Origin of the sequence: Aeromonas sp. 96A, from assembly GCF_051919165.1 — a bacterium.
GTDB classification, from domain to species: Bacteria; Pseudomonadota; Gammaproteobacteria; order Enterobacterales; family Aeromonadaceae; genus Aeromonas; species Aeromonas veronii.
The window spans coordinates 3092501-3150171 of the sequence record NZ_JBQBFE010000001.1 but is presented as its reverse complement, the minus strand read 5'-3'; the positions used below and the strand labels follow the sequence as shown (position 1 = coordinate 3150171).

Annotated in this window: 43 protein-coding genes, 1 tRNA gene, 2 rRNA genes and 1 pseudogene (1 of these 47 cut by a window edge); 17 read left to right on the top strand and 30 right to left on the bottom strand. The window is 60.2% G+C overall.

What is annotated here, in order from left to right; genetic code table 11:
- The first annotated feature begins 40 nt into the window (after positions 1–40).
- Positions 41–1489 carry a catalase gene (locus tag ACTG2W_RS14505; protein ID WP_440016310.1) on the top strand — a complete coding sequence of 483 codons (1449 nt, stop codon included), beginning with the start codon at positions 41–43 and terminating at the stop codon, positions 1487–1489.
- A gap of 310 nt (positions 1490–1799) precedes the next feature.
- Here ACTG2W_RS14505 and ACTG2W_RS14500 read toward each other — a convergent pair whose 3' ends face one another.
- Positions 1800–2117, bottom strand: coding sequence for a YnjH family protein (locus ACTG2W_RS14500; protein ID WP_058057498.1), 318 nt, complete (start codon positions 2115–2117; stop codon positions 1800–1802).
- Positions 2118–2340: 223 nt separating this feature from the next.
- On the opposite strand from ACTG2W_RS14500, the gene ACTG2W_RS14495 reads away from it, so the two are divergent.
- Together ACTG2W_RS14495 and ACTG2W_RS14490 are read left to right on the top strand one after the other, a co-directional pair.
- The gene (locus ACTG2W_RS14495; protein ID WP_106843434.1) at positions 2341–3642 is read left to right on the top strand and encodes a hypothetical protein; all 1302 of its coding nucleotides are present in this window, start codon (positions 2341–2343) and stop codon (positions 3640–3642) included.
- 109 nt (positions 3643–3751) lie between these two features.
- A complete protein-coding gene (locus tag ACTG2W_RS14490; protein ID WP_106843433.1) occupies positions 3752–4528 on the top strand; it encodes a substrate-binding periplasmic protein in 777 nt (258 codons plus the stop codon).
- 12 nt (positions 4529–4540) lie between these two features.
- Here the strand turns inward: ACTG2W_RS14490 and ACTG2W_RS14485 are convergent, their stop codons facing one another.
- On the bottom strand, positions 4541–5389 hold the full coding sequence (locus ACTG2W_RS14485; RefSeq protein WP_106843432.1) for a helix-turn-helix transcriptional regulator: 849 nt from the start codon (positions 5387–5389) through the stop codon (positions 4541–4543).
- 145 nt (positions 5390–5534) lie between these two features.
- On the opposite strand from ACTG2W_RS14485, the gene tyrS reads away from it, so the two are divergent.
- The 3 genes from tyrS to ACTG2W_RS14470 all read left to right on the top strand — a co-directional run bounded on the left by tyrS (position 5535) and on the right by ACTG2W_RS14470 (position 8632).
- The gene (gene tyrS / locus ACTG2W_RS14480) at positions 5535–6800 is read left to right on the top strand and encodes a tyrosine--tRNA ligase (protein WP_106843431.1); all 1266 of its coding nucleotides are present in this window, start codon (positions 5535–5537) and stop codon (positions 6798–6800) included.
- Between the two features lie 168 nt (positions 6801–6968).
- The gene (locus ACTG2W_RS14475) at positions 6969–7886 is read left to right on the top strand and encodes a lipase family alpha/beta hydrolase (RefSeq protein ID WP_440016307.1); all 918 of its coding nucleotides are present in this window, start codon (positions 6969–6971) and stop codon (positions 7884–7886) included.
- Complete coding sequence (locus ACTG2W_RS14470; RefSeq protein WP_106843430.1) at positions 7883–8632, top strand: lipase secretion chaperone; 750 nt, start codon at positions 7883–7885, stop codon at positions 8630–8632. Before ACTG2W_RS14475 ends, ACTG2W_RS14470 begins: the two co-directional genes overlap by 4 nt.
- Positions 8633–8668: 36 nt before the next feature.
- Here the strand turns inward: ACTG2W_RS14470 and ACTG2W_RS14465 are convergent, their stop codons facing one another.
- From ACTG2W_RS14465 to sgrR, 4 genes are all read right to left on the bottom strand, one after another.
- The gene (locus ACTG2W_RS14465; RefSeq protein ID WP_106843554.1) at positions 8669–9370 is read right to left on the bottom strand and encodes a hypothetical protein; all 702 of its coding nucleotides are present in this window, start codon (positions 9368–9370) and stop codon (positions 8669–8671) included.
- Between the two features lie 44 nt (positions 9371–9414).
- Positions 9415–9810, bottom strand: coding sequence for an acyl-CoA thioesterase (locus ACTG2W_RS14460; protein ID WP_005336457.1), 396 nt, complete (start codon positions 9808–9810; stop codon positions 9415–9417).
- A 265-nt stretch (positions 9811–10075) separates the two neighbouring features.
- Positions 10076–12253 (bottom strand): catalase/peroxidase HPI, encoded by a 2178-nt coding sequence (gene katG, locus ACTG2W_RS14455; RefSeq protein WP_440016305.1) that lies wholly within the window; start codon positions 12251–12253, stop codon positions 10076–10078.
- A 145-nt stretch (positions 12254–12398) separates the two neighbouring features.
- Positions 12399–14102, bottom strand: coding sequence for an HTH-type transcriptional regulator SgrR (gene sgrR, locus ACTG2W_RS14450; protein ID WP_181281622.1), 1704 nt, complete (start codon positions 14100–14102; stop codon positions 12399–12401).
- 100 nt (positions 14103–14202) lie between these two features.
- Between sgrR and ACTG2W_RS14445 the strand changes: the two genes are divergently transcribed.
- From ACTG2W_RS14445 to ACTG2W_RS14435, 3 genes are all read left to right on the top strand, one after another.
- A complete protein-coding gene (locus ACTG2W_RS14445; protein ID WP_106843427.1) occupies positions 14203–14379 on the top strand; it encodes a hypothetical protein in 177 nt (58 codons plus the stop codon).
- Between the two features lie 150 nt (positions 14380–14529).
- Positions 14530–15798, top strand: a complete 1269-nt coding sequence (locus ACTG2W_RS14440; protein ID WP_139463665.1) for an O-acetylhomoserine aminocarboxypropyltransferase/cysteine synthase family protein — start codon at positions 14530–14532, stop codon at positions 15796–15798.
- A gap of 105 nt (positions 15799–15903) precedes the next feature.
- Positions 15904–16530 carry a glutathione S-transferase family protein gene (locus ACTG2W_RS14435; RefSeq protein ID WP_440016303.1) on the top strand — a complete coding sequence of 209 codons (627 nt, stop codon included), beginning with the start codon at positions 15904–15906 and terminating at the stop codon, positions 16528–16530.
- Positions 16531–16596: 66 nt separating this feature from the next.
- Here the strand turns inward: ACTG2W_RS14435 and ACTG2W_RS14430 are convergent, their stop codons facing one another.
- Positions 16597–17496, bottom strand: coding sequence for a DMT family transporter (locus ACTG2W_RS14430; RefSeq protein WP_106843426.1), 900 nt, complete (start codon positions 17494–17496; stop codon positions 16597–16599).
- 137 nt (positions 17497–17633) lie between these two features.
- The gene (locus ACTG2W_RS14425; protein WP_019445450.1) at positions 17634–18074 is read right to left on the bottom strand and encodes a DUF2214 family protein; all 441 of its coding nucleotides are present in this window, start codon (positions 18072–18074) and stop codon (positions 17634–17636) included.
- 83 nt (positions 18075–18157) lie between these two features.
- Here ACTG2W_RS14425 and ACTG2W_RS14420 point away from each other — a divergent pair, with 83 nt between their 5' ends.
- Entirely contained in the window at positions 18158–19792 is a 1635-nt protein-coding gene (locus tag ACTG2W_RS14420) for a sensor domain-containing diguanylate cyclase (RefSeq protein ID WP_106843425.1), read from the top strand.
- Between the two features lie 114 nt (positions 19793–19906).
- Here ACTG2W_RS14420 and ACTG2W_RS14415 read toward each other — a convergent pair whose 3' ends face one another.
- The 6 genes from ACTG2W_RS14415 to ACTG2W_RS14390 are packed head-to-tail and all read right to left on the bottom strand — an operon-like array spanning position 19907 to position 25171.
- A complete protein-coding gene (locus tag ACTG2W_RS14415; RefSeq protein ID WP_106843424.1) occupies positions 19907–20560 on the bottom strand; it encodes an HAD family hydrolase in 654 nt (217 codons plus the stop codon).
- A 39-nt stretch (positions 20561–20599) separates the two neighbouring features.
- Positions 20600–21607: an ABC transporter ATP-binding protein gene (locus ACTG2W_RS14410; protein ID WP_106843423.1), complete on the bottom strand. Its 1008-nt coding sequence runs from the start codon at positions 21605–21607 to the stop codon at positions 20600–20602.
- A gap of 6 nt (positions 21608–21613) precedes the next feature.
- Positions 21614–22390, bottom strand: coding sequence for an ABC transporter permease (locus tag ACTG2W_RS14405; protein ID WP_005355251.1), 777 nt, complete (start codon positions 22388–22390; stop codon positions 21614–21616).
- Positions 22383–23282, bottom strand: a complete 900-nt coding sequence (locus ACTG2W_RS14400) for an ABC transporter permease (RefSeq protein WP_106843422.1) — start codon at positions 23280–23282, stop codon at positions 22383–22385. Before ACTG2W_RS14400 ends, ACTG2W_RS14405 begins: the two co-directional genes overlap by 8 nt.
- The gene (locus tag ACTG2W_RS14395; RefSeq protein WP_106843421.1) at positions 23282–24115 is read right to left on the bottom strand and encodes an alkaline phosphatase family protein; all 834 of its coding nucleotides are present in this window, start codon (positions 24113–24115) and stop codon (positions 23282–23284) included. The genes ACTG2W_RS14400 and ACTG2W_RS14395 overlap by 1 nt, the downstream gene beginning before the upstream one ends.
- A 9-nt stretch (positions 24116–24124) precedes the next feature.
- On the bottom strand, positions 24125–25171 hold the full coding sequence (locus tag ACTG2W_RS14390; RefSeq protein ID WP_106843420.1) for an ABC transporter substrate-binding protein: 1047 nt from the start codon (positions 25169–25171) through the stop codon (positions 24125–24127).
- A 264-nt stretch (positions 25172–25435) separates the two neighbouring features.
- Here ACTG2W_RS14390 and ACTG2W_RS14385 point away from each other — a divergent pair, with 264 nt between their 5' ends.
- Positions 25436–26200 (top strand): UTRA domain-containing protein, encoded by a 765-nt coding sequence (locus ACTG2W_RS14385; RefSeq protein WP_106843552.1) that lies wholly within the window; start codon positions 25436–25438, stop codon positions 26198–26200.
- Between the two features lie 40 nt (positions 26201–26240).
- Here ACTG2W_RS14385 and ACTG2W_RS14380 read toward each other — a convergent pair whose 3' ends face one another.
- Positions 26241–27005 (bottom strand): helix-turn-helix domain-containing protein, encoded by a 765-nt coding sequence (locus ACTG2W_RS14380; RefSeq protein ID WP_005336490.1) that lies wholly within the window; start codon positions 27003–27005, stop codon positions 26241–26243.
- Positions 27006–28281: 1276 nt separating this feature from the next.
- Here ACTG2W_RS14380 and ACTG2W_RS14375 point away from each other — a divergent pair.
- A complete protein-coding gene (locus tag ACTG2W_RS14375) occupies positions 28282–28908 on the top strand; it encodes a porin family protein (RefSeq protein ID WP_106843419.1) in 627 nt (208 codons plus the stop codon).
- An 87-nt stretch (positions 28909–28995) separates the two neighbouring features.
- Here the strand turns inward: ACTG2W_RS14375 and ACTG2W_RS14370 are convergent, their stop codons facing one another.
- The 9 genes and pseudogenes from ACTG2W_RS14370 to ACTG2W_RS14330 form a co-directional block, all read right to left on the bottom strand.
- The gene (locus ACTG2W_RS14370) at positions 28996–29994 is read right to left on the bottom strand and encodes a sensor domain-containing diguanylate cyclase (RefSeq protein WP_058057085.1); all 999 of its coding nucleotides are present in this window, start codon (positions 29992–29994) and stop codon (positions 28996–28998) included.
- 266 nt (positions 29995–30260) lie between these two features.
- On the bottom strand, positions 30261–30740 hold the full coding sequence (locus tag ACTG2W_RS14365) for a GNAT family N-acetyltransferase (RefSeq protein ID WP_106843418.1): 480 nt from the start codon (positions 30738–30740) through the stop codon (positions 30261–30263).
- Between the two features lie 447 nt (positions 30741–31187).
- Positions 31188–32894, bottom strand: coding sequence for a hypothetical protein (locus ACTG2W_RS14360; protein ID WP_146142119.1), 1707 nt, complete (start codon positions 32892–32894; stop codon positions 31188–31190).
- Between the two features lie 81 nt (positions 32895–32975).
- Positions 32976–35038, bottom strand: a pseudogene (gene recD / locus ACTG2W_RS14355) (exodeoxyribonuclease V subunit alpha).
- Positions 35035–38643 carry an exodeoxyribonuclease V subunit beta gene (gene recB, locus ACTG2W_RS14350; protein ID WP_421308562.1) on the bottom strand — a complete coding sequence of 1203 codons (3609 nt, stop codon included), beginning with the start codon at positions 38641–38643 and terminating at the stop codon, positions 35035–35037. The pseudogene recD and the gene recB overlap by 4 nt, the downstream one beginning before the upstream one ends.
- The gene (recC, locus tag ACTG2W_RS14345) at positions 38643–42017 is read right to left on the bottom strand and encodes an exodeoxyribonuclease V subunit gamma (RefSeq protein WP_106843414.1); all 3375 of its coding nucleotides are present in this window, start codon (positions 42015–42017) and stop codon (positions 38643–38645) included. Before recC ends, recB begins: the two co-directional genes overlap by 1 nt.
- A gap of 245 nt (positions 42018–42262) precedes the next feature.
- Entirely contained in the window at positions 42263–42655 is a 393-nt protein-coding gene (locus ACTG2W_RS14340; protein ID WP_106843413.1) for a DoxX family protein, read from the bottom strand.
- 39 nt (positions 42656–42694) lie between these two features.
- Complete coding sequence (locus tag ACTG2W_RS14335; protein WP_106843412.1) at positions 42695–43381, bottom strand: pirin family protein; 687 nt, start codon at positions 43379–43381, stop codon at positions 42695–42697.
- A gap of 30 nt (positions 43382–43411) precedes the next feature.
- Positions 43412–43744: a hypothetical protein gene (locus ACTG2W_RS14330; RefSeq protein WP_041202176.1), complete on the bottom strand. Its 333-nt coding sequence runs from the start codon at positions 43742–43744 to the stop codon at positions 43412–43414.
- A 258-nt stretch (positions 43745–44002) separates the two neighbouring features.
- Here ACTG2W_RS14330 and ACTG2W_RS14325 point away from each other — a divergent pair, with 258 nt between their 5' ends.
- Positions 44003–44917: a LysR family transcriptional regulator gene (locus tag ACTG2W_RS14325; RefSeq protein WP_043821788.1), complete on the top strand. Its 915-nt coding sequence runs from the start codon at positions 44003–44005 to the stop codon at positions 44915–44917.
- A 99-nt stretch (positions 44918–45016) separates the two neighbouring features.
- Positions 45017–45436, top strand: coding sequence for a hypothetical protein (locus tag ACTG2W_RS14320; RefSeq protein ID WP_101531509.1), 420 nt, complete (start codon positions 45017–45019; stop codon positions 45434–45436).
- 92 nt (positions 45437–45528) lie between these two features.
- Here ACTG2W_RS14320 and ACTG2W_RS14315 read toward each other — a convergent pair whose 3' ends face one another.
- Positions 45529–47523 carry a methyl-accepting chemotaxis protein gene (locus ACTG2W_RS14315; RefSeq protein ID WP_106843410.1) on the bottom strand — a complete coding sequence of 665 codons (1995 nt, stop codon included), beginning with the start codon at positions 47521–47523 and terminating at the stop codon, positions 45529–45531.
- Between the two features lie 192 nt (positions 47524–47715).
- On the bottom strand, positions 47716–48066 hold the full coding sequence (locus tag ACTG2W_RS14310) for a hypothetical protein (RefSeq protein ID WP_440016299.1): 351 nt from the start codon (positions 48064–48066) through the stop codon (positions 47716–47718).
- A 199-nt stretch (positions 48067–48265) separates the two neighbouring features.
- On the opposite strand from ACTG2W_RS14310, the gene ACTG2W_RS14305 reads away from it, so the two are divergent.
- The 3 genes from ACTG2W_RS14305 (at position 48266) to ACTG2W_RS14295 (ending at position 51912) form a co-directional block, all read left to right on the top strand.
- A complete protein-coding gene (locus ACTG2W_RS14305) occupies positions 48266–48988 on the top strand; it encodes a response regulator (RefSeq protein WP_005336534.1) in 723 nt (240 codons plus the stop codon).
- 33 nt (positions 48989–49021) lie between these two features.
- Positions 49022–50383: an ATP-binding protein gene (locus ACTG2W_RS14300; RefSeq protein WP_181281621.1), complete on the top strand. Its 1362-nt coding sequence runs from the start codon at positions 49022–49024 to the stop codon at positions 50381–50383.
- Between the two features lie 140 nt (positions 50384–50523).
- The gene (locus tag ACTG2W_RS14295) at positions 50524–51912 is read left to right on the top strand and encodes a transporter substrate-binding domain-containing diguanylate cyclase (RefSeq protein ID WP_106843408.1); all 1389 of its coding nucleotides are present in this window, start codon (positions 50524–50526) and stop codon (positions 51910–51912) included.
- Between the two features lie 67 nt (positions 51913–51979).
- Here the strand turns inward: ACTG2W_RS14295 and ACTG2W_RS14290 are convergent, their stop codons facing one another.
- The 4 genes from ACTG2W_RS14290 to ACTG2W_RS14275 form a co-directional block, all read right to left on the bottom strand.
- Positions 51980–53932, bottom strand: coding sequence for a ligand-gated channel protein (locus ACTG2W_RS14290; protein ID WP_181281612.1), 1953 nt, complete (start codon positions 53930–53932; stop codon positions 51980–51982).
- A 528-nt stretch (positions 53933–54460) separates the two neighbouring features.
- Positions 54461–54537: transfer RNA gene (locus ACTG2W_RS14285), tRNA-Asp, on the bottom strand.
- Between the two features lie 97 nt (positions 54538–54634).
- A 5S ribosomal RNA gene (gene rrf / locus ACTG2W_RS14280) occupies positions 54635–54749 on the bottom strand.
- Positions 54750–54857: 108 nt separating this feature from the next.
- Positions 54858–57671, bottom strand: a 23S ribosomal RNA gene (locus tag ACTG2W_RS14275); it runs 76 nt beyond the window's last position.

Sequence of the window (57671 nt, the reverse complement as noted above, 5' to 3'; positions counted from 1 at the left end):
AGATCCGTAGGCTGGCCCCATATCAACAAGGAGAGAAGCCATGACTGACAAGACCCTGCACAGCGCCAACGGCGCACCCGTCGTCGACAACAACAACAGCCTCACCGCTGGCCCGCGCGGCCCCGTACTGATGCAAGATATCTGGTTGATGGAGAAACTCGCCCACTTCGATCGCGAGCGCATTCCCGAGCGGGTGGTTCACGCCAAGGGCTCCGGCGCCTACGGCACCTTTACCGTGACCCACGACATCAGCGCGTTCAGCAAGGCCGACCTGTTCAACACCATCGGCAAGCAGACCCCGGTCTTCCTGCGCTTCTCTACTGTAGCCGGTGAGAAGGGTGCCGCCGATGCCGAGCGCGACGTGCGCGGCTTCGCCCTCAAGTTCTACACCGAGCAGGGCAACTGGGATCTGGTGGGCAACAACACCCCGGTCTTCTTCATCCGCGATCCGCTGAAATTCCCCGACTTCATCCACACCCAAAAGCGGGATCCGCGCACCAACCTGCGCAGCGCCACCGCCGCCTGGGACTTCTGGTCCCGCCATCCGGAATCCCTGCATCAGGTCACCATCCTCTTCAGCGATCGCGGCATCCCCAAGAGCCTGCGGGAGATGAACGGCTACGGCAGCCACACCTTCAGCTTTATCAACGACGCCAACGAACGCTTCTGGGTCAAGTTCCACTTCAAGACCGAGCAGGGCCACAGCTTCTACACCGATGAAGAGGCGGCCAATGTCGTCGGCCAGGATCGGGAGACCAGCCAGGCCGATCTGTTCAATGCCATCGAGCAGGGCAACTTCCCGCGCTGGAAGGTCTATGTGCAGGTGATGCCGGAGGCCGACGCCCAGACTTACCAGATCCACCCGTTCGACCTCACCAAGGTGTGGCCGCACAGCGACTACCCGCTGATCCCGGTGGGCGTGCTGGAGCTTAACCAGAACCCGGACAACTACTTCGCCCATGTGGAGCAGGCGGCGTTCACCCCGGCCAACGTGGTGCCCGGCATCGGCTTCTCGCCGGATCGCATGCTGCAAGGGCGGCTGTTCTCTTACGGTGACACCCAGCGCTATCGCCTCGGCGTCAACCACGGTCTGCTGCCGGTCAACGCCCCGCGCTGCCCGTTCCATCACGGCGCCCATCGTGATGGCGCCATGCGGGCGGACAGCAATGGCGGCGCCAGCCCCAACTATCAGCCGAACCGCTTCGGTACCCAGCAGCCGAGCGAGCTGCACGAACCGGCGCTGAGTCTGGAAGGGGCCGCCCTGCACTACGATTTTCGCGACTACGACAGCGACTATTACAGCCAGCCGGGCAAGCTGTTCCGCATCATGGACGAGGGGCAGCGTTCACGGCTCGCCGCCAACCTGGCCCGCTCCCTCATCAATGTGGAGGATGACGCCATCGTCGCGGCCCAGCTCAAACACTTCGAGCAAGCCGACCCCGAATACGCCAAACGGGTCGAACTGGCACTGGCCGCCTTGCAGCGCTAAGCCGCAAGCAGGAAAACTCTACAAAAACAAAACGGGGGCCTGATGGCCCCCGTTATCGTGATATTGACGGTGAGAAATAGAAAACGGAGCCCGAGGCTCCGTTTTTTCAATGCTGTATCAATCCCGGACGGAACGCGCTTCACGCTCTTCCCGCTCCCTTGCCAACAGGCGTTTGTACCACCAGCTACTGCGACGACGTTGTGCATTGGAAGAGCGACGAGCCATTTCTTAGGTTCCAGCCAAGAGAAGAAAGGAGCTGCATTATGCGACAGGGATCACGTCCATGTCTTTAGCTGGATCAAGAAAAGCCTCACTGACCCACGGAAATCGTCTTCTGATCTTTTGCTCCCCGGGTGGCAGGCAACACCACCGCAGGAGAGCGCCAGGCCAGTGGGCCATTGCTCTCGAGGTCGTTCTGCGGGCCGCACTCCAGCCAGATATCTCCCTGCAGAATGCGGGCCCCTTCGGAATATTTCTGATCCGCAAACCAGCAGACCCGCTCGGGCAATGAGCCCAGCGGCAACACCAGTTCGGGACTGGCAGACTCGCCCACCACAGTGGTTTTGGACGCAGCCAGAGCGGGGGCGAGCCAGAGGGAGACCAGCAGGCAGAGCAGTACATTTTTCATGAGAGGGATCCTGTTTCGATGGGAGGCATTCTCGAAGAGTCGACCAGCCCCTGGGTTTACTTGACTGACAATCATACTGCCTGCTGGCATTGTGGAACCAATATGGTAGCCTGCCAGCGCCTGCGGGCAGTCTCTCACTGCCACGCGCAAACTTCCGGTGAATTTGTCACGTCCTGACAAAATATAACCTTATTTATCAAATCGTTATTTGGATATTATCCCAATGCGTATCATGCCGTTGCTTCAGGCGGCCTGCCTGAGCCTGATGTTGTCCGCCTGCGTTGCCCCATTGCTGATGATGAGCCCCACCAGCCAGCTGATGTGGGCCCTGCTCAAGCCGCTGGTCGGCTTTGACCCGAACGAGGTCAATCTGTTCGAACAACCCCTGATCAAGGATCGGATGACCGCCATCCTTGGTCCCAACTACGACAGCACCATGCAGTTGCTCAAGACTGCCGACAAGTTACAGCAGGAGGGGCCGCTTTTCTATGTGGTCTCCGAGTATGCGCCCGTGCCGGATATCGCCAAGCAGGCGGGGATGGTGTGGAACTCGCAAACCAACCAGATGTCGGTATTGCTGCAAAAAGGGGATGGCACCACCCTGACCTTCGGCGAAAATCTGGCGGGCACGGCACCGACCTGGCCAACCGCCATGCAGGGCTGGCAGACCCCCACCAGCCAGCTCACCCCGGCGGCCAATGCCCTGACCGGTACGGCAACCAGTCAGAGTGGCACCTCCCCCTTCACCCTTGGCAGCGCTCTGGGCACAGTGACCCGCGGCGTCACCGGCTCGCTGACCAACAGCGCCAGCCAGGCCATCAGCGGCGCAGCCGCCAACGCCACAGGCCAGGCCACCCAAGCAGTGAGCCAAAGCACGACCGCTCTTACCCGCACTGCAACCACCGCAGTCACTGCACCTGCCAAACAGGCGGTGAGCAGCTCCACCGCCACCGTGACGCAAGAGGCCACCAAAGCCGTTGTCACACCGGCCAAACAGGCTGTCAGCAGCGCCGCTGCGACCGTAACCCAAGAAGCCACCAAGGCCGTTGCCGCTCCTGCCAAGCAAGCCGTCAGTAGCGCCGCTGCGACCGCGACCCAAGAAGCCACCAAGGCCGTTGCCGCGCCTGCCAAGCAAGCCGTCAGCAGCGCTGCTGCGACCGCGACGCAAGAAGCCACCAAAGCCGTTGCCGCGCCTGCCAAACAGGCCGTCAGCAGCGCCGCTGCGACCGTGACGCAAGAGGCCACCAAAGCCGTTGCCGCTCCGGCCAAACAGACCGTCAGCAGCGCTACAGCAACCGTGACACAAGAAGCGACCAAAGCCGTTGCCGCTCCGGCCAAACAGGCTGTCAGCAGCGCCGCTGCGCCCGCGGCGCAAGAAGCTACCAAGGCCGTTGCAGAACCAGCCCGGCAGGCCGTCAGTGCCGCATCCCATACGGCCGGAGAGAGCGTCGCCGATGCCGCCAGAGCGGCGGAAGCCAAGGCTCGCGCCAAGGCAGAGGCGGAGATGGAAGCCCTGCTGAAATAAACCGACAGGCCACCGCAAGGTGGCCTGTTTTTTATCCCGCTACCGGATCATGACGTTATGGAAAAGGCCACATAGACTGTTAGGTAACTACCCGCACAAGGAGTGCATCATGCGTCGTCTGCTCCCTGCTCTCGCTTCTCTCGCCCTGTTTATCGCGCTCCCGGCTCCGGCACTTATCTACTATTCGGAACAGAACATGCCGCTCAATGGCCAGGATAAAAATGGTCAGCCTGTGGGGTTGGCGGTCGAGTTGCTGCGCCTGATGTGGCGTGAAATGGGAGAGCCGGAGCAACCCATCCACTTTCTGCCCTGGGCCCGCGGCTGGTATCTGCTGACCCAGCAGCAAGAGGCCGTGCTCTTTACCACGGCGCACACCAAGGAGCGGGATCCCCACTTCCTCTGGGTCTGCCCCATCAGCCACTCCAGGGTCGCGCTGGTCGGCCGCAAGCAGGATGCCCCCAAAGTGGCCAGCAAAGCGGATCTCGCCAAGCTGCAGATCGGCGTGATGCAGGCGGATGTCGGGGAGCAGTTGCTGCTCAACCGCGGGATCAGCCCGGGCAATATGATGGCGGTGGAGCGCATGGAGCAGGTGGTGCGCCAGCTCATCATGGCACGCACCGATCTGGTGGCGGGCAACGAGGTGATGTTGCGCCATCAGGCCAAGGAGCTGGGTTTCCCCAGCGAGGATTTTGTCACCGTCGCGATTCTTGAAGAACAGGACAACTGCTTCGCCTTCAACCTGAGGGCAGACAAACAACAGGTTGCCCGCCTGCAACAGGCGCTGGACAAGGTCAGACAGGGGGATGAATACAAGCAGCTGGTGAAGCGCTACCAGTTGCTCAGTATCCTGCCCGAAACCAATCCCCCCATCCCGCGCCTAGAGTAACCCCGGCCCGCCCTATGGCGGGCTCGTTGTATCTCCCGTCGATGAAACGGGGGATGCCTCCATCGGCGCCGTAATGAGGTGGTTCAAAAAGAGAGTGAACAGCTCGGCCCGCGAGCCGAGTCGCAGCTTGCCATAGAGATGCTTGCGGTAATTCTTCACCGTGCCGCTGCCAATCCCGAGCGCTGCGGCAATCGCCTCGGTATCCAATCCCTGCAGCAGCAACTCCGCCACCTGCCGCTCGCGCCGGGTGAGCAGATCCCCCCCGACACTCGCCATCGCCTGCTCCACCGCACTCCGGATGCTGGCGCTGTCTGGCAGTGCAGTGCTTTGGGCCAGCAGCGGCTGGCTCTGCCGCCACTGCTGACGACAAAGCGAATGTACCAGCGGGAACAGCTGCTCCAGCCTCGCCAGCTCGTCACGGCTGAGGGTACTGCGCTTGTCGAGTCGCCCGAGAAACAGCATCAGCGTCAGCCCCTCCCGCACCGGCAGGATCAGCCCCACCTCCTCCTGCCAGCCGGTGGCCTGATAGAAGTGGTGGCGATATTCGGGATCGAGCCGCCCTTGGGAGACCTGCGCCAGGGTCCATACGCCGGCAGGCAAGCCCTGTTCCAGCGCCTGCATAAAGGGATCCTGACTGAAGTGGCTGGTGAGGTAGCGGTCAAACAGCAGAGCCCGCTGATGATTGAGGTTGTCGTAGAGGTAGACGGGGCGCTGCCCCACCCCGAGCAGCAGGGCGCAATCAAACGCCACCTGTTGCTGGATCAGCCGCACCAGCGCCGCCGCAAAGGCGCTGCTGTGCAGGGCATCGACCACCTCGGTCATGCTGCGGGTCAAGGCATCTGTGGTGAATGGCTGGGTCATGGTGACACGTTTCCGGTGACGGGGAGCGATTCCCCGCTATGGCTGAATGCTAGCACGAGAGTGGCAAAACTGTCCCTCAGGGGACATATCCGCCACCGGCCAGAACGGCGAGGATGACGGCTTTTCCCCTGCTGTTGGAGAACCCATGATCAACCCCCACCTGCTCGATGAGCTGACCGAGCGCGGCCTTGTGGCCCAGAATTCCGACCCGGCGGCCCTGGCCGATCATCTTGCCACCCCGCGCACCGTCTATTGCGGGTTCGATCCCACCGCCGGCAGCCTGCATATCGGTCATCTGGTGCCGCTCTTGATGCTGCGCCGCTTCCAGTTGGCGGGCCACACCCCGGTGGCACTGGTGGGCGGGGCAACCGGCCTTATCGGCGATCCCAGCTTCAAGGCGACCGAGCGCAGCCTCAACAGTGCCGATACCGTGCAGGGTTGGGTCGCCAGCCTGTCTGCCCAAATCAGGGCGCTGCTGCCCGCCGATGAGGGCCTGTCAGCCCCGCAACTGGTCAACAATGGTGACTGGATGGGGCAGATGTCCGCCCTCGATTTTCTGCGGGATATCGGCAAGCACTTCTCGGTCAATGCCATGCTGGCGCGGGAGTCGGTGCGCCAGCGGCTGGCCCGTCCGGATCAGGGCATCTCGTTCACCGAGTTCTCCTACGCTCTGCTGCAATCCTACGACTTTGCAGTGCTGCACCAGCGGCTCGGTTGCACCCTGCAGATTGGCGGCAACGACCAGTGGGGCAATATCACCAGCGGCATGGATCTCACCCGTCGCCTCCATCAGGCGCAGGTGCACGGCATGACCCTGCCCCTTATCACCAAGGCAGACGGCACCAAGTTCGGCAAGACCGAGGGGGGCGCGGTCTGGCTCGATCCGGCGCTCACCTCCCCTTACGCCTTCTACCAGTTCTGGCTCGGCACCGCGGATGAGGATGTCTACCGCTTCCTGCGCTACTACAGCTTTATGTCGCTGAGCGAGATTGATGCACTGGAGGCGGAAGATGCCAAGCGGCAGGGGCGAAAGCAGGCCCAGCAGGTGCTGGCGAACGAGCTGACCGAGCTGGTACACGGCAAGGCGGCGCTGGCGGCGGTGCAGCGCATCAGCGAACTGCTGTTTAGCGGCGATGTAGCTCGCCTCGGCGAGAGCGATCTGGCCCAGCTGGCGCAGGATGGCATGCCGTGCAGCACCGTCAGCGGCGAGACGGATCTGGTCAGCCTGCTGGTCAGCTGCGGTCTGGCTAACTCCAGGCGTATCGCCCGCGAACTGCTGGCGGCAGGCGCCATCAGCCTCAATGGTGCGCTCAAGCAAGATGATCAGCTGAGTGCCAATGATCGGCTGTTTGGCCGCTACCTGCTGCTGCGCCGGGGCAAGAAGCAGTATCACCTGGTGGAGTGGCAATAAGCCGCAGGGCGGGGAGCACAGCCTCCCCGCCCGCACCCAGAACCCCTTTTGAATCCCGAGTTGCGATCCCCCTCACAGCCTCTCCCGTCAGCAGCCACCATACTGGCACCGGCGAACATGGAGTACGCCACAAAATCTGTTCCTCACGAATCAACAAGGATGCTGATGATGAAGAGATGGCTTCTGGTGCTGCTCTGCACCCTGCCCATGCTGGCACATGCTGGCGGATACACCCAGACCCGCTACCCCATAGTGCTGGTGCACGGCCTGTTCGGCTTCGACAAGCTGCTCGGGGTCGATTACTTCTACGGCATTCCCCAGGCCCTGAGCCGGGATGGTGCCAAAGTCTACGTCTACGTGGCCCAGGTGTCGGCCACCGCCAGTTCGGAACAACGGGGGGAGCAACTGCTCGCCCAGGTTGAGCTGCTACTGGCGGCCACCGGCGCCGAGAAGGTCAACCTGATCGGCCACTCCCACGGCGGCCCCACCATTCGCTATGTCGCCTCGGTCGCCCCCGAGCTGGTCGCCTCCGCCACCAGCGTCGGCGGGGTCAACTACGGCTCCGAGATTGCCGATCTGGTGCGGGCCAATGCCGCCCCCGGCTCGGCCGCCGAGAAGCTGGCGGCCGCCGCAGCCCACGCCCTCTCCGGCATGATTTCACTGCTCTCGGGCGGGAGCCAGCTGCCGCAAGATCCGGTCGCCGCCCTCGATGCCCTCACCAGCAAGGGGGCCAGCCAGTTCAACCAGCGCTACCCGGAGGGGCTGCCCAGCCGCTATTGCGGCGAGGGGCCGATGCAGGCCAGCAACGGCGTCTACTACTTCTCCTGGAGCGGGCGCGGCAATCTGACCAATCTGCTGGATCCGGTGGATCCGGCACTGGCGCTGACCGGCGCCTTCTTCAAAGAGCCCAATGACGGACTGGTCGGGGTCTGCAGCAGCCACCTCGGCAAGGTGATCGGCACCGACTACCGGATGAACCATCTGGACGAAGTGAACCAGTCCTTCGGCATCCACCATCTGTTCGAGACCGATCCGGTCACCCTCTATCGCCAGCATGCCAACCGTCTCAAGGAGCTGGGACTATGAAGATAGCCACCCTGCTCGTCGCGCCCTGCGCCATCACCCTGCTGCTTGGCGGGGTGTTGCTCTGGCCCACTGCACCGACGGCAGACTCATCCCCCGCTCAAGCCAGCCAGCATGCACAGAGCCACCCGCACGATCCCGAGCAGGAGGCAGCCGATGTCCTGCAAGCGCGCTATCGCACCTTTGTCTCCGCCCAGAGCAGCCTGACGGTGCCCACCGAGATCTCCCTCGCCAGCCTGCAGATCCTGTTTGACGAGCGGGAGCAGCTGCGCCAGCAGAGCTTTACCCCGGCGGAGCAGGCCCAGCTGTTTGCCGAGGATCGGCTGATGGAGCAGCTGACCCTGCGCCGCAGGGCGCTGGCGGAGGCGAGAGACAGCGACAAGTCGCAGCTGGCCAGCGAGCTGGATCTCTGGCTGGCGGAGCAACCGGACTGGTTTCGCGAGGCGGAGGCCAACAGCCGTCTGCTTGAGGAGTTGCAAGAGCTGGCACAGATGGACCCGGCCAAACGGGAGGCTCTGCTGCTGGAGACGGGGGGGCCGGAAGCGGTGGATCGGATGCGCCAGCTGGAGCAGAACCGGCAAGGGTTCGAGGAGCAGCTCAGCGGCTTTCTGGCCGAGCTCAGACAACTGCCGAACGAGGCCCGGGCCGAACAGCAGCAGGAGCTGCTGGCCCGCTGGTTCGAACCCGGACAGTGGCGCCGGGTCGAGGCGCTCACCCGGCTCAAGCTGGGGGAGCCACAAGCCGAATGAGAAGGGGGCCCGCGATGGGCCCCCTTGATATTGCGCTTATTGCGGCTTGTTGGCACCCGGCAGCGGCTGCCAGGTGAGGCGGGTCACCTGAGTGCCCTGCACCTCGCACTTGAGGCTCAGCTCCTGCCACCCCTTATCCTGACGCAGGGAGACCTCACCTTCGATCCCCTGCTCGCCAATCTTCAGCTTGTCCTGCTCGAAGATCACCTTGTCGCCGTGGGCGAGACCCATCAGTTTGCCGTTGCAGAGCCAGTGAGCGAGATCCGCCCCCTTCAGCTTGACGCCCCCCTTGGCCGCCTTCTGTTCGGCCGCGCTCACCACAAACAGCTTGCTCAGCTCGGCAGCCCGCTTGGTGAGCCACTCCTGACGCTGCTGCATGCTCATCTTGCTGACGAACTCGGCGGGCTGCCCCTTCTCGTCCAGCCATTGGATCAGCTTGCCGCTGTCGTCAAAGGCAAACTGGGCGGCGGGCTCTTTGACCCCGAACAGCTTGCCGCCCTTGAAGTAGTAGCGGCTCTCCCCTTCCAGCTTGCCCAGCTCGTTCATGATGGGCACGGCGATGATGACGGGGGCGCCATCGATCCAGGCCTTGATATCGACGCCGTCATGGCTGAATTGACGGGTATCGAGGGCGCTCTCGGCTCCCTTCTCCATCAGGGTAAACTGCTCGGCGAGAGAAGCGGCCAGAGAAGGGAGGGAGCAGAATCCCAGGGTTAGCGCGATCGCTGTGTTGCGCATTGAGTTGTACATAGCACTCCTGTGATGGGCCATCCGGCCCGTGGTTAACTCTCTGTCAGCCAGGCCCGCAGCCCTTCCCGGTGAGCATCGCTCAGGGGCAGGGATTGGCGGGCCCGGTAGTCAAAATGGATCAGGGTCGTTTCGGCGGTGACGGCCAGTTCGCCGCCCTGCCAGGCCTCCTGCCAGACCGTGAAAGAACTGGTGCCGATGCGGCGCACGCCAGTCTTGATGGTGACCGGCTGGCCGTAGAACAGCTCCCGTTTGAACTGCACCGTATAGCCCGCGATGATCAGATGCCAGTTATGCACATCCAGATCGGGGGAGAAGATCCGGAACAGGGGATCCCGCGCCGATTCGAACCAGACCGCCGGCACCGTATTGTTGATATGGCCGAGGGCATCCGTCTCCTGAAAGCGGGGTTGGATCTGCATTTCCAGCATGAGTTGACTCCTTGTCTCTTTGTTTCTGTCCTTGTCCTGTTGATTGGACATCAGTGGCCAATGGGTGGCCGCCGGGCATCACCAGCGGATCAGCATGTTACATGATACTGCTGGCCCAAGCACAGGGATGCCCACGACCCTGCGCGACCGGCCAGCGGGTGTCGCAGCGCGGCGGATGGTAGGGCTGCACAGAAAAGCGGGCAGTAAAAAGCCCCGCACATCTTGGCTGTGCGGGGCTGGTGCAGATAACCAAACGGCTCGGGGACTAGCCGAGCAGATCGAAGCGATCCGCATTCATCACCTTGTTCCAGGCGGTGATGAAGTCACAGACAAACTTCTCCTTGTTGTCATCCTGGGCATAGACCTCGGCATAGGCGCGCAGCACAGAGTTGGAGCCGAACACCAGATCCACCCGGGTGGCCGTCCATTTCAGGGCGCCGCTGCGGCGATCGCGGATCTCGTAGAGATTGCTCGCTTTCGGCAGCCACTGGTAGCCCATGTCGGTCAGGTTGACGAAGAAGTCGTTGCTGAGTACCCCGACCCGATCGGTAAAGACCCCGTGCCCGGTACCGCCGTGGTTGGTGCCGAGCACCCGCATCCCGCCGACCAGCGCCGTCATCTCGCAGGCGGTGAGCCCCATCAGCTGGGCGCGATCCAGCAGCAGCTCCTCCGCCGTCACCACATAGTCCTGCTTCAGCCAGTTGCGGAAGCCATCGGCCAACGGCTCCAGCACCTCGAACGAGGCCACATCGGTCTGAGCCTGAGTGGCATCCCCCCGGCCCGGCGCAAACGGCACGCTCACCGTCACCCCGGCGGCCTGGGCTGCCTGCTCGATGGCGAGGTTACCCCCCAGCACGATGAGATCCGCGACGCTGACGCCACACTCGGCCGCCAGCTTGTCATAGACCGCCAGCACCTTCGCCAACTTCGCCGGTTCGTTGCCCGGCCAATCCTTCTGGGGCGCCAGCCGGATGCGGGCACCGTTGGCTCCGCCCCGCTTGTCGGAGCCTCGGAAGGTACGGGCACTATCCCAGGCGGTAGTGACCCGCTCGCTGATGGAGAGGCCACTGGCGGCGATCCTGGCCTTGACCGCCGCCACGTCATAATCGGCACGTCCGGCAGGCACCGGATCCTGCCAGATCAGATCTTCTGTCGGCACATAGGGGCCGACATAGCGGCTCTTCGGCCCCATATCCCTGTGGGTCAGCTTGAACCAGGCGCGGGCAAAGGCGTCGGAGAAGGCCGCCGGGTCATCGCGGAAGCGCTCGGCAATCTTGCGATACTCGGGGTCGAATTTGAGCGCCATGTCGGCATCCGTCATCATGGGTTTGCAGCGGATCGACGGGTCCTCCACATCCACCGGCATATCCTCTTCGGCGATATTGATCGGTTCCCACTGATGGGCCCCCGCCGGAGATTTTTGCAACCACCAGTCGTACTTGAACAGCAGCTCGAAGTAGCCGTTGTCCCACCTGGTCGGGTAGGTGGTCCAGGCACCCTCGATGCCGCTGGTCACTGTGTTGCGGCCGATGCCGCGGCTGTGGTGATTGATCCAGCCGAGCCCCTGCTCCTCGAGGCAGGCCCCTTCCGGCTCGGGGCCAAGCTGTTTGGCATCGCCGTTGCCGTGGGCCTTGCCGACGGTGTGGCCACCGGCGGTCAGCGCTACCGTCTCTTCATCATCCATCGCCATGCGGGCGAAGGTGACCCGCATATCCTGCGCGGTTTTCAGGGGATCGGGCTTGCCATCCACCCCTTCCGGGTTGACGTAGATAAGCCCCATCATCACCGCCGCCAGCGGGTTTTCCAAATCCCGCTCGCCGGAGTAACGACCGCCCGGCTTGCCGCTGGGCGCCAGCCATTCCTTCTCCGATCCCCAGTAGATATCCTTCTCCGGGTGCCAGATATCCTCGCGGCCAAAGGCGAAGCCGAAGGTCTTGAGCCCCATGGACTCATAGGCCACGGTGCCCGCCAGAATGATCAGGTCGGCCCAGCTGATCTTGTTGCCGTACTTCTTCTTGATGGGCCAAAGCAGGCGACGTGCCTTGTCGAGGTTGGCGTTATCCGGCCAGGAGTTGAGGGGGGCAAAACGCTGGTTGCCGCTGCCACCGCCGCCGCGGCCATCGGCGATGCGGTAAGTCCCGGCCGAGTGCCAGGCCATGCGGATCATCAGGCCGCCGTAGTGGCCCCAGTCGGCGGGCCACCACTCCTGACTGTCGGTCATCAGGGCGGTCACATCCTGCTTGAGGGCCGCCATATCGAGCCCCTTTAAGGCTTCCCGATAGTTGAAACCGGCCCCCAGCGGATTGGTCTTGGTATCGTGTTGGTGAAGAATGTCGAGGTTGAGGCTCTTCGGCCACCACTCCATTCTGGACGTCTCGACGGAGGTGGTTCCCCCGTGCATGACCGGGCATTTTCCTGCGGAACTGTCTGAATTATTGCTCATCGTTTTCCTCATTTGCTCTGCTGTCCATAACCTGAAACAGCATGGCACAGAGGCGTGACACAAACTGTGCAGCAACGGCCGATTTAGGGATCTTTCACGCAAGCGGCCACGGAACGCCCGTCAGCCGCGACAGAAATTGGACGAACTATGGCACCTCTGCGGGCTGATGGGGCGGCTCGGGCCGCAGCCAGGCGCTGCGAAAATCGAACCAGCCGAGCGCCGTCATCCGCACCCCGTGCACGCCGACCCGGCTCTCCAGCTCCAGCCAGTGGTGAAACAGCGGTACAAACCAGCTCTGCTGCTGCACCCTTGCCAGCAGGGCGCGGGGACCAGGCTCGACACCGCTGGCCCGCCACTGCATCAACCCCTGCCACAACTCATGCTGACTGCCCCACACCTTGCGCAGCAACGGGGTGCCCTGCAACCAGGCGTAGGGGGCAAAGGGGCCGGCATGTTCGAGGTTGAGGGTGCCGAGCCAGAGATCCACATCCTCATCCTCGCCACTCACCCAGCGACCGTAATCGAGGGTGCGCACCTCCAGCCTGATCCCCTGTTCGGCCAGCAGGCTGCTCATGGCGTTGGCACACTCGTTGAACTCCAGATGCTGGTTGAAGCAGGCGAGCACTAGAGTCGTCGGTAACTGCGTCGGTGTGGGCAAGGGCGCGGGCAGTGCTTCGCGCCAGTGGGGCAGCAGGCCGAGGGCGCTGGTCCAGCCCCGTTGCAACTCGGGGGCGACCCGCCCCATCAGAGCAACCGGATTGAGCAGTTGGCCGAGCCACTGGCGCAGGGCGGGATCCTGCAAGGATCCGGAACGATCGTCCTGCAGCAGGAAGTAGCAGCCCGACTCCAGCTCCGACTCGCCGCGCATGGTGCCGAGCTCGGGGCTGTCGCGCCCCAGCTGCAGGTGGGTCTCCAGCCGCTCCGCCAGCTCCGGCAGCATCCAGATATCGATCTCGTCGAGCAGGGCGCGCAGGCCGAAGTAGTCGTCAAACGCCGCAAGGCAAAGATGCAGGGGATCGTTGGCAGCCACTCGGTAAGGGCCGGTGCCCACAGGTTGCAGAGCAAAGCCCGCCTCCCCCTTGAGCTCTCGCGGTAAAATGGTCGCCACCGGCTCCGCCAGCAGGTGGGGCAGCCAGGGATCCGGGCTGTCGAGATAGAGATCCAGGGTGCGCGGCCAGGGGCTCTCCAGCCGATCCAGATGGGCGAACAGCGGGCGATCCCGCAGGGCCAGCAGACTCTCCATCACATCCTCCACCACCAGCTCGCGGCCGTGGTGAAAACGCACCGCCGGGCGCAGATAGAAGCGCCAGTGACAGGGGCCCAGACACTCCCAGTGGTGGGCGAGATCCCCTTCGATTTCCCCATTTTCCTCATTTCGCCGGGTGAGGCCGTTGAAGATCTGGCGGCTCAGGTGAATTTCGGAGCGGCGCATCGGGCCGGTGGGCAGCAACTGCGGCAATGGCCGATAGTATGGCACCCGCAGGATCTGGCGCCCCTCGCGGGTGGCCTGACCGAGCTGTTCGATCAGCAGCGGAGTGAGCAGATCGAGGCGATCCTCGGCCAGCCTTACCGCCTGTGCCAGCTGGCCCTGACCGAGCAGATCCCGCAAGCGGCGCCGGGTCAGGCTCTCCTGACTGTCGAGCAGGGTGAGCCGGGAGCGCCGCCCCCGCCCCGCTTCCGCCGACCAGCTGAGCCAGCCCTGATCCTGCATCCGCCGCAACAGCAGACGGGCGTTGCGTGGGGTGCAGCAGAGCAGGTCCGCCACCTCGGCGAGACTGATCTCCCGCTCATCGCTGCCAAGCAGCTGGGCGAGTCGTTGAAATTGCTGGTAGAGGCGACCGGTCGGCATAAAAGAGGAAATCCAGTTGCTGTAAGTCATCAGTTTTTACTTCCGCATTTTAGCTCAATACTGCTGATGAACGTGAGCACCACAGCAGAGGAGCACCATCATGAGCCACGCCAACCCCCTCAAACCGAACCGGATCCAGCAGACCTTGCGCCGTTACTTCAAGCGGATCCTGCCGCGCCCACTGTCGCTCATCGAGGATCCCATGCAGCAGCTCAACCGCCTGATGCAGTGGGATATGAACCAGATCGACGACAAGGAGTATCGCCGCCGTCTCTGAGTGCGAGCCGTGCCAGCCACTCGGGACGCGCATCCCCTGCGGGCGACATTGCTTTGCCGGATCTTGCTGTTTACATCGGCCACGGGCCTGATAGATTGGACGTCTATCCATCTATAACTGCCATAAGCAACATCCAACAAGGAGTGTGTGATGAAAGATGCGACCCTGGCCCTGCACCACGGCTTTTCCAGCGACCCCACCACCAAGGCGGTCGCCGTGCCCATCTACCAGACGGTGGCCTACGAGTTCGAGAGCGCCCAGCACGGGGCGGATCTATTCAATCTGGCGGTGCCGGGCAACATCTATACCCGCATCATGAACCCCACCAACGATGTGCTAGAGCAGCGGATGGCCGCGCTGGAAGGGGGGATTGCCGCGCTGGTGGTCTCGGCGGGTTCAGCCGCCATCACCTACGCCATTCAGGCACTGACCGCCGCCGGTGACAACATTGTCTCCACACCCCAGCTCTATGGCGGCACTTACACCTTGTTCGCCCACATGCTGCCGAGTTTCGGGGTCGAGGTACGCTTTGCCAAGGATGACAGCGCCGAGGCCATCGCCGCCCTGATCGACGACAAGACCAAGGCGGTCTACTGCGAGAGCATCGGCAACCCGGCGGGCAACATCGTCGATCTGGCCGCGCTGGCCAAGGCCGCCCACGCCCGCGGCGTGCCGCTTATCGTCGACAACACGGTCGCCACGCCGGTGCTCTGCAAGCCCATCGAACATGGCGCCGATATCGTGGTGCACAGCCTGACCAAATATGTCGGCGGCCACGGTAACTCGCTGGGCGGCGTGGTGGTCGACTCGGGCAAGTTCCCCTGGGCGGATCACGCCGAGCGCTTCCCGCAGCTGACCAAACCCGAGCCCTCCTACCACGGGGTGGTCTATACCGAGGCCTTTGGCCCGGCTGCCTTTATCGGGCGGGTACGCACAGTGCCGCTGCGCAATACCGGCGCGGCGCTGGCGCCGATGAACGCCTTCCTGCTGCTGCAGGGGCTGGAGACCCTGAGCCTGCGCATGGAGCGCCACGTGGATAACGCCCTGCGGGTCGCCCACCACCTCAAGCATCACCCCAAGGTGGCCTGGGTCAGCTATGCCGGTCTGCCGGGTCACCCGCACTATCTGCTGGCGGAGAAGTACATGGCCGGCCGCCCCTCGGCCATTCTCTCGTTCGGTCTGAAGGATGGCTACGAGGCGGGCGTGCGCTTCTACGATGCGCTCAAGATCTTCAAGCGGCTGGTCAACATCGGCGATGCCAAGTCGCTGGCCTGCCACCCCGCCTCCACCACCCATCGCCAGCTGAGCGAGGAGGAGCAGGCCAAGGCTGGCGTCAAACCTGAGATGATCCGGCTGTCGGTGGGGATCGAGGCGATCGAGGACATTCTGGCGGATCTTGATCAGGCGCTGGAGGCCTGAGTCAGTCAGCAAGGGAGCGGGCATCAGCCCGCTCTTTTTAGCCATCGGTGAACCGTCCCCCTCGCCCGCTCGTACACCCGATCCTGCCACCGAATCGAGGTCGTTATGATAGTCCTGCATCACCTGAACAAATCCCGCTCCCAACGCATCATCTGGCTGCTCGAAGCGCTGGGCCAGCCCTATGAGATCAAGGCGTATCAGCGCGATGCCGCCACCTTTCTGGCGCCGCCCGAGCTCAAGGCCATCCACCCTCTCGGCAAGTCGCCAGTCATCGAGTTCGACGGCCGGGTGCTGGCGGAATCGGGCGCCATCACCGAGTACCTGATTGCCCGCCACGCTCCGGAACGGCTGGCACCGGCACCAGATAGCCCCGACTATCCCGAATACCTGCAGTGGCTCCACTTCGCCGAGAGCTCCGGCATCCTGCCGCTGCTGCTCGACATGTTCGTGCGCAAGGATGGCAGCCCGATGCGCTTCCTGCCGGACTACGCCAAGGCGGAGTGTGCCAAGGTGCTGGGCTACCTCAATGAGGTACTGGCGAATCGCCACTATCTGGTAGGGGATCGCCTCTCCGGCGCCGACATCATGAACTCCTTCCTGGTGGATCTGCTGGCGCAAAGTGGTCAGCTGGCCCACTTCCCGCACCTGCAAGCCTACTGGCAGCGCCTCAATACCCATCCTGCCCGCCAGAAGGCAGTCGAGCTGGAACGCGAGCTGGATCAGCGCCCCTGATCCGAATCGCCATCATGCAAAACGCCCCGACTGTCGGGGCGTTTTTGTTATGCAGCGGGCTGCGGTTTACTTGGTCGCGGGCACCTTGTCCCGGCGCGACTTCCACCACCATCTCAAGCGGATCTGGGAGATCAGCATCCCCGCCAGCATCAGGGCGCAACCGGCAATGGCGCGCTCATCCAGCGTCTCACCCAACAGCAACACGCCACCCACGGCGGCAAAGACGGTCTCCAGACTGAGGATGATGGCAGCGTGGGCCGGATGAGCACCCCGCTGCCCTACCACCTGCAGGGTATAACCGACCCCGACCGACACCAGCCCGGCATAGAGCAGCGCCTGCCAACCGGCCACTGCGCCGCTTAACGTCGGGGTTTCGATAACAAAAGCAGTGGCGAGGCTGAGCAGGCCGCAGACCACGAACTGCACTCCGGCGAGCTTGATGGGAGCAACCCGGTTGGAGTAGTGATCCACCAGCAGCAGGTGAACGGCCCAGAACAGGGCGCCGACCACCTGCAGCAGATCGCCAAAGCCGATGGTGAACTCGTCGGTAACGCTCAACACATAGAGACCGGCCAGCGCGATGATGGCGCCGATCCAGGTATTGAGCCCGCTCTTGTGGCGCAGCAGCAGCCCCAGTACCGGCACCAGAATGATGTAGAGCCCGGTGATGAAACCGGCCTTGGCGGCGGTGGTATAGAGCAGCCCCACCTGCTGCAGGGAGGCGGCGCAGAACAGCACCAGCCCGGCCAGCACACCACCGATCAGCAGTTGGCGATGGTCGCCCGCGACGGCAACAGGTTGTCGGGATTTGAGCCACCAGAGCAGCGGCAGCAGGGAGAGGGCGCCGAGCAGAAAGCGCAGGCCATTGAAGGTATAGGGCCCCATGTGATCCATCCCGAGGCGCTGGGCGACAAAGCCCATACCCCAGATGGTGGCAGCCATCAGCAACATCAGATTGGAGCGCATGGCGATTCTTCCTTAAATCGGCGCGTGACGGGTTATCCGATCCAAGATACCCGCCTCCCTATCCTCTTGTCTTCACTCTTTGTCTTCGCTCTCGCTCCCCATGCTCTGCATCGCACGGCTTTTGAGCACAGCGAGTGTTACAGCAGCGAGGGCTTGGTGAACACGGCCAACAGGGCAATCAGTAGCAGATTGCCCCGCAGGATCCACACCACCCGGAAGTGCTGCTGAATGGAGATCATCGGCGCCTTGCCCAGACGCAGGGCGCGACGCCAGCGATAGAAGAGGCGACTGGGATAAACGAGGGAGCCAACAATCAGCAGAAACAGCCCCATCTTGAGGCCGTGGGCAGGATGGGCAAAGATCTCTGCCACCGAGCTGGCATGCTCGAGGGCCAGCAGACTCCCGGTGGCAAAGATGGAGAAGAGCGCCAGCGCAGCCACCCCATCTGCCAGCAGCAGGCGGCGCACTCGCAGCATGTTCAGGCCGCGCCGAAAGATCAGATACTCGACACAGAGGGCAAGGATTAGCACCGCTATGCTGCCATAATGAATCATTGAGAGCAGAGTGTGGTTCAGCATCGGAAACATCTCATTTTCTGCCTTTAGACGAGCCGCACAGCATCATATATGCTGGTGTCACCCGAGACGAAAAGGATCTGTTCATGTCCCCCGCCAAGCCCAAGAACACTTGGTCTTTGATCACCCGCATGCGGCTGGGCCTCCTCTTGCTCTTTATCCCTGTGTTGCTGCTCGGCAGCATCTACTACCTGCATATGGAGCGCACCCTGCGCCACGAGCAGCAACAATATCTGATTGCTCGCAACACCCAGTATTTCCATACCCTGATCGAACCCTATCTGGCGACCCTCAAACGCCAGTTTACGCTCATTTATCAGCAGGTAAATTATCGGGATTTCAGCGGCCCGGAGATCCTTAACGGCGAGCGCTACCTGCAACAGTGGCAGGCCTATCACAAGGTGATGGAGCTCGATTACGTCTACGTGGGCACCGAGCATCGCAAGATGCTGATCCACCCCTCCTGGCAGGCCGACGAGAAGTTCGATCCCAGAACCCGCCCCTGGTATCTGCTGGCATCCAGCCATCCCGGACAGATTGTCTGGACTGATCCTTATTACGACTACACCTTGGGCACTCTCACCATGGCACTGGCCCGGGTGATTGAAGAACCTGACGGCAAGCGGGTTGGCGTACTCTCGTTGGATACCCAGCTCACCCCCCTCGCCAGCTGGCTCAACAGTCGGCACGAGCAAAGCCATCATCTGGGCAATGGCTATCAGATCCTGCTCAACCATGACGGGCTGGTGCTGGCCCATCCGGATCGCGAACGGGTATTCAAACCCCTCGCTCACCCCGACTGGCTGGCCCGGATGCAACTGCCGCAGGGCTTTTTCCTCGATGATGCCAGCGGCCTGATGGTCTCCTACTACCGCATCCCCGAGCAGCGCTGGATCCTGCTCAGCGTCGAGCCGACTGCCAGCATGCAGCAGGTGATCGACAGCGTCTCTATCAACGTGCAGTTGATGATTGCCGTCGCCTGCATTCTCTATCTGCTGCTGGCCCTGCTCTGGTCCCGCTACTTCCGCCGGATGCTGGGGGAGATCACCCTGCTGATCCGCGCCAGCCGCTCCGGCGGTATCGCCTACAACGGCCGCCGTATGCTGGAGCTGGCCAAGGTCTATGAAGAGATGGATGCCGCCAGCCAGGACTTTGCCCAGATCCGCCTGCAAGCCCATCAGGACAAGCTCACCGGGCTCTACAATCGTCGCTTCTTCGACGAGTGCCTGCAGAAGCAGCTCAACAGTGGCGCCCCCTTCGGGGTGGTGATGTTCGATCTGGATGATTTCAAACGGGTCAACGATACCCACGGCCATCAGGCAGGGGATGTGGTGCTCAAGCGGGTGAGCAAGCTGGGCATGAATCTATTCCACGAGTGGGGCTGGTTCTGCCGCTATGGCGGCGAGGAGCTGGTGCTGATCTTCCGTTACGGCGAAGAGCAGCCGATGCTCCCCTCCCTGCTGGAAGCGTTCCGGCTCGGGGTGGAGCAGCTGGAGTGGCGCGAACCCAATCTCACTATCACCATCAGTGGCGGGGTGGCCTTCAGCCGCTCCGGGCTCTCGGCCAAAGAGCTGGTGGAGCTGGCCGACAAGGGGGTCTATCAGGCCAAGCGGGAGGGGAAAAACCGTATCTGCTTCCCGCTGCGCCACACCCCTCACCAGAATGCCGAGGAGGAAGTGCCCGCCTTTGGCGAGCCCCGACAACAAACCAACGAGGGGTAGCCACAGCGGCCAGCATCAACCACAACGCTGTCCGCAAAAACAAAGAGAGAGGCTCCAGCCTCTCTCTGTGTTTTTCGTGCTTCTGTCACACGTTAAGCCTGTGTGGCGCGCAACTCAGCGCTGCCACTCCCACACTGGCCAGCCCAGCTCCTCGGCCTGCTGACGCAGCGCGGGGGCAGGATTGACCGCATGGGGATGGCTCACCGCCCGCAGCATGGGCAGATCATTGTGGGAGTCGCTGTAACCAAAGCTTCCCTGCCAGAGCTGTTCCCGCCCGGCAAAGAGCTGGTTGATGCGGGCCACCTTGCCCTCGCGAAAACTGAGGGTGCCGCGGGTCTGGCCGGTCAGCATGCCGGACTCTTCATCGAGCAGGATGGCCACGCAGTGCTCCATCCCCAACATCCACGCCATGGGGGCCACCAGATGTTCGCCGGAGGCGGAGATGAGCACCAGCTCGTCGCCACGCTGGCGGTGCCACTCGATACGTGCCAACCCCTCGGGGTAGATACGCTCGCGCAGCACCTGCTCGGCAAAGCGGGTGCAGAGCGAGTCGAGCCACTGGCGCGTCTTGCCCGCCAGCGGTTGCAGGGTGAAGGCCATGTACTGGTGCATGTCCATCTTGCCCTGATGGTAGAGGGACATCATCCCCTGCTCCTCGGCGATCATGCTGGCGGGGGCCAGCTCCTCGGCCACCATGTACTCCAGCCAAAGGCTGGCGGAATCCCCGGCAATCAGGGTCTCGTCCAGATCAAACAGTGCCAGTGCCATGGGCGCTCCTCGCAGTGAAAATGGAAATGAAATGCCGCCTCATGCTACCTCACAGAGCTGATCCCGGGCCACCACCAGCGTCACGGCGCGCCCCACCGGCAGCAGCTCGCGGGCCGAGCGGTTGAGGCAATCTACCGTCAGAACGCCTGCCTCGCAGGTCACCTGATAGCGGATCACATTGCCAAGCAGCTGTTGCCCGCTGATCACCCCCGGCAGGTTCGGTTCGTCGCTGTAAGCGCCAGCCGGCAGCAGGGAGAGGGACTCGGGTCGCAGCGCCAGCTTGCCCTGAAAACGGGGGCCAAACAGCGACTTGCCCTGCTCGGCGCAAAGCAGGTTGTAGTTGCCGATAAAGCTCGCCACAAACTCGCTGGCGGGACGGGTATAGATCTCCTCCGGCGTGCCGCTCTGGACGATGGATCCCTTGTTCATCAGGAAGATCCGATCCGACATGGTCAACGCCTCCTCCTGATCGTGAGTCACGAAGATGGTGGTGAGCTCAAGGCGCTGCTGGATCTCGCGGATCTGCTGGCGCAGGCTGCGGCGGATGCGGGCATCCAGCGCCGAGAGCGGCTCATCCAGCAGCAGGATCCGCGGCTGCACCACCAGAGCCCGGGCCAGCGCCACCCGCTGGCGCTGGCCGCCGGAAAGCTCGGCCGGATAGCGGCGCTCGAAACCGGTCAGCTCCACCAGCGCCAGCACCTCCTGCACGCTGGCCGCCAGCTCCCGCCCCGGCTGGGGTTTCATCTTGAGGCCGAAGGCAACGTTGTCCCACACCGTCATGTTGGGGAACAGCGCATAGCTCTGGAACACCATGCCGATGCCCCGCTTCTGAGGCGCCTGCCAGGTGATCTCTTCACCGGCCACCCGCACCTGACCGCCATCCACCGGAGTGAGCCCGGCCAGCGCCCTCAGCAGGGTGGACTTGCCGCAGCCGGAGGGGCCGAGCAGGGTCACCAGCTCCCCCTTGCGAATGCCGAATTCGATCCCCTCGAACACCGGCGTATCGCCGTAGGATTTGTGCAACTGATTGACTTCTAAATGAAACATCTTGGATCACCGATGAAATCTGTTGGCCGCCCAGGTGAGCAGCAGGGTCAGCAGGAAGTAGCTCATCACCAGCGCACTGGTGAAGTGGCCAGAAGTGGCGCGCATGTTGTAGAGGTAGACCTGCAGGGTCTCGTAACGGGTGCCTACCAGCATGTTGGCAAACACGAACTCGCCGAGCAGGAAGGAGAGAGAGAGAAACAGCGCCGCCAGCAGCCCCTTGCGCAGGCAGGGGATCACCACCAGCAGGAAGGCGCGCCGACTACTGGCCCCCAGCAGATGGGCGGCATCCATCAAATCCCTGAGCGGTACCCCTTGCAGGCTGTTGGCCAGCGCCCGATACATAAAGGGGAGTACCACGGTGAACCAGGTGCCGATCAGGATCCACGGCGTGCCGATAATCGGCAGGACACCATCGGCGTAGATCTGCAGCAACCCCACTGACGAGACCACAGGTGGCACCGCGAAAGGGAGCAGGATCAGCAGGTTCATCCAGGGATCCAGCTTTGGGAAGTAGTAGGCCACCACCAGCACGGTCGGTACCAGCACCAGGGTCCCCAGCAGCAGAGTGGCGAAACAGACCAGGAGGCTGCGACCAAACGCCGCCAGAAAGCGCGGATCGCCCCACAGCTTGAGATACCAGTCGAGGGTGAAGCCATCCGGCAGCAGGGTCGCCCCCCAACGGGTGGAGATGGAGTAGAGAAACGTGGCCAGCAGCGGCAGCAGCAAGGTGGCGACCAGCCCACCCAGCACCCACTTGGGCCAGCGCGGCGTCAAATCATGCATGGGATTGCCCCTTGTTCACATAGCTCTTTTTCAGCAGCCACTGGTTGGCGGCCGTCACCACTCCCAGCAGCACCATCAGGATCACCGCCAGCGCCGCCGCCATATTGGGCTCGAGGAAGATATCGCCGGAGACCAGACTGGCCACCCGGATGGTCACCAGATTGAAGTTGCCGGTGGTGAGGGCGTAGGCGGAGGCATAAGCCCCCACCGCGTTGGCAAACAGGATGATCAGGGTGCCGAGCAGCGCAGGCGTCAGCACCGGCAGTGCCACGTGCCACACATACTGCCCCTTGCTCGCGCCGAGCAGCGCGGCCGCTTGCGGCCACTCATCCTGTAGCGCATCGAAGGCCGGGTAGAGCAGCAGCAGGGCAAGCGGGATCTGGAAGTAGGTGTAGATGAGGATAAGGCCGCTACCCGAGTAGAGGTTGAAGCCGTCGATCAATCCCCAGGATTTCAGCAGCAGAGTCACTGCACCATTGATGCCGAGAATGATGATGAAGGCGAATGCCAGCGGCACCCCGCTGAAGTTGCCGGTCATGGTGACAAAGGCCAGCAGCACCCGCTTGACCCGCTCGCCGCTGTGGCGCAGCGCGGCTGCCCCCAAAGTGCCGATGGCCAGCCCCGCCAGACTGGCGATACCGGCGATACGCAACGAGTTGCCGAACGATTGCAGGTAGAAGGGGGAGCTCAAGATCTCCCGGTAGTAGTCGAGGCCCCAGCCATCGGGGGTCTGAAAACTGCCCACCAGCACCCACACCATGGGGGCGAGCTGAAACAGGATCATCAAGAGGACAAACGGCAGCAGCACCAGCGCGGGCAGCCAGTGGCGGCGCACCTTCTGCTTGGTTGCCACGGGGTGATCCACCAGGATCTCGGTGGTTGCAGGCATCATCAGTGCACCTCGCGCATAAAGGCCGCCTTGAGCAGCGGTGGCGCTGCCGGCTTGTCGTGGGGGATGCCCAGCAGATCCGCCATCAGGGCGCAGAGCTGGGTCTGGGCGATCACTACCCCATCCGGCCAGCGCTCGATAAAGGCATCGCCAAACAGCCAGAGTGGCACGGTGCGCTCTTCCGGCAGGGTGCCGCCGTGACTCAGATCGGTGTTCATGCCGTGATCCGAGGTGACTACCACCTGATACCCCTCCGCCAGCCACTGGGGCAGCAGATCGGCCAGCAGGCTGTCCATCCGGCGCGCCTGATTGCGGTACTGGCGGGAATCGAGGCCAAACTTGTGGCCCGCATCGTCCACCCCCATCGGGTGGATCAGCAGAAAATCGGGATCGTACTGGCTGCGCAACCATTCCCCATCCATCAGCAGATGGCTGTCGGGATAGTTGTCATCCCAGTAGAAGCAGCCGTGCTGGATCGGCAGCTGCTCGTCGTGGGTAAAGCGATCGCGGGCCGCCAGCCAGGGGCTCTTGTTGTAAAGCTCGCTCACCCAATGGTAGGCCGCCGCTGCGGTGCGTTTACCCGCGGCGCGGGCCAGATGGAAGATGGAGTCATGCAGACTGAGACGACTCACCCCGTTGTGGGTGATACCGCTCGCTACCGGCGGAACGCCGGTCAGGATGCACTCGTAGAGAGGCCGGGAGAGGGATGGCAGGGCGCAGCTGAGGGTCGTATAGAGGCCACGCTCCGCCTCCACCATGCCACCGAGGTAGCCCATGGTGTGGGCTACCTCGGCTGCCAGACCATCCACAAGTACCACTATCACCTTGTGTTGCACTGGATTCCCTTACTGCATGTTGATCATGACGGTTTCTTGCCACTGACGCGGCAGGGCTTTGGAGCTCTGCTCCCAGGCGGCGTGATCCTGCACCGGCTTGGCATTGGCATACTGCTCGGCTGGCAGCAGCTTGGCCTTGACGTCATCCGGCAGGGTCACGTTGCTGCGGATCGGGCGGGCATAGCCACGGGCCAGATTGATTTGACCGGCATCGGAGAGGATGTATTCACGGGCCAGCTTGGCGGCGTTGGGGTTCTTGGCCCACTTGTTGATGATGGTGGTGTAGCCGGCGATGACGGAGCCGTCGCTCGGGATCACCACTTCAAACTTCTTGGGGTCGATCTGGTCGCGGTAGTTGAGGGCGTTGAAGTCCCACAGCACCCCCACTTCCACCTCGCCCTTCTCGATGTTGGCGATGGTGGGGTCGTTGAGCGACAGGCGGCCCTGCTTGGCCAGCTGGCCGAACAGCTCCAGTGCAGGTTTCAGATTCTTCTCGCTACCGCCGGTGGCATAGGCCGCCGCCAGCACGCCGTTGTTGGCCTGGGAGGCTACGCCCACATCACCCAAGGTCACCTTGTAGTCGCCACCCAGCAGGGATTGCCAGCTGGTGGGGGCGGCTTTGACCAGATCCTTGTTGATCAGGAAGGCGATGGTGCCGGTATAGGCCAGCATCCAGTGACCGTCGGCGTCCTTGGCCCAGTTGGGAATATCAGCCCAGGTGGAAGGTTTGTAGGGCTGGGTAACACCCTGCTTGACCGCAACCGGGCCGAAGGCACCACCCACGTCGCCGATATCGGCGGTGGCATTGGCCTTCTCGGCGGCGAACTTGGCAATCTCCTGCGCCGAGCTCATGTCGGTATCCTGATGCTTGATGCCGTAGATGCTGCCCAGCTGCTGCCAGGTATCCTTCCAGTTGGCCCAGCTGTCGGGCATACCGATGCTGTGGAGCTGGCCTTCGCCGCGGGCGGCCTTTTCGAGATCCGCGATATTCTCGGCTGCAAAAAGTGGTTGGCTGATGGCCACCATGGCCAGTGCACTTGCGATCACGCTTTTCATCATCCCATCCCTCTGGACTAGGTCAGTTAAGGTTCGAGAGGGATGCTAGAGGGGAATTGTGACGGTGGCGGGGCGCTTTAATGGCAGTTTGATGACAATCACCCTGTCATGGCGCTGTCATCCACAGCGGTTACAACTCTGAACCCGAATGAGGCTGGACTATTCCAGTAAGGGATTGGCCAGCCACCCGCCTTCTGAATAAGCAACAGGGACAAGAGTGTGACCGAGCCGAGATTGAGCGAGCAGAGAGTGAACGAACAGAGCATGGCCGATGGCCGCTCCTCCTCCAAGTGCGAACAGATTTGCCAGACCCTGCGCCGCTATATCGGCAGCGGCCAATTGGGGGCCGGGCAGCAGCTGCCCGCCGAACGGGCCCTGAGCGAACGCTTCGCCACCACCCGCATCACCATCAAGGAGGCGCTCTCCAGCCTCGAAGCGGACGGCCTTATCTACCGTGCCGAGCGGCGCGGCTGGTTTGTGGCACCACCCCGCCTCACCTACGATCCCGCCATCCACACCCACTTTCACCAGTGGATCGGCGAGCAGCAGCGCACCGCCGAAACCCGGGTGCTGGCCCACGGCAGCGAACTTGCCAGCAGCGAACTGTGCCGCTGGATGGGGCTGGAACCCTTCACGCCGCTCTACGAGATCCGCCGCCAGCGGCTGATCGACGGCCGCCCGGTGCTGCATGTCAGCCACCACCTGCTGGCGAGCCGCTTTCCCGATATCGCCAGCGCGCCGCTGGCCAGCTCCCTCACCGAGCTCTATCAGCAGCGCTATGGCATAGGCCAAGGCGGGGCGAGTCTCGAGATCACCCCCTCGGCAGCGCGCGGCGCCATCGCCCGCGCCCTCAATCTGGCGGAGGGGAGCGCCGTGCTGCGGCTGGTGCGGGTCAACTATGACGAGCGTGGTGCTCTGGTGGATTGCGATATCGAGCACTGGCGACCGGATGCGATCCGTATCTGTCTCGATACCCGGGCGTTGCAACCGATCGCAGGCAAGCTGCAACAAACCCGGGTCGCCGATTAGACTCCAGCCAACAGAGCGGATCCCGCAGGATCCGCCGGGATCAGTTGTCGATATTGGGGATCATGTCGTCAAAGCTCTGATAGCCGCAGTCGGCCAGTTGCAGCGACATGGTGTAGGTCTTGGCATGCTCCTGCTGACCGATAGCGGGGCGGTTGAGCTTGATCTCCTGATGCCAGTACTCCTTCATCCGGTCGATCAGTGCCATCGCCTCCCCTTCGTTGAGGTGCAGCTGGCAGAGCGCCATATAGTTGTTCGACTTGTGCATGTTCTCCACCAGATACTCCCCCAGCACTGACATTGCCTGCCGCGCCTGCTGGCGGGCGAAACGGCTGTGCTGCTCGAAGCTGATCCGCTCGCTGATCAGGAAGTGGTAACTGTTGTCGATACCAAGCTGCAAGATACCGAGCTTCTCCAGCTTGCGCAGATAGAGGTAGCAGGAGGCATCGGTCAGGCCGTACTCCCGCTTGAGATCGATCAGCGTCTTGTCGCGCCAGAAGATATTGGCGAGAAAGGCGTAGAGCCCCGGCTCATTGTGAAACGCCTCGTCCTGCTCCTGGGTAAAGACGGCGCGGCGGCTCTGGGCGTCCTGAGTGCGATCCAGCAACTCCTCGAACGAGAGACCCACCAGATGGCAGATCTCCAGCAGAGTATCAAACGGCAGCGAGGGCTTGTTCATCATCCGTTTCACGGTCGCGATGGAGACACCCATGGCTTCTGCCAGGGTCTGATAGCGGATCCCCTTGTCGGTCAGGGTCTTCTTCAGGGTGTCGAGAATATTGTTGGCCAGGGTCTGGCTGTAGGTCATGCCACTCTTCCTTGTTATCGCACTTTCATTGCATGGTTATGCCGAGTCAGCTTCTGACCTGTTTTTACCTTCAAGGCTCAGATATTGACACCGAAAAAACAGCCTAGAGAAAAAATCGCCTACAACGCCCATCAGGACAGACCAGTTGAACGATGAGGTCGCAAAATCTGACACCAGACAGTGCATATCTTTCAACCCGCAAACATTTTGCTAGTGCTGCATAGAACATCGCGCATAATCGAAACGTATCGAATTCAAGACCCTTCCTGGTTGAGAAATCGATTGTTTGCTTCCAAATTTTTATCTTTTAAACCGTAAGGTTTTTTCTCTTTCCTGGCATTGGGCGGCGCTGATAGCACCGCCCTTTTCTTTTCCCTGAATTCGCAGGTCAGGTCAAGGGCCCCGGCAAGGGGAAGTGTCACCGGCCACCTGCCGCCCACTGATGCGCCAGCCACCACGACCTCTCTGGCAAGGTATTCTAAACGGTCATCAATACCGTGTTATTGCCATTTAATATATTTAAATGGCCTGTTTGGAAAGCTTCATTAAATATAAAAACGAATATAAGAAAGTTATTTAAAACTCCAAAAACCTATCTTTTAAATAGCTTGTATATATAAGCAAACGAAATTAATCAGACCGCACGACCCATATCTGCTTATCGCATCTCATGCCCACCCCAACGAGTGCTGCAGGGAGAAAAGAAAAGCCACTCACAAGAGCCCATTCGCGTATCTGATGGGTAACATCGCCTTCGCAAAAACAGCCTCAAAAGACCACCAAAAATCGCATTGGGAACAATCCCAAACCTCAAAAAGAGCAAAAAACAGGCAAAAATATAGATTTTTTTCTCACGGTTTCACCTTGTGAGGCGTTCAAAAAACCATCGAAAAGAGCCTGATGCCTGTGACTGACATCTGAGATGCCAATTTTTAGACAACTCATCATGGCCACGCTCGAATGAAAATTTAATACCAATACAAATCAATAACATAGAATCAAAGTCTAACTCTCAGCCTGTCATTTGCCTCACCAGTTAATTATTTAAACCTCAATAAAGTTAAAACTCTAATAACACCATTTATTAAACAAAATGACCCTGCTTGCAGCCAGTCATATTTAGAAGGATGGGGAAATCACTCTCTTGTTATTCAGAAATGTGCTGACTATACTGCGGCCCCTCTGTGAAAGCAGAGCGATGACGGAAATATAAAAAGCTTCATGGATTGAGCAATATAAATCACACGCAGTTCACGCAACACAAGGTTATTTATCCATGAACAAGTTTAATAAAATTGCCGCTTTCTCCCTGCTTGCTCTGGCCATGAATGGCGGCGCCCATGCCGAAGGCTGGTATGCAGGTCTGGATCTGACCACCTCCAAGATGGATCTCGATGGTGCGGCCAAAGACTCCTATGACGCCAAAGTGATCGACGACCAGCTCGACGGCGGCAGCCTGATCGTGGGTTACAGCTTCAAACCCTGGCTGGCGGTTGAAGGTGGCTTGCACGCCCAGCAGATGGATCAGCTGACCTGGGTGACCTCCCCGATTGCAAGCGGCTTTGCCGACACCACCATCGACACCCGCAGCATCAGCCTGGCCGCCAAGCTGAGCCAGCCGCTGGCCTGGGGCTTCAGCGCCTATGCCAAACCGGGCATCGCCTACACCCGCACCGAATTGGAAGTTGTCGGCAACGCCACCTTCCTCGGTTTCAGCGATCAGGTAAGCAAGAGCGCAACCAAGAGCAAGGTACACCCCAATCTGGAAGTGGGTCTGGACTACGCCTTCAACGACCACTTCTCTGCCGGTATCGGTTACGAGCGTCAGTTCGACGCCCTGAGCCTGGGTGACGAGCACTACTCTCTGGATACCTTCAAGCTGGGTCTGCGCTACCACTTCTAAGTCGCGCCGCGTCAGTCACAATACAAAAGGGCCGCAGGTTTCAAACCTGCGGCCTTTTTTACTGCTCTTCTTTCCGAGCCCTGCGCGTTAGCAGATCTGGTCTTTACCCAGCTGCTTGGCCTGATAGAGCGCCCGATCTGCGCGCACCATCAGGCTCTCCTTCTGCTCATCCTGCTGATACTCCGCCAGCCCGAAGCTCATGGTAGCGGGCGCATGGGGGCAGATGGGCTCGCTCGCCATCAATGCCTGAAACTTGCTCGCCACCACCAGCGCATCCTCGCGGCCGGTGTTGGGCAACAACACCATAAACTCGTCACCGCCCCAGCGGGCCAGCAGATCTATCTCGCGGATATGGCGGCGCACCAGCGCCACTATGTTGATCAGGGTCTGATCCCCGGCGTTGTGGCCATAGCTGTCGTTGATCTGCTTGAAGTTGTCCACATCCATGGCGATCACCGTAAACGGCTGATGGAAGCGGCGCGCCCGCTCGCACTCCAGCTGCAATGCCCGCTCCAGCCGATAGCGGCTGGCGGCGCCAGTCAGGGCATCGGTCTCTGCCAGCAGACGGTTCTCCTCGGCTTTCTGTTGCAGCGCCTCGTTGAGTCGCACCAGCTCGGCGGTGCGCTCGGCAACCTGCTGCTCCAGCGACTGATTGCGCCGCTCCAGCTGCTCCAGCAACAACTTGCTGGCGTGGATATCGCGATGGGCGCCGATCATCCGCGCCACAGACCCGTCGGGATTGCGCTCAATGATGCGGCCACAATCCTCAATCCAGAGGTAACTGCCATCCCGGCAGCGGCAACGGTACTCGGCGCGATATTCGTGGGCGCTGCCGCTCAGGCAGAGATCGAACTTCGCCATCACAGCCGCCAGATCGTCGGGGTGGATCACGTTCTCCCAGGTGAAGACGGTATTGCCGAGGGAGTGAGGCTCGTAACCCAGCATCCGGTACCAGCCCGGGTTGCGATAGACAAAACCGGTATTGGCATGCCAATCCCAGATGCCATCGCTGGTCACCTCCAGAATGCCATGCACCACGGCCTCGCTGACATCCGAGATCCTGATCGTGTCACTGTCCTGCACCATAGCAGTTATCCTTGTTCTTCCGCCCCGCGCCACCACGGGGAATCGCGCTGTTGTCTTGAGGCGCTACCTTGGCATATTGCAACAGATCTGTCAGCCAGAACCCCACCGCACCAGCGTTTCCCCGGTTATCGGCCACTCACGGCACAGGCTGAATCAGGGTGGTCATAAGTGTGGCTCAAGCGCGCCCCATTTACCGGATTTAACTCACGATTCAGTCATTTGGGGGATGGGAAAAATGAGGGGATACGCTGGAGCAACCACAGAGGTCACTCGGCCAGAGTCAGTCGATAAAAATCCGTCTCCTGATGTTTCGGATTGGGGCGCAGAAATACCCAGCCAAAGCGCCGATAATGATTCAAGGCCCGCACATTGGTACGACTCACGGAGAGCATCGCCCATTTACAACCCGCCCCCAGCAACTGCTGACGAATATAGGCCTGCAACACGGCAGCCAAGCCAATGCCACGATATTCGGGGAACAGATAAACCAGCTGCACATAACCGGTCTCGGGCTCATCGGAAAAGCTGCGAAACTCCAGCTGACCCACCCGTTGTTCACCCGCCCAGACATGAATGTAGTGCCATTGCGCTTGCTCCAGCCTTTCGCGGATCCGCTCCCGATAACCGTCGATAAAGTCGGAAAAACCTTCATGGGTATGAAAACTGCAGAAATAGGCATCCCTGCGTGCCTGAACACAGAGTTCGTAATCCCGCTCCAGATCGATGGTGTTAAATTCAAGTCTCAAGCAATGACATCCTGTCATGTGTAAGTAGGGTGTAATAAGCGAAGCGCATTACACCTTTTGGCAGATAAATAGCAGCGGTGCAATTCACTTCGTTCTTTGCACCCTACCGGATTTCACGAAGCGGGCAAAATTGGCATTGTGCCAACCAGCTCCCCTCACCCTAGCCCTCTCCCAGAGGGAGAGGGGATAAAGCGGCACCGGTAATATGATCGTCAGCCGTGTAGGTTCGATTAGCGAAGCGTAATCGGACTGCGGTAACGGCATTGCTCCCTTCTCCCGTTTATTAGAAAAGGAGGAGAAGGGTCGGTGATGAGGGGAAGGAAAAAGAGATTACGCGGTAAACGTTGGGCTTCGCTACGCTCAGCACCAACCTACACAATCGGTAGGTTGGTGCTAAGCCTGCGAAGCCAAACATATGAGACACATCAAACCTGCAAGATATAAAAATTATTTAGTTAACAAAATTGCGCCCATAAAAAGATGCTCCTGCCCCTGCAGCACAAGATAGATTTTGTTCAAGTACTCTAACTTTGAATATTGATCTTTTGATATTATAGATTTCACGAAATCACGAATATCACTAAATCCACTGTTATGCCACTCATTCTGAGTCTTATAAGTAAGTCGATCGTCAAGATGATATTCATCGTCATCTTGATTATAGATAATAACTATAGGTTGATAATATTTTAATCCATCAATATTTGCCATGCCAGCTAATGTTATAAATTTTGCATTCCCAGTAATTCTATCCCTTGCTTTTTCATTCAAACCAGCCCGCATAATTATTTCATTTCTAGTTCTGTCAAATAACTGGGCGATTTGTATGTCACTAAATCCTAATTCATTAAAAACAAAATACATAAGCAAAGCTAACAGTTTATCCTTAATTTCAAGCTCTTTGGTTATCTCACCTTCCTCTACCGCCTTATATATCGTTCCATGAGCCACACTATTTCTTAGCTTTTTAATTATATTGAAGTCAACCTCACTAAAACCAATAACGTCTCTAATTTGCAGTGATGTTTGCCCCATTAAAAAGTCATACTTATTCTGTAGCGTTGCATGTGATGTATTTTTTAACTGCTTAATGGCACCAGCCAAATTATGAATGAGACTTATATCATCAACGGACAATTCTTCTGTCTTTTCAAAATTAGTTAGTACCTCAGTGAGCTGCGCCTTCAATGCTTTGAACTGCACAGTGTTTAACTTGTGCCCATGCCCTTTAGATGTCAACTCACAATACATCTCTAGTGTAACCACCACTGATAATATGTTGTGCTCCCAATATCCAATAAGTTTATCGGATAATGATGGCACTATACGACACCATATCTCTCTGAATGATTTTTTAGTGAAATAGTTATTAAATATCGTATCCCATAGCTGCCACCTAAATATGTTGCTAAAGTCACATATAGCTTGACGAACACGACCCATTGGATTTGGATTATATGTTATGCAAGGAAATATCAAAGAACTATAAAAACCCTTGCTTAAAGATGACGAAAGATATACTGACCTGATTGACAGGGCGCCACCGAAAATGAGAGAAAATAAATTTCTAATCTCTTGTGCAAGATCTTTTATTTCGTTAAGTGAAAAGCTAGCATTTATTTTCTTGATAACGAATCCATCTTGTATTTTTATTACCTGTTCTGCGAGACTAATCTGCTCAACTGAAACATTTCTGGTGTTATTTATACGATACCCATTCCCTTTAAATGAAAATTCAATTGAAAACTTATCTACCCCCAACTCTCTTTTAAATTCATCTTGAGATAACTCATAGGTGCGCCAACTTTCGCATTGTTCAGATATTCCAGTAAGAGATACTTCAATGACATCGTAAAAATCATAATTTTCTGCGCCCATAATTATGGACTCGACGAACTCTGGATATATGACACCTCTCCACAATGATGAATCATGAAGTCTATAAACCTTTCCTGTTCCAACCTCTTTACAAGTTATCGGTGAAGAAATTAACCTACGTTCATCAAACAGAATGGCAGGGTTATTTGTCTTTATTTGTAGCGTCGGGGCCTTTGATTTACCTATTACTAATGAACCAACATATTCATCACCATCCAATTCAAACTGAACTGTCATCAGATAGTCGTCAAAAAAGTTCAATTCTTTAATTTTCATCAAAAATAACCCCAGATACTCTTAGTTCTTATGAGTGAAACGTAATCAAACACCGGTAAATCCCTTTACCGCCGCTATCAATCACTCCCCCAATCTCTCCGCCAATCCGGAATAACGCTCGGTCTTTTTCCGTACCGCTTGTGCCAGCAGGGCGCGATCGCCGTAGAGATCGAGCCGGGCCTTGGCGCGGGTGATGCCGGTATAGACCAGCTCGCGGGTCAGCAGGGGGCTGGAGCTGTCGGGCAGCACCAGCACGGTATGGGCAAATTCCGAGCCCTGGGATTTGTGGATGGTCATGGCGTAGACCGTCTCGTGGGGCGGCAGGCGGCTGGGCAAGAGTGCCCGCAGGGTGCCGTCCGGCTGCTCAAACCATACCTTGAGCCGCCCAGTTTCATCGGGCAGGCAGAGCCCCATATCGCCGTTGTAAAGGCCGACCCCGTGGTCGTTGCGCACCACCATCACCGGGCGACCGGCATACCAGTCGCCATCGCGGGCAATCAGGCCAGCCCGTGACAGGGCCAGTTCGAGGCGCTCGTTAAGCCCCAGCACCCCGAACGGGCCATCGCGCAGGGCGCAGAGGATCTGGAAGCTGTTGAATGCCTTGAACACGGCGGCGGGCGCTTCCCCCGCGCGGGCCGCCTTCAGATAGCTGCCGTAACCGGCCACACCCTGGGCAATCAGGGCATCGTAGGCCTCCCCGGCCCAGGGGTGCAGGCTGATATCGGCGAATCCTGCGCCCCAGACTGATTCCACCGCCGTGGCATCGCCGCTGTTGCAGGCGCGCGCCAGCTGACCGATGCCGGAGTGCTGATCAAAGCGCCAGCTCTTGGCCAGCAAACAGAGGCTGTCGCGCACCGGTGCCCCCGCGGGCGAGCCTTGCAGGCGGTAGCCGGTCTGGCGGGAGAGCCACTCTGCCTGCGCCGGGCTGATGCCCTGTTCGATAAAGCTGCAGATATCACCGAGCACGGCCCCCGCCTCCACCGAGGCGAGCTGATCCTTGTCGCCGAGCAGGATCAGGCGGGCGTGGCTTGGCAACGCATCGAGCAGGCGCGCCATCATCGGCAAATCGACCATGGAGGCCTCATCCACCACCAGCAAGTCGAGGTGCAGCGGGTTGCCCGCGTGGTGGCGGAACTGGCTGCGCCCCGGAATGACCCCGAGCAGCCGGTGCAAGGTGCCCGCTTCGGTGGGGATCGCCTCCACCCACTCGGGGGGCAGATCGAGGGCCTGCAGGGCAGAGCCGATACTCTCGGTGAGGCGCGCCGCCGCCTTGCCGGTGGGGGCCACCAGCCGGATCGCCGGGGCCTTGCCCACTTGCAGGCCGGTCTCCACCAGAATGGCGAGCAGCTTGGCCACTGTGGTGGTCTTGCCGGTGCCGGGGCCGCCGGAGATCACCGCAAAGGGGCGCGCCGCCGCTGTGGCCGCCGCCAGCTTCTGGCCGTTGCAGCAGAGCGCCTCGGGCACCAGCGCATCCAGCTTGCCAAGGTCGCTCGCCGCCTGGGCGCTGGCCAGCAGCGCTTCGATAGCGGGCCAATCCACCTCGTTCGGGAACACCAGATCCAGATACTTCTCGATAAAGTGGCGGGTAGAGAAGTCGGGGGCGAGGCGGGCCTTGAGCAGCGCCGCGAACACCAGCCCGTAGTCGCGGGCAAACAGCCGCGACAGGGCGGGAGCAATCTCCGGCCATTCGGCTCGTTCACTCAAAGCACGCAGATGGCGGGCCACCCCCAGTTCAAAATCGTGGTAGCGGGTGAGGTGAGCCGCCCGTGCCACAGCCGCAGCGGCCAGCGCGGGGCAAGCCCGTCATCTTGTTCGGTGCCAACCAGGGGACTCTCTGCAAACAGGGCGGGCCAGCGGGCCGGATCCGCCAGATCCCCCAGCAAATCCCGGCTCTGCTGGGGATCCAGCCCGAACGGACGCAGAGATCCGGCAGTCAACATTTCAAGCGGCAAACAGACATGGCCGCGCCCCAGCTCGAAGCAGGTGAGCGCCGCCCCCAGCACCAGCTCGGGGCTGCCGCCAAGGTCGGCCACCAGCCTGGCAAATTGCAGATCCAGCTGGCGGATGCGGCCAGCCAGCGCCAGTGTTTTCAACCGTTCAACCATCATTGCGCTGGCTGCGGTGCTGATCATGGTGCCGATCATGCCTCTACCTCGTTAAATGCTTGGGATCCCGCTGCTGGCAGCTCACTGCCTTCGCGAAACAACTTATCCAGCCCCAGCACCAGTTCACGGCTCGGGCGGGTATGGAAAATGCCCCCCTGCGGCATGCCGCGCAGGAACAGATAGAAAACGCCGCCAAAGTGCTGCTCGAAGTCGTAGCCCGGCAGGCGCAGGGTGAGCAGCCGGTGCAGCGCCAGCGAGTAGAGCTGGTACTGCAGGTCGTAGCGGTGCTCCGCCATCGCCCGCTCCAGCGCCGGACGGCTGTAATCGGCCGGGCTCATACCGAGGTGGTTGGATTTGTAGTCGAGCAGATACCAGCGCCCCTTCCACTCGAACACCAGATCGATAAAGCCCTTGAGCATCCCCTGCACTGTGGCAAAGCTGAGCGGCTTGTTGCCCCGTGACAACGGGTCGTGCTGCTGGCAGAGCGCAGTCAGCGCCGGTGCCGTCACCCGCCCCATGGGCAGGAAGAACTCCAGCTCCACCTGTTTGCGCTCGGCACTCAAGTCCCGCAGCCGCACCGGCTCGCCAAAGCCGGTATCGAGCGGAGTATCCAGCACAGCCTCCACCTGCTGTTGCAGCACTTGGGCCCAGCTCTCGTCGAAGCCGTCCTGCGCCAGCAAGGTGGCGATATGCTCTGCCAGCGGCTCACCCGCAGCGCTCTGAAAATCGATGGTCTCGAACAGGCTGTGCAGCAGGGTGCCGGGGCGCGCCCCTTTCGGGAAGGTGAAGATGGAGGGCTGGGGCGCCTCCTCCGGTTGCTCGGAAGCCAGCGCAGCCGCCTCGGTCACCACCTCGTCATCGAAGCCGGGGTTGGCGAGTACGCCCTTGCTGTGACCGTGACCCTGCGCCGCCAGCCCGGAGTAGGAGCTGATCCACCAGTCCCGCTCAAGTGAACCGCTAAAGTGGCGCACCTGCGGCTCGCCCAGCAGCTCCTCCTCTGGCGGCAGCGGGGCTGGACGGGTGAGCGAGGGCTCACCGACGGCCACCCCGGGCAGCGCCTGCGCCAGCTCGGTCAGCGCGGTCGCCAGCGTCTGTGCATCCCCCTCTTCACCCTTTTGCAGCAGGTAGCCGATGGCGGTGTGGTGCAGGTCGGTCTTCTCCGACTTGCCCGCCCCCGCCCGCACTGGCGCCAGCCCCAGCCAGGTGGCGTAGACGCCCCGGGTCAGCGCCACATAGAGCAGCCGCAAATCTTCGGCAAGGCGCTCCCTGTCCGCTTCGGCGAGCGATGAGTCGGCGCCGGTCAGATCGAGAATGGTGCGATTACCCGCCTCATCCGCCTCGTGATAGAGCGGGGTCTCGGCGGTTCTGTGGCTGCAGATAAAGGGCAGAAACACCAGCGGGTACTCCAGCCCCTTGGATTTGTGGATGGTGACGATCTGCACCAGCTTGCGCTCGGATTCGAGCCGCAGTACCTGCTCCGCATCTTGCCCGTTGGGGCGACTCACCGCCTCCCCCAGCCAGCGCAGCAGGGCATATTCGCCATCCAGCTCGCTGCTCACCTGTTGCAGCAGCTCGCCGAGATGGAGGAAGTTGGTCAGCCGCCGCTCGCCATAGGGGCTCGCCAAAAGCGAAGAGGCGAGATTGCGCCGGTGCAGCAGGGCCCGCAGCATGGCCAGCACGCCACGGCGATGCCAGATCTTGCGGTACTCCATAAACTCCTGCACCGCGCTCTCCCACGCCCGCTCGTCGCTGGCCAGCCCATCGAGCGCCTTGGCGTCGAGATCAAACAACCCGGTCGCCAGCGCCGCCCTAAGGCTGCGCTCTTCACTCGGGTTCTGGCAGGCGTGCAAAATCAGCAAAATCTCCCGCGCCTCCGTCTGCTCCAGCACACTCTCGCGGTTCGACAGGTAGACGGAGGCGATGGCGAGGCGCGCCAGCTCCTGCTGCACCAGCTTGCCCTCGGCGCCGGTGCGCACCAGCACGGCGATATCCCCGGCCTTCACCGCTTTGTCGCCGATCAGCGCCTTGCCCTCGCGGGCCAGCGTCAGCAGGCGGTGGATCTCGGCGGCGGTGGCGCGGGCCATCTTGCTCTGGTAATCCCCCCGGTTGAAGGTGGGCTGGCCGGTCAACTGCCAGCACTGGAGCACGGGCGCGGTGGTGCCATCGAGCAGCAGCGCCTTGCTCTTGCCCTGCGCCTCCACCGGCAGGAAGGGGATATCCGCCTCGTAGATAAAGGGATCTTTCGCCCGCTCGAACAGGCCGTTGACCGCCCCCACCAGCGCACTGCTGGAGCGCCAGTTGCGCCCGAGGGTGTAGTGGGCGCTCACATTTCGCCGCGCCTGAATGTAGGTAAAGATGTCGGCGCCGCGAAAGCCGTAGATGGCCTGCTTGGGGTCACCGATCATCAACAGCGCCGTGTCTGTGTGGCCGCCGTAGAGGCGATGGAAGATGCGGTACTGCTGGGGATCGGTATCCTGAAATTCGTCGATCATCGCCACCCGATAGGTGGCGCGAATGCGCTCGCAGAGCCGCTCGCCAAGGCTGGAGCCGAGCGCCCCGTCGAGATCTTTGAGCAGGTCATCGAACGAGAGCTGATGGGCTTGGCGCTTGCTGGCCTGCATCCGGCTGCGCACCACTTTGGCCGCCCGTTGCAGGATCAGATCCCGAATACCGGGGCGGCTCGCCAGCAGCTGGTCTATCTGACTGAACAGCGGCAGGGTCGGCACCGCGCCCCCCTTCTTGAGGTTCTCCTCCAGCACCGTCTGGCCAAAGCGCTCCAGCTCCTTGGGAATGGCGTAGCCACTGGCCTCGTCTTGCGCCCAGTCGGCTATCTTGGCAAGCCACCCTTCGTAGTTCTTGCCGGTGTAGCGGCTGATCTGGCCGTCGGTCTGGCGGCGGATCTCGTCCGTCTGCGCCAGCCACTCGCGCTTCACCGCAGCGATGCGACTCATGGCCGCCTGATGGCGAGCGGCGAGGGTCTCATCCCCCAGCGCGGGGTGGATCTCCAGCTCGCTGTTGTCGAGCCAGCTGCCCATCTCCCGCAGCAGGGCGGCGGGGCTCGGCCAGAGCGCGCGCACCGCGCTGGCGAGGGCTTTATCCACCGGATAGAACTCGGCACGCCAGTAGTCGCTCACCGCCTGCAACCTGAGCTGGCTGTCGTCGGTGAGAAATTCGGTTTCAAAGAGGGCACCCGACTCGAAGGCGTTCTGCTTGAGCATCCGCTGGCAGAAACCGTGGATGGTAAAGACCGCCGCCTCGTCCATCTGCCGCTCGGCGGCCAGCAGGCGGCGGGCCGCCAGCTCGTGATCCGCCACCTCGTCCAGCAGCTGGGCCAGCAGGGCATCACTGCTATGGCCGCGCATAAAGGCGAGCCGCGCCTCGTGAATGCGGCCGCGGATCCGCCCGCGCAGCTCGGCGGTGGCCGCTTCGGTAAAGGTCACCACCAAAATTTCGGTCACCGAGAGCGGCCGCTCGTGGGCGCTCGGCTGACCGGCATCGGCGCCCTCCTCAATGAGCGGGCCGTGGCCCAGCAGCAGGCGCAGGTAGAGACCGGCGATGGTGTAGGTCTTGCCGGTACCGGCGGAGGCTTCGATCAGTCGTTCACCATGGAGGGGAAAACGCAATGTATTGAGCGGGTTAGCCATTATTTCAGCTCCTCCAGGGTCTTGAGCAGCGGGGTCAGGTGTTCGCGGGCCAGCGCCTGCAACTGCCCCAGCACCTCGTCATCGAGTTCGGGGAAGCAGCGGGCGACGTAAACGTCTTGCCCCTCCCCATTGATCATCCAGCCGCCGTTGAAACGGGTGAGAGCCGCCTTGTCGGCCGCCTCCGGCTTGTCGGGATCCTTCTCGATCGCCTTGAGCCAATCCCAGGCGGTGTTGGGGAAGAAGGGCAGCGGCCGCTTCATCCCCTGCGCCCAGCACGCCACCAGCGCCGCCAGCTGGGGCCGCGCCTCGTCGGCAGCGAGCGCAGGCAGTCGCAGACTCTGTTTGGCATCGAACAGCAGGGTGTCGCCGGGGGCGCCGCTCAATGAGAGGCAGAGGTGCTGGATCCAGCCCAGCAGCAGATCCTTGCCGTTGAAGCTGCCGGGTTTGACCACCAGCAAGCGCCCCTTCTGAGTGTCGATCCACCCTTGCAGCTGACCCTGAGTCAGCGAGATATCGATCTCCACCGCCTGTTTCTCTGCCTCATTGGCAGCAATCCATGGCCGCAGCCGATCCGCCAGCTTGCCCATCTCAGCATCCAGATCGTCCAGCAGCAGGCTGCCGAACCACCCTTGCGGCAGCAGGCCGGTGAGCTGCAACCGCTCTCGCCGTATGCTCACGCTATCGCTCCGCTCTGGGCTATCCCCCTCTGCCAGATGGGCATCGAGCAGCAGATCTTTCAGCTGATAATGTTGCAGGCCATCCAGCTCGAACGGCTCGCTGTCCTCGATGTTGGCTTCGTTCAGCTCAAACCACACCTTGAGACGGCGGTTGAGGAAATATTTGGTGGGCTGGCGATAGAAGCGCAGCAGCTCCGCCAGTTCCAGCCCCTGCTCCTTGCCCCATTCGGGAGGCAAAGGCAGCTCGCCGCTCTGGAAGTTGGCCGCGCCGCGCACCGGATTGAGAGCGGGCAACCAGTCGGCGGCATAGGTAAAGAGGCGCGATCCCGGCTCCGGGTAGAAGTAGTTGCGGCTGTAGGGGGTGAGCGGATGCGCCACCATCAGGTGGTTGAGCAGCCGCTTGCCGGAGGTTTCGTCATCGAGATCCTCATCCCCCGCCAGCACGAAGCCCTGCCGCACATAGTCGATCAGCTCCGCCAGCAGCACCGACGGCACCTTGTCGCTGTTGTCCTGCGCGCTGAAGCCCTGATAGCTGATATAGAGCCCCTGCTGGGCGCTGAGCAGCGCCTCGAGGAAGAGGTAGCGGTCATCATCGCGACGGGAGCGATCCCCACGCCGCGACGCTACCGCCATCAGGTCGAACCCCATGGGGGCCAGGGTGCGCGGGTAGACGCCATCGTTCATGCCGAGCAGACAGACCTGCTTGAAGGGGATGGAGCGCATCGGCATCAGGGTGCAGAAGTTGACCTGACCGGCGAGGAAGCGCTGGCTGGAGCGGGACTCCCCCAGCACGCTGCCGAGGTAATCCTGCAACAAGTCGGCGGTAATGGGCTGCTCGAAACGGGCCTCGCCGAGCCGGGTCTGCCACTCAGCCAGCTGGCTGCGAATGAGCTGAAGCTGACGCTCTTCATCCTCGTCAGCCAGATAGAAGCGCTCCAGCAGTGCCAGCAGGCAGGCGTTCCAATCGGCCAGCGGCTGCGCCTGTTGCAGGCGGGGCAGGAATTCGGCCAGCGAATCGACAAACCAGGCGAGCTTGCCGAGTGCCAGCCCCTGCTGCCCCTCGATATCGGCGTAGGGCAGAATGCCCGCCACCGGCTCGCCATCCCCCATGGCAAAGCCGAGCAACATGCGGCGCAGACCGAACAGCCAGCTGTTGCCGGACATGGGCGGCAGATCGAAACGGACGGGATAGCCGTCATCCAGCCCCCAGCGAATGCCGGTCTCCTGCACCCAGACCCGCAGCTGGTTGAACTCGTCATCATCCAGCTCGAAGCGGCGCAGCACGGCGGGCACCTCGAGAATGGCGAGCAGCTCGCCAGCCCCGAAGCGGGCGTTGGGCAGCCTGAGCAGGGCGAGGAAGCTTTGCAGCAGCGGGCTCTCCTGACTCGCCGCCCGATCCGAGACCGCAAACGGGATCTGGCCCCGAGCACCAAACACCGCCTGAATATAGGGGCCGTAGCTGTTCACATCCGGCATCATCACCACCACATCTTTCGGGGTGAGGGCGGGATCCTGCTCGAACAGCGCCAGCAGCCGGTCGTGCAGCACCTCGAGTTCGCGCATCGGGCCGTGGCAGGCGTGGATCTGCAAGGATCCATCCGCCGGGCTGATGGGGCTCTTGTGATAGCTGCTGTCGAGATCGAACTGACCGGCGCCTCGCTCGGCCAGCTCCAGCACATCCTTCTGGATGGCGCGCAGCAGGCTGACATTCCCCTTCGCATCCACCTCGTCGATATCGACGAAGGCCTCGATTTGCGGCACCTCCAGCTCCATCAGCTGGTGCAGGTAGTCGCGTCCCAGCTTGCCCATGGAGGCGAGCAGCGGGTTGGCGGGGCCCTGCAACGTCTCGATATCGGTGCCGGGTTTGAGCTTGTTTTCGAGGCGCGCCAACGTCTTGCGATCCAGCAGATCTCCCCAGTAGTAGCGGCAGGGGTTGGTGACGAACAGGTGCACCTCCACCTCCGGCCGACTGCCGAGGGCCAGCAGCGCCTCCACATAGCGCGGCGGCAGCGCCGAGATACCGAACACAAAGACCCGCTGCGGCAGCTTGCCCGGCAGATCGGCGGTACGCTCCAGCTCGTGGATAAACTCCTCGTAGAGGTTGGCGCGGTGATAGCCGCTCGGAGAGAGCGCCAGGGTGCGGGCCACCAGCTCACGCCACAGCTCCGGCTGCCAATCCTGACCGCTCACCCCGGCCAGCTCCTGACTCAATCCTTCCCCCTCTTCCCAACGGGCGATCCAGTCCGGCCGGTAGACCAGATACTGGTCAAAGAGATCCGCCACCTTCTGGCAGAGCTGCCACAACCGCACCTGCTCGGGATCCTGTGCCGGATCCTCGTCCTCTCCACCGCCCAGATAGGCGGCAAGCGGGGCAAAGGCGGGCCGCTCCAGCAAGGCGGGCAGAATGGTCATCAGCTGCCAGCTCATGGATCCCTTGTTGTAGGGGCTCTGGCGCGGCACATCTGCCAGCACCCGGGTGAACATCTCCCAGATAAAGCTGGCAGGCAGCGGAAAGTCGATATTGGCGGCGATGCCGAAGGCTTTGGCCAGCTCCAGCTTGAGCCACTGGGCCATGCCCGGACTCTGCACCAGGATCTGCTCCCGATCGAAGGGGTGAGAGAGAGGGGCCTGCCGGATGCGGCTCACCAGCAGCTCTTTGAGCAGATCCAGCTGATTGGAGTGGTAGAGGGTAAACATGAGCAATTCCCGCCTGTGGATGAGAGGGGGCGAGGGAAAAGGCGAGCCATTTCCGTCACTTCACAAGAGAGGGAATTGTCAGGGATCGGGGGATAAGATGCAAAAGGCACTTGTGGCCAGCAGGCGGGCAAACCGCTGAACCATGAGGGACGCCGCAGATTTGTGCAGCACTATCTCGCAGACAGAAAAAAGCCGGTGCTGTTGCACCGGCCAAAAGGCATTGGAAAACTTGACTCTTCAGGGCATTACCAGTTTTTGCCGAGACGGGAATCCACACTGAAAGCCCCTGCTCCGGCCGCCGCCAGCGCCAGGAAACCACCGGCCACTGAGACGTTCTTCATAAACATCAGCATCTGCATCTGTTCGGCAGGCTGATAGTGGAAAATAAAGGCAGCCATCAGGGTGAAACCGGCCAGCAGCACGGAGAGGCTGCGGGTAAAGAGACCCAGCACGACGGCAAGGCCACCACCCAGCTCAAGCAGGATCACCAGCGGCAACATAAAGCCCGGCACGCCCATCGCTTCCATATAGCCCTGAGTACCGGCATACCCGCCGATCTTGCTCCAGCCCGCCATTACGAACATCAGCGCCAGCAGTACACGACCCGCCAGCAGCGCTACATCTTTCATCTTGTCCATTTCATATTCCTCGTTTGTGTCACATCACCGCTGACTGCTTCAGGGTAGGTCAAATAACAGAGCTTGGCTGGCACTGGTCGCAACCAGCTCCCACCGGTATTCATCACGACTGAGTACCCCGTCGCCGGGTCGGGCAGCCAGACCGTTGGCGGTCAGCTCCCCTGAAATCATCTGCAGGTAACCGTGTCGGCCAGCCAGTGCCCAGTCGAGCGTCTCGCCCGGGGCCAGTTCCAGCCGCCATACGCGGGCCTGTTGGCGGATCCGCAGCGATCCCGCCTCGCCATCCGGTGACGCCACCAGCGTCATGCCCGGTCTGGACTCGATCTTCTTCTGCTGATATCCGGGTGGCGTGCCGAACTCGTTCGGCTCGATCCAGATCTGCAACAGGGAGAGAGGATCCGTCTGCGAGGGGTTGTACTCGCTGTGGCGGATCCCGCTGCCTGCGCTCATCAGCTGGAAATCCCCTGCCGGGATCTGCTCGGCATGGCCGAGGCTGTCCTTGTGCTCTATGGTGCCTTGCAGCACGCAGGTGAGGATCTCCATATTGGCGTGAGGGTGGGTGGCGAATCCGCCACCCGGCGCAACCAGATCCTGATTGATCACCCGCAGTACCGAGTGCCCCATCCACTCCGGGTCATAGTAGTGACCGAAGGAGAAACTGTGGCGCGCGTCCAGCCAGCCAAAGTTGGCCTTGCCCCGCGCTTCTGCGGCTCTCAATTGCATCATGGTCTGCTCCTCACCTACCGGGACGGTTGATTAACGCTGTTTGCCGCTACCGATACCGAACGGAATACGGTATTCGCTGCTCTGGTCAGCCAGGCTGACGGTCAGGTTGCCCTGGGTACGGCTCGGGATCCGCACCTGCTGGGTGCCAGTCAGGTTGGCGTGGACTGATGCCAGCAGATCGCCAGACTCGTCACGCACTTCCAGCATCGGATTGGCTTTGCCATCCAGTGCGGCAGTGGCGTTCCAGTTCACAAACAGCACGCCGGGCATGGCATTGAAGTCAGCCGGTACGGAAGCTTGGGCGAAACCTGTGGTCATCAGGCCTGCAACGGCCAGCATCTTGATTACGTTTTTCATGTTCATTCACTCTCTTGTTTTATATGTCATTGCCAAGGCCTTTTCGGCCAGAATCAATGCATCCATACAAGAGGTTATTCAAATAGTGTGTTGTTCTTTCACCGACATCAGACAGACCGATTTGGTGTGTCACAGTGCGGAACTACCCGCATATTTGGCCGCTCGACGTTCCTGCCTAAGCGTTGATTGAATATTAAAGTGACATGACCTAACTTGTTAGCGAGATAAACTGGCAAACATATTCAAAAAAATTGAAGGTGAGGAATGGCCAAGGAATCGAACAAGGAACGGGCGCTGACCCTGGAGGCAATCCGGGTGCTGGATGCCATCGACCGCCGCGGTAGCTTTGCGGCGGCGGCCGACGAGCTGGGCAAGGTGCCCTCGGCATTGAGCTATACGGTGCAGAAGCTGGAAGACGAACTGGATGCAATGCTGTTTGACCGCAGTGGCCACCGCACCAAGTTCACCCCGGCGGGACGCATGCTGCTGGAGCGCGGCCGAGTGCTGCTGGAGGCAGCCGAGCATCTGGTGGGAGAGACCCGGGCGCTGGCCCGTGGCTGGGAGACCGACATCACAGTCGCCGTCGATGCGCTGGTCCCGGTGCAGGCCCTCTACCCCTTGGTGGAGAAGCTGGCCGAGCAGACCGATACCCGACTGCGGCTGCGGGCCGAGGTGCTGGCGGGTAGCTGGGAGTGTCTGGAAGATGGTCGTGCCGACCTGCTGATCTCCTCCATCAACCCGGACATCATGATGACCGGCATCAAGCATCAGGTGATCAAGGACGAGGTGATGCTCTACGTCGCCCATCCCGATCATCCGCTGCATCAGGAGCCCGAACCCTTGGCCGACGAGACCCTGCGCCGCTACCGCGCCATCGCGGTGGCCGACACAGCCCTTCGCAAACCGGTTCTCACCTACCGCCTGCTGGACAAGCAGCCGCGCCTCACTGTCAGCACCATGACGGAGAAACGGGATGCCCTGCTGGCAGGGATCGGGGTCGGCACCATGCCACAGAGCTGGATTGAGGAGGACATCCGGGCCGGTCGGCTCAAGGTGATCAGCCCCGAGTACCGCCATCAGCTGCAGGTGGTGCTGGCCTGGCGGCGAGACACCATGGGCAAGGCCAAAAGCTGGCTGGTGCGGGAGATACCAAAACTGTTTGCGACTGGTGAGAAATGAGATCCAGTTAACAGAAATGTTAATTGCATGCCTCACTTGACGCCCAATATCTTTGCTGATTTCATAGCCGCCTCATTGAACCCATGGAAGCTGTAGAAAATGAAAAAGAGTTTGCTGGTAGCCCTCACCACCCTGCCCCTGTTTGCCAATGCTGGCCTGATGGACTCGCTGACCGACAGCGTCACCAGCAGCGTCAAGGATGCAGCTAATACCGCCGTATCCGGTGCAGTGGACAGCGCATCCAACGAAGCCATCAAGAAGGCACTGGATATCAAGGAAGGCGGCTCCAACAAGCAGGCTATTAAAGAGAAGCTGGGTGCTCCTGCCACCACCAAGACCGAATCCGGTCTGGAAGTGTGGACCTATGATCTGGATGCCCTGAAGAAGGCCTCTCCGCTGCTGGCAGAAACCACCAAAACCCTGCTGAAAGATACCGACGCAGCCAAGAAGAACGTCGTTATCAAGTTCGAAGGTGATACCGTCAAGAAAGTAGACCTGACCGACAAGGCTCAGGGCTAAGTTCGCTCGTCCGGTGGAGTGGCTGCACGCCCGCATCGGCACAGATAGCAAGAGGGGGAGCACCGGGCTCCCCCTCTTTCATTATCGGTTTGTTACACCTTGAAGCGATGTACCAACGCCACCAGCTGGCGATTGGACTCCAGCAGGGTGGCCGAACTCTGTTCGGTATTCTGACCGTTATCCACCAGCAGATTGACCATGTCGCGGATGGTGACCATGTTGCGGTTGATCTCTTCGGTCACCCGGCTCTGCTCCTCTGCCGCAGTCGCAATCTGGGTACCCAGATCGTTTATTTGCACCACGGCATCCGCCATCTTGTCGAGCCCGCCTGTCACCTGCTCGGTATTCTCGGTCGCCGCCTGACAGCTCTGCTTGGTGTGCTCCATGGCCACCACGGCTTCGGCCACCCCCTGCGTCAACCGGGAGAGCATGCTCCCCACCTCGGCAGTGCTATTCTGGGTTCTCGCCGCCAGTGCGCGCACCTCATCAGCAACCACGGCAAAACCACGGCCCTGCTCACCGGCCCGCGCCGCCTCGATGGCCGCGTTGAGTGCCAACAGGTTGGTCTGGGCAGCAATATCGCCGATCACGCTGAGTACACTGCTGATCTGGCGAGCATCTTCCTGCATCCCCAATACCTTGGTCGCAGCAAGATCCACTTCATCGATCAGCGCCGCCACACTGGCAGAGGCCTGACCCACTACCTGACGGGACTGAATCGCCTGACCATTGGCAGACTCGGTAAAGCTGGCGGAATCGCTCGCGTGGTGCGCCACACTGTCGGCAGTGGAGCTGAGCTCGGTCAGGGCTGTCACTATCTGATCGGTCTCGGCAGCATGCGCACCTAGAATACGTCTGGCCTGGCTCGTCTGCTGGTCAAGCTGGGCCAATTCACGGGTAATCAGCTCTGTGGTCTCGGTCACCTGCAACATCATCTGCTGCAGATAGGCGATAAAGCGGTTCACCGATTGGGCGATATGGTCCAGCTCATCGTGCCCCTTGACCCGGATCCGGGCAGTCAGATCAGCATCTCCGGCCGAGAGGGCATCGATGTTCTGCTTGAGGGTGTCGAGTCGACTGCCCAGCTGCTTGATGGCCATCAACATCAGCGCAAACAGCAGCACCACTAGCGGTAGCTGGATCGCTGCCAGCGTCTTGAGCACCTCCTGACTGTCGTGGGTCAGGGTGCTGGTCGGCAGCGCCGCCGCCAACAGCCAGGGGGTTCCTTCGATGGGTTGCATCAGCAATGTCTGCTCTTCACCCAGATCCTGAAAGGTAGTGCGCTGCAACGCGGCGCCATTACCCGGCCCCAGCAGGCTAGCGATGGCGCTGGCAAAGGGATAGTCCCCGTGAGATGAGAGGTTGCCCAGCACCACATCCCCGCTCAAACGACCATTCTTGCTGAGGATCTTGCCGTCGGCCTCGACGATCATCACCTGACCACCGATCTCCTGCTCTTTTTTGGCGACCAGATCATTGAAGAAACCCAGCGTCACATCGATGGTGGACACCCCGTAAAGGGAACCGTCACGATAGATCCCCATGGCACAGTTGGTGCGCGGCTGTTGGCTGGCACCATCCTTGTAAGCCGCCGCCCAGACACACATGCCTTTCTCCGCCTGCTGCCCGGCTCTGTGCCAAGGCTGCTCGAAATAGTTGGGCGCCTCGGCCGAGTTCCAGTAGGTGTTGGGGATCAGCTTGTTGGCACCATCCCGATGAAAGAAGGTACTGAACTTGATGCGACCAGCTTCCCGCTGATCCGGCATCGGCCAGATGCCGCCACCAAACACCATGGCATTGCCATATTGATCGATCAGAGCAGGGAGAACAGCATCGATTTGCTCACTCGGCAGTTGGGCAACCAGCTGAGTGATACTGCGTGACTGGCTCTGCACCCCGTTGAGCTGATCGCGAATGTCGGTCGCAATCTCGCTGACCCGCAGCACCAGATTCTGCTCACCCGCCCGTTGCAGCTCGGGTTTGACCCATAACTGGATGCCGATTACGGTCAGCACACAGACCGCCACCATGAATCCCAGAAAAACGGCGGTATATCGCCCCTTGATTGTCCCCAGATCCCAACCCATACCCTCTCCTGTTTCCGGCCACTGCTAACTGCAGCTTGTTATATGAGCGGGCATTATCTTGCAATTCGCTCACGGCGCGTTTGCCATCGCTCACATAAGCGACAGCAAGATAAGGATTCGAGCGAAAATGGATCGATACGATCACAAAAAGGGTGGCCTCGGCCACCCTTGGGTTGATAACAGCTGGCGTTGTTACTGGTTCGCTTCGGCGAACTGCTTCATCGCTTCGGCGTGCTTGGTCATGCCGGCGGCACGCTCGTTGAGCTTCTTGATGAACTCCGCCTTCTTGGCCGGATCTTCAATGCGGTCATAACGTTGCTGCAGGTTGGCCTGGATCTGCTCCGGGGTCATGTTCTGCATGCGGGCCATCTTGTCGTGACGGCCACCGTGGTGCTTGCCACCCATCATGCCACCACCGTCAATCGGGCAATCCACCATGGCACCGGGCTGGCCAGTGGGGGCTGCTTCACTGGCTGCATAGGCGCCCAGCGGCAAGCCAAGGATCAGGGTGGCGGTCAGCAGGGTTTTGGTCAGCTTTTTCATGGTCTATCTCCTGTAGGGATGATTCTGGTTCGGCGCTCTTGCCTTGCCCCCAAGTAAACACCCTGTCGGTGTCTGAACTTTGCCAGCATCGCCCTTTTTTGTAGCAGAGTGTGGCATCGTGCGGATCTGGCACACTTTGACACAAACCGTGCAGCGTATTTTCGTATACTCGTGCCAACGCCAAGCAGGGGAGGTATTCATGAACCAGGGCAACACCCACATTCTGGTGGTCGACGATCACAGCGAGATCCGCGATCTCTTGAAACGCTTTCTGGAACAGCACGGCCTGCGAGTCAGCTGCGCCCGGGATGGCAAGGAGATGAAGCGACTGCTGGAGGAGCGGGAGTTCGACCTGCTGGTGCTGGATCTGATGATGCCGGGTGAAGATGGTCTGACCCTCTGCCGCGAGCTGCGGGTCAAATCGAACCTGCCCATCATCATGCTCACTGCCATGGGGGAAGAGACCGACCGCATCATCGGATTGGAGATGGGGGCCGACGACTATCTGGCCAAGCCTTTCAATCCGCGCGAGCTGCTGGCGCGGATCAAGGCGGTGATGCGCCGCACCCAGGCAGAAACCCAACCCGCCGCCGAGACCCTGACCCGGGATCTGCGCTTCGATCGCTGGCTGCTCGACGTCAATCGCCGGGAGCTGGTCGATGAGGATGGGGTGGGCCTGAGCCTCTCCACCGCCGAGTTCGATCTGCTCAAGGTGTTTCTGGAACGCCCGCAGCGAGTGCTGAGCCGGGATCAACTGCTGGATCTGGCCCGTGGCCGCGAGGCGGTAGCCTTCGATCGCGCCATCGATACTCTGGTGAGCCGCCTGCGCCGCAAGCTGGAGCGGGATCCCAAGAATCCGGAGCTGATCAAAACCATCTGGGGTGGCGGCTATATGTTCTCCGCCGACGTGACGCAGGTTTAAGCAGTGGGCACCTTGCGACGACTGTGGGCACGGATGTGGCCCAAGGGGCTGACCGGCCAAATCATTCTGGTGGCGCTGGCAGGGTTGATCCTGATCCAGCTGCTCAGCATCCAGATCTACCGCACGGATCGGGAGGAGGCGCTCGGCTTCGTCAACAGCCGCAACGCCATGCTGCGGATCATCTCTGTGGTCAGGCTGCTCTCCCTCTCTCCCCCGTCCCTCTATGACGAGATCCTCAAGGCGAGCCGCAGTGAGACCCTGCTGCTGCGCCTCTCCGACGAACCGCTGCAACCGGATAACCGCAGCCCCCGCTTCGAGCAGCTGGTGCGCTCGCGCCTCAACTATCCCCCCGGCCTCACCGTCGAGATCAGTGCCGAGCTGAAAGAGGATACCCAGCGCAGCAAGGCATGGGAACATCATGCCCGCATGATGCGGGATCGCAAGGGGCCGCCCCCGCCGCGGGATATGCGGCTCTATGGCTCCATCGAACTGCCGCAGGGGGGCTGGCTGCAGTTCAGCTCGCTGGTCGACAAGGAGGCGGGCAGCTGGTCGTGGCAGACCACCCTCAACCTGATGCTGGTCGCCAGTCTGGTGATCGGGCTGATGGTGCTGCTGTTTCGTCGTGCCACCCGCCCGCTCAAGCAGCTGGCAGGCAATGCGGAGCGGCTAGGACGGGGCGAGGATATCGAGCCCCTGAAAGAGGAGGGGCCGACCGAGATCCGCGAATCGATTCAGGCCTTCAACCGGATGCATACCCGGCTTGATCGCTTCGTGCAGGACAGAACCCGGATGCTGGCCGCCATCTCCCACGATCTGCGCACCCCCATCACCAGCCTGCGCCTGCGCAGCGAGTTTCTGGCAGATGGCGAGGACAAGGATCGCATCCAGCAGACCCTGCAACAGATGGAGCAGATGCTGGCGGCGACCCTCAGCTTTGCCCGCGAGGAGGGACAGCAGGAGGCTACCCGCGAACTGGATCTGGTCAGCCTGCTGGTCAGCCTGTGCGATGACTATGCCGATACCGGCCAGCCGGTCACCTGTCTGGCGGAGGGCAAAGAGGTCTACGCCTGTCGGGCCAACACCCTGCGCCGGGTGCTGCAGAACCTGATCGGCAACGCCATCAAATATGCCGGCAGCGCCGAAGTGTCGCTGGAGCGGCGCAAGGAGGAGCTGTTGATCCGGGTCTGCGATAACGGGCCGGGGATCGATCCGGCGCGGCTCGAGGATGTGTTCAAGCCGTTCGTGCGACTCGATGAAGCGCGCAACACCGAGTCCGGCAGCGTGGGGTTGGGGCTCTCCATTGCCCGTACCCTGGTGCATCAGCATGGTGGCGAACTGACCCTGCTCAATCGGCCACAAGGGGGGCTGGAGGCGCGGATCAGCCTGCCGCTGTAAGTAGTCACTCTATCCGCCAGCCTTGTCATGGCGCCGTTTGCATCATGCAAACTTCATAATTTGAGCACTTGTTCTTCGATCAGAAAGACGGTGATAATCGGTGACCACGGGACGATATACGACAACGGATTGGAGCAAGGATGGCCTCTTCCAGGACAGGAGTCATAGTCAGTATCAGATGGGGGCTCCTGCTGCTCGCCCTTGCCCTGCCTGCCTGGGCAAAAGCCCCGGAAGAGCCGATCATCATTACCAACTCCAAAGCCTGGCAGCCCTTCTCCTATATCAATGAGTCGGGCCAGCCGGATGGCCTGCTGATCGATTTGTGGCGTGAATATGCCCGGGTGACCGACCAGAAGATCGAGTTCAGGCTGGTCGACTGGCAAGGCTCCCTCGACCTGCTCCATGAGGGGAAAGCGGACGTTCACGCCGGACTGCTCTGGTCACCGGAGCGGGACAAACTGTTCGACTATGGCCGGCCTCTCGCCCAGCTCGACTCCCAACTCTTCTTCTCGAGCGAACTGCGCGGCACCGATGTCCACTACTACCTGCTCCATGAAACGGTCGGAGTGGTAGCCGGTGGCTACGAGGAGTATTACGCCAGACGCTACTTCCCCGGCACCAGACTGCAGACCTTCGACGACAATGACACCCTGCTGGCGGCAGCCTTTAGGGGCGACATACAAGCCTTTATCGCCGATCTGCAGGTCGCCAACTTCTACATCTATACCTCGGACGATCCCACCCGCTTTATTCCGGTTCGCCACCTCTATACCGACCAGATCCGCTTTGCAGTAAAAAAGGGCGACCTTGCCCTGTTAAACCGGCTGGAAGAGGGGTTCGCCAAGCTCAAAGAGAGCGATCGGGAGCGGATCATCCGCAAATGGATGCATGTCGAAACCGTCTACCCCATCCATCTCGGTCCCTGGCTACTGTTTGCCGGAGTATTAATCATGGTGGCCTACATAGTGCAACTGCGCCGGGCCGTCGCCAATCGCACGGCAGAGTTGAGCCGCGCCAACGCCAGACTGGAGAAACAAGCCAGTACCGACCCCCTGACCGGCCTGCTCAACCGACGGGCATTCATGCCCGCCATGGAGCAACGACTGGCAAGCGGGGAGTCCTGTGCTCTGCTGCTGTTCGATGTGGATCACTTCAAGGAGACCAATGACCGTTTTGGTCATGGCATCGGCGATCTGTTGCTGGAAAAGTTGGCCACGACTGTGACCAACCTGTTGCCCAAAGAGGCTCTGCTGGCCCGCATCGGCGGCGAAGAGTTTTGCCTGCTGCTGCCGCTGGCCACACTGGCAGAGACAGAACAATGGGCCGAGCGTATCTGCCTGGAGAGCAACCGGCAAACCCTGCACACCAGCAGCGGCGAGGTGACTCTCTCCATCAGCACCGGGGCTGTCTGGGTCGCCGCAGAGAGAGAGGCTGATGCCGAGCAGCTATTGCGGCAGGCTGACGCCCTCATGTATCAGGCCAAGGGACGGGGGCGCAATACCTGGCAAGCCGGCCCCTATCAGGCATAGCCCCCTGACGGACGTGCAATAAAAACGGCCGCCTTCGGAAGATGGCGGCCGCATGAGAGGTTTCGTATCAGAAGTTGTAGGTCACGCCCAGGTTGTAGCGGCGACCATCCAGCACAGTGCCATAGCTGCTGTAATCCACTGTTTTGTCGAACAGGTTGTAGACCCCGGCGGTCAGATCCAGATGCTTGTTGGCCTTGTAGACCAGGCCCATGTCAAAGAAGGTATAGGAAGGAGTCCCCTCCGCCATCTTGACCCGGCTCAGGTACTCGGAGGTCTCGCCACGGAAGTTTACCCGTGACCAGAGGCTGAGATCCTCGGTGGTTTGCCAGTCAACACTGCCGTTGAACATATGGCGGGGCATCTGGTTGAGGGCATGACCCGCCAGTGGACCACTCTTCTGCTCGGACTGGGTAAAGGTGTAGCTGGAGCTGACCGACCAATCCTCGTTGATGGCCCAATCCATCATCCCCTCGACACCACGCATGTTCGCCTTGTCGACGTTGACCCGATCACTGATGAAGTCATAGCTGTGACCATTGAGGGTACAGGTGGGATCGCTCTTGCTGGTGCAACGACGCACTTCGGATATCTTGTTCTTGAAGTCGGTGTTGAACAGGGTAACCCCGGCGTTGAAGCCCTGATGACCGTTCCACAGCAGGCCGATCTCTTCACTCACGCTGGTCTCGGGCTTGAGGTCAGGGTTACCGATTAGTACGCCATCCTGACTGCGGCCGCCAGTAGCCTGACCCCAGTTGGCCGCCGACATCCGCAAGTCTGGGGAGCGGTAACCGGTTGATACGCCCCCCTTCAACGTCCAGCTATCGTCCAGATGCCAGACGCCGTAGAGACGAGGGCTCCAGTGAGAGCCGTAGTTCTGGTCCCGATCCATGCGGGCGCCTCCGGTCAGGGCAAAGCTGTCAGTGAGTGACCACTCATCCTCGACAAACATCGCCCAGCTCCAGCGGGTCAGCTGCTCGGCAGGGTTGGCCACTGTCAGGGCATTGCCTTGATCGTGCAGATCCTCATAACGATACTGACCACCGACACTCAGGTAGTGATCCCCCAGAATAAACTGGGTATGCGTATCGGCGATGGTATTGGTAAGCTCCATCTTGCGAACGGGGTTACTGTTGGTCTCCTGATGCAGATAGCTGCTGGAAGAGCCGAAATCATACTGACCATCATGGGTCAGCGCATAGTTGGTGCGCTCGTAGCGATAGAGGCTATCTGTCACCTTGACATCCAGCGAATTGCCGGCAGTGCGATCCCGATCCTGCAGACTGCGACTGGCCTCCAGATCGAAGCGATTCTGCTCATCAGGCTTGAAGCTGAGCACTGCCGTGCCACTGCGAGTCTCCTGCTCGGCAAAACCCTGGGTAAATTTGTCTTCGCCACGATGAGCCAGCTGGCCATTGGCACGCAGCCCCAACACGCCATCGATCAATGAACCTGCGGTATACGCATTGGTCTGGAAGCTATTGCCGGCATCCTTATTCTCCTGGAAGGTCGAATCTGCGTGAACCGACCCCTGCCAGGCCAGACCGGTGGTCTTGCGGGTAATCACGTTAATCACACCACCCATGGCATCTGAACCATAACGGGATGACATGGGACCACGGACGACCTCAATGCGCTCGATCGCCTGGAGTGGCGGCAGCCAGCCTTGCTCGATACCAGCTTCATCGCTATTGGGGCGAGTACCACGACTGTCCACCTTTTTGCCATCAACCAGCATCAGGGTGTATTTCGATCCCATACCGCGAATGCTGATATCACTGCTGCTGCCACCGCCAGTCACCACAACACCGGGAACATCCTTCAGGGCATCAGTCACATCGCGATAGGCACGCTTCTCCAGCTGCTCACGGGTAATCACGGAGATGGAGGCGGCAGAGTCTTCAATCTTCTGCTGGAAGCCGGAAGCGGTGACGACCATCACCTCTTGTTTGGCAGCGTGGGCTTGGGTCGCAAGAAGGGAGCAGACCAGCAAGGCAAGCTTGTTCGGTTTCACTGTTGTCATGTTTTAGCCTGAACGTTTTTAGTAGGAAGGTGGCGTATTCCCTTACTTCATTCGTTACAACGCCCTGGCATCCGGCCAGACGCAGCATTAGAAAAGGCTCATTTGAAAAGCACTTTATTAATCAGCCCGCATTGTAACGACCCCGCCCCGATCATTCAAACAATAATCATTATCATTTGATTCGTGTGGTATTCCTGCCGCAGAATCGCTAATTCTTGATAAGAGACTGTTTTAATGGAATAAATCCATAAGCAAAAAGGGGATTACACAAACAAGTGGAAGCGATGACGTACCGTCGCAAGATGGGATGTGCTGCGATACAGAGGTGGAAACAGTAGCAAGAACGCCAATAGGGGAAGGTATTGGCATCGTGGTGGGATGTCGGCAGCTCAGCAGCAGGCTAAAAATACCAAAACCCAGTCATGAAGCCGGGCTTTTGTATTCGTTCTGGTGTGAAAGTCTTGGGTCGCTGGGTAAAGAGCGCCAATAGCAAAAAGGCCTTCCCATCTGGGAAGGCCTTCAAATTAGTGGCGGAGCGGACGGGACTCGAACCCGCGACCCCCGGCGTGACAGGCCGGTATTCTAACCGACTGAACTACCGCTCCGCATTCGGTTAGCTTGCGCTAAATTGTCTGCTGCTTCTTATGAGGTGTCATCCTCGCAGCCAGTGACGTGATTCTTCACATCGCTGTTTAATTGGGTGCCTGGCAGTGTCCTACTCTCGCATGGCGAATGCCACACTACCATCGGCGCTACCGCGTTTCACTTCTGAGTTCGGCATGGGATCAGGTGGTTCCACGGCGCTATGGCCGCCAGGCAAATTCTTAATCTAGAAAGCTGACGTGAATAACGACTTGGTCATTATCACTGAATTAGTAGTTCGCTTAGGTTTGCTACAAGCCTTAGAACACTTCTTGGGTGTTGTATGGTTAAGCCTCACGGGTAATTAGTATGGGTTAGCTCAACACGTCGCCGCGCTTACACACCCCACCTATCAACGTTGTGGTCTCCAACGGCCCTTTAGGACCCTCAAGGGGTCAGGGATGACTCATCTCAGGGCTCGCTTCCCGCTTAGATGCTTTCAGCGGTTATCGATTCCGAACTTAGCTACCGGGCAGTGCCACTGGCGTGACAACCCGAACACCAGAGGTTCGTTCACTCCGGTCCTCTCGTACTAGGAGCAACTCCCTTCAATCATCCAACGCCCACGGCAGATAGGGACCGAACTGTCTCACGACGTTCTGAACCCAGCTCGCGTACCACTTTAAATGGCGAACAGCCATACCCTTGGGACCGACTTCAGCCCCAGGATGTGATGAGCCGACATCGAGGTGCCAAACACCGCCGTCGATATGAACTCTTGGGCGGTATCAGCCTGTTATCCCCGGAGTACCTTTTATCCGTTGAGCGATGGCCCTTCCATTCAGAACCACCGGATCACTATGACCTACTTTCGTACCTGCTCGACCTGTCCGTCTCGCAGTTAAGCTGGCTTATGCCATTGCACTAACCTCCTGATGTCCGACCAGGATTAGCCAACCTTCGTGCTCCTCCGTTACTCTTTGGGAGGAGACCGCCCCAGTCAAACTACCCACCAGGCACTGTCCGCGAGCCCGATTCAGGGCCCTGCGTTAGAACATCAAACATACAAGGGTGGTATTTCAAGGACGGCTCCAGCGCAACTGGCGTCACGCCTTCAAAGCCTCCCACCTATCCTACACATGTAGGTTCAATGTTCAGTGCCAAGCTGTAGTAAAGGTTCACGGGGTCTTTCCGTCTAGCCGCGGGTACACCGCATCTTCACGGCGAATTCGATTTCACTGAGTCTCGGGTGGAGACAGCATGGCCATGGTTACACCATTCGTGCAGGTCGGAACTTACCCGACAAGGAATTTCGCTACCTTAGGACCGTTATAGTTACGGCCGCCGTTTACCGGGGCTTCGATCAAGAGCTTCGCTTGCGCTAACCCCATCAATTAACCTTCCGGCACCGGGCAGGTGTCACACCCTATACGTCCACTTTCGTGTTTGCAGAGTGCTGTGTTTTTGATAAACAGTCCCAGCCATCTGGTCACTGCGACTCCCAACTGCTCCATCCGCAAGGGACTTCACTGTCAGGAGCGAACCTTCTCCCGAAGTTACGGTTCTATTTTGCCTAGTTCCTTCACCCGAGTTCTCTCAAGCGCCTTGGTATTCTCTACCCGACCACCTGTGTCGGTTTGGGGTACGATGACTTGTAATCTGAAGCTTAGAGGCTTTTCCTGGAAGCAGGGCATCAATGGCTTCCACACCGTAGTGTGTTCGTCTCGTGTCTCAGTGTTGTGTCTCCGGATTTGCCTAGAAACACCACCTACGCACTTTCACCAGGACAACCGTCGCCTGGCCCACCTAGCCTTCTCCGTCCCCCCATCGCAATTACAAGTCGTGCAGGAATATTAACCTGCTTCCCATCGACTACGCCTTTCGGCCTCGCCTTAGGGGTCGACTCACCCTGCCCCGATTAACGTTGGACAGGAACCCTTGGTCTTCCGGCGAGGAGGCTTTTCACCCCCTTTATCGTTACTTACGTCAGCATTCGCACTTCTGATATCTCCAGCATACCTCTCGATACACCTTCGCAGACTTACAGAACGCTCCCCTACCACTCACACATAAGTGTGAATCCGCGGCTTCGGTGCCTGGTTTGAGCCCCGTTACATCTTCCGCGCAGGCCGACTCGACTAGTGAGCTATTACGCTTTCTTTAAATGATGGCTGCTTCTAAGCCAACATCCTAGCTGTCTGAGCCTTCCCACATCGTTTCCCACTTAACCAGAACTTTGGGACCTTAGCCGGCGGTCTGGGTTGTTTCCCTCTTCACGACGGACGTTAGCACCCGCCGTGTGTCTCCCGGATATTACTTACTGGTATTCGGAGTTTGCATGGGGTTGGTAAGTCGGGATGACCCCCTAGCCCAAACAGTGCTCTACCCCCAGTAGTATTCGTCCGAGGCGCTACCTAAATAGCTTTCGGGGAGAACCAGCTATCTCCGAGTTTGATTGGCCTTTCACCCCCAGCCACAGGTCATCCCCTAACTTTGCAACGTTAGTGGGTTCGGTCCTCCAGTTGATGTTACTCAACCTTCAACCTGCCCATGGCTAGATCACCCGGTTTCGGGTCTACACCTTGCAACTAGACGCCCAGTTAAGACTCGGTTTCCCTACGGCTCCCCTATACGGTTAACCTCGCTACAAAATGTAAGTCGCTGACCCATTATACAAAAGGTACGCAGTCACCCCGAAGGGCTCCCACTGCTTGTACGTACACGGTTTCAGGTTCTATTTCACTCCCCTCACAGGGGTTCTTTTCGCCTTTCCCTCACGGTACTGGTTCACTATCGGTCAGTCAGGAGTATTTAGCCTTGGAGGATGGTCCCCCCATATTCAGACAGGATGTCACGTGTCCCGCCCTACTCGATTTCACATCAAGGTTGTTTTCGTGTACGGGGCTATCACCCTGTATCGCCGGCCTTTCCAGGACCGTTCCACTAACTTCCAAGATGCTTAAGGGCTAATCCCCGTTCGCTCGCCGCTACTGAGGGAATCTCGGTTGATTTCTTTTCCTCGGGGTACTTAGATGTTTCAGTTCTCCCGGTTCGCCTCTGTTACCTATGTATTCAGTAACAGATACCCGAGTTATCTCGGGTGGGTTTCCCCATTCGGAAATCTGTGAGTAATAGCGTCTCTTACCGACTTCTCACA

Bases quoted from the DNA above. Each gene is read 5' to 3' on its own strand.
- ACTG2W_RS14505 (WP_440016310.1), top strand. From the start codon at position 41: ATGACTGACAAGACCCTGCACAGCGCCAACGGCGCACCCGTCGTCGAC.
- ACTG2W_RS14500 (WP_058057498.1), bottom strand. From the start codon at position 2,117: ATGAAAAATGTACTGCTCTGCCTGCTGGTCTCCCTCTGGCTCGCCCCC.
- ACTG2W_RS14495 (WP_106843434.1), top strand. From the start codon at position 2,341: ATGCGTATCATGCCGTTGCTTCAGGCGGCCTGCCTGAGCCTGATGTTG.
- ACTG2W_RS14490 (WP_106843433.1), top strand. From the start codon at position 3,752: ATGCGTCGTCTGCTCCCTGCTCTCGCTTCTCTCGCCCTGTTTATCGCG.
- ACTG2W_RS14485 (WP_106843432.1), bottom strand. From the start codon at position 5,389: ATGACCCAGCCATTCACCACAGATGCCTTGACCCGCAGCATGACCGAG.
- tyrS (WP_106843431.1), top strand. From the start codon at position 5,535: ATGATCAACCCCCACCTGCTCGATGAGCTGACCGAGCGCGGCCTTGTG.
- ACTG2W_RS14475 (WP_440016307.1), top strand. From the start codon at position 6,969: ATGAAGAGATGGCTTCTGGTGCTGCTCTGCACCCTGCCCATGCTGGCA.
- ACTG2W_RS14470 (WP_106843430.1), top strand. From the start codon at position 7,883: ATGAAGATAGCCACCCTGCTCGTCGCGCCCTGCGCCATCACCCTGCTG.
- ACTG2W_RS14465 (WP_106843554.1), bottom strand. From the start codon at position 9,370: ATGCGCAACACAGCGATCGCGCTAACCCTGGGATTCTGCTCCCTCCCT.
- ACTG2W_RS14460 (WP_005336457.1), bottom strand. From the start codon at position 9,810: ATGCTGGAAATGCAGATCCAACCCCGCTTTCAGGAGACGGATGCCCTC.
- katG (WP_440016305.1), bottom strand. From the start codon at position 12,253: ATGAGCAATAATTCAGACAGTTCCGCAGGAAAATGCCCGGTCATGCAC.
- sgrR (WP_181281622.1), bottom strand. From the start codon at position 14,102: ATGCCGACCGGTCGCCTCTACCAGCAATTTCAACGACTCGCCCAGCTG.
- ACTG2W_RS14445 (WP_106843427.1), top strand. From the start codon at position 14,203: ATGAGCCACGCCAACCCCCTCAAACCGAACCGGATCCAGCAGACCTTG.
- ACTG2W_RS14440 (WP_139463665.1), top strand. From the start codon at position 14,530: ATGAAAGATGCGACCCTGGCCCTGCACCACGGCTTTTCCAGCGACCCC.
- ACTG2W_RS14435 (WP_440016303.1), top strand. From the start codon at position 15,904: ATGATAGTCCTGCATCACCTGAACAAATCCCGCTCCCAACGCATCATC.
- ACTG2W_RS14430 (WP_106843426.1), bottom strand. From the start codon at position 17,496: ATGCGCTCCAATCTGATGTTGCTGATGGCTGCCACCATCTGGGGTATG.
- ACTG2W_RS14425 (WP_019445450.1), bottom strand. From the start codon at position 18,074: ATGCTGAACCACACTCTGCTCTCAATGATTCATTATGGCAGCATAGCG.
- ACTG2W_RS14420 (WP_106843425.1), top strand. From the start codon at position 18,158: ATGTCCCCCGCCAAGCCCAAGAACACTTGGTCTTTGATCACCCGCATG.
- ACTG2W_RS14415 (WP_106843424.1), bottom strand. From the start codon at position 20,560: ATGGCACTGGCACTGTTTGATCTGGACGAGACCCTGATTGCCGGGGAT.
- ACTG2W_RS14410 (WP_106843423.1), bottom strand. From the start codon at position 21,607: ATGTTTCATTTAGAAGTCAATCAGTTGCACAAATCCTACGGCGATACG.
- ACTG2W_RS14405 (WP_005355251.1), bottom strand. From the start codon at position 22,390: ATGCATGATTTGACGCCGCGCTGGCCCAAGTGGGTGCTGGGTGGGCTG.
- ACTG2W_RS14400 (WP_106843422.1), bottom strand. From the start codon at position 23,282: ATGATGCCTGCAACCACCGAGATCCTGGTGGATCACCCCGTGGCAACC.
- ACTG2W_RS14390 (WP_106843420.1), bottom strand. From the start codon at position 25,171: ATGAAAAGCGTGATCGCAAGTGCACTGGCCATGGTGGCCATCAGCCAA.
- ACTG2W_RS14385 (WP_106843552.1), top strand. From the start codon at position 25,436: ATGGCCGATGGCCGCTCCTCCTCCAAGTGCGAACAGATTTGCCAGACC.
- ACTG2W_RS14380 (WP_005336490.1), bottom strand. From the start codon at position 27,005: ATGACCTACAGCCAGACCCTGGCCAACAATATTCTCGACACCCTGAAG.
- ACTG2W_RS14375 (WP_106843419.1), top strand. From the start codon at position 28,282: ATGAACAAGTTTAATAAAATTGCCGCTTTCTCCCTGCTTGCTCTGGCC.
- ACTG2W_RS14370 (WP_058057085.1), bottom strand. From the start codon at position 29,994: ATGGTGCAGGACAGTGACACGATCAGGATCTCGGATGTCAGCGAGGCC.
- ACTG2W_RS14360 (WP_146142119.1), bottom strand. From the start codon at position 32,894: ATGAAAATTAAAGAATTGAACTTTTTTGACGACTATCTGATGACAGTT.
- recB (WP_421308562.1), bottom strand. From the start codon at position 38,643: ATGGCTAACCCGCTCAATACATTGCGTTTTCCCCTCCATGGTGAACGA.
- recC (WP_106843414.1), bottom strand. From the start codon at position 42,017: ATGTTTACCCTCTACCACTCCAATCAGCTGGATCTGCTCAAAGAGCTG.
- ACTG2W_RS14340 (WP_106843413.1), bottom strand. From the start codon at position 42,655: ATGGACAAGATGAAAGATGTAGCGCTGCTGGCGGGTCGTGTACTGCTG.
- ACTG2W_RS14335 (WP_106843412.1), bottom strand. From the start codon at position 43,381: ATGATGCAATTGAGAGCCGCAGAAGCGCGGGGCAAGGCCAACTTTGGC.
- ACTG2W_RS14330 (WP_041202176.1), bottom strand. From the start codon at position 43,744: ATGAACATGAAAAACGTAATCAAGATGCTGGCCGTTGCAGGCCTGATG.
- ACTG2W_RS14325 (WP_043821788.1), top strand. From the start codon at position 44,003: ATGGCCAAGGAATCGAACAAGGAACGGGCGCTGACCCTGGAGGCAATC.
- ACTG2W_RS14320 (WP_101531509.1), top strand. From the start codon at position 45,017: ATGAAAAAGAGTTTGCTGGTAGCCCTCACCACCCTGCCCCTGTTTGCC.
- ACTG2W_RS14315 (WP_106843410.1), bottom strand. From the start codon at position 47,523: ATGGGTTGGGATCTGGGGACAATCAAGGGGCGATATACCGCCGTTTTT.
- ACTG2W_RS14310 (WP_440016299.1), bottom strand. From the start codon at position 48,066: ATGAAAAAGCTGACCAAAACCCTGCTGACCGCCACCCTGATCCTTGGC.
- ACTG2W_RS14305 (WP_005336534.1), top strand. From the start codon at position 48,266: ATGAACCAGGGCAACACCCACATTCTGGTGGTCGACGATCACAGCGAG.
- ACTG2W_RS14300 (WP_181281621.1), top strand. From the start codon at position 49,022: ATGTGGCCCAAGGGGCTGACCGGCCAAATCATTCTGGTGGCGCTGGCA.
- ACTG2W_RS14295 (WP_106843408.1), top strand. From the start codon at position 50,524: ATGGCCTCTTCCAGGACAGGAGTCATAGTCAGTATCAGATGGGGGCTC.
- ACTG2W_RS14290 (WP_181281612.1), bottom strand. From the start codon at position 53,932: ATGACAACAGTGAAACCGAACAAGCTTGCCTTGCTGGTCTGCTCCCTT.